Below are 57,671 nucleotides of genomic sequence, written 5' to 3' on the forward strand. Positions count from 1 at the left end.
CAGGGATGTTTCAAATCAACTAGTCCATCAAGTACAGCGATACAGACTTGAGGATGACCCAATGTTTGAGATGTAAGTAAGGAAGTCACTGCCTCTTGTTAAACGATTTATATAGACGAAGATATAACTAAAGCTATTTGGCTTTATCAAGTCAATCAAATAAATTAATAAAGCTAAATCAATATCGCCTCTGCTGTCGTCTCCGCTTCAAATCCTCAGCCAGTCGAATATCCACCAGTTCCCCCTCCTCCCACGCTTCACCATCCGGTTTAACCAACCGTTGTGCGAGTTTTTGGAGTTCTACATCTGAAGCGCGATCGCCTTCTAGCAACTCATTAATCCGTTCCACAGGCATTTCAACATCAGCCGCAAGTTTCCCAAGCGCCCAGTCACGGTTACTCAGCGTTTCCTCAATCAGAGATGCGATCGTTGGTACGCCACTCACCACATCAGTGCGGCGAGCAGTCTCCGTTTGTCGCAACTGCTCTAGCGATTCATTTTCACCTAGCCACGCATCAATCAGCTCCACTGCCACATCACTCATCTTGCGCCCATGCATCGCGCAAGCCGCCTGAAAACGCCGCTTAAATTCTTGGTCTGGTAAGTAAAGCCTTACAGAAACGTATTTATCTTCAGCCAATCCTTGTTAAGCACAAATAACCTTGTGCTTAATTATCTCTGGATTGTATCAGCGCTAGGCAAAATAGGCACATAGTCACTCATATTGCATTTTTGTGACTATGTGCCTAAAATTAAGTTACTTCTAAAAAAAATCTCGATGAAGCCAACCGAACAGCAACAGCGCTTCCCCCAAACTCAACCAGACCCAGCCTACCTGCAAGCCTTACAAGACTTTGGCGTGTTGGAATTGCGCGATGCCGTAGGCACTGCACTTGGTGCAGAACGCTTAACATCTCTTAGCAAAACAAACCCACTCAGCCAAGGAGAACTCGACTCACTCACCGCCTTACTCATCCGCCAACTCACTAACAACCTGAATCGCCAACAACTCTCCAATCTCCTGAAAGCTTTCCAGTTAGATAGTTCAATTTCTGGCTTACCCTCGCTGAGTTTCCATCCTTCAGTTTCGGGTGTTAGCCTGCCAGAGAATTTCCCGGATAGTGCAGAAACGCCCCAGTTTTTGTATGGCGATCACATCCAGTGGAAGCCGCTATCTGATACAGACGAAACCGACAGGGGCATCGTCATTGGGCGGTTTTACGCCTTTGATCCTCATCGCTACCAATGGGCGTGGAAATATCTAATTTTTCTCACTCCCGAATCTCCCAGCACTCAATTCTGTGTAGCGGATACCTGTTGGGAAGAACATCTCGAACCTTTGCCATTGGAAACAAACTCATGACATCTCCTCGTCCCCTCGGACAACAAGAACTAGAGTTAATTCGTCTCTACGCCAACTGCCAGTTAGGGATGTCTCCCCGTACCTTTGAAGCCAAGTGGAACGTTACGCGATCGCAAATGGCAGCTATCTGTCAATGCTCCCTCGCCACAGTCCAACGCTGGTTTGAGCGAGGAAGTAACTTTTCGCCACCGACTCGATACCACTTGCGCTACTTAGCACTCGCAGATTTATTTATCGAGCATTTTGAAGAAATTCCCGACAGATTAAAAGCTCTCTTATGCCCTGTGTCCAATAGTCAAGGCTAATTTAAACAAAATTAACAAAAACCTATCAGATTGGGAGGAATTCAATTCATGCCTAACTTGTCCACAGAAGAACGTTTTAGGGTGGTTAGAAGTATTCCGTTGCTGCTGCCGACCTCTAGTACGAACAAGGACATGACCTCTATTTCCACCTTCGACATCACCAAAGAACCCCTGCTCGACTTGCTACGGGACATCCAACAGGGCAAAATACAGCTCGTGGACTTTCAACGTTCTTGGTGCTGGGACGAAGAGCGCATCGAACGGGTGATTGCTAGCGTCTCCCTTGGTTTCCCAGTGGGAGCGGTAATGCTCCTTCAGCAAGGCAACCCGGATGTCAAATTCAAGCCCCGCCTTGTCGAAAGTTTGAACCTCGCTCATCCTCCCGTGCCGACAGCTTTGATTCTTGACGGACAGCAACGCCTCACCAGTCTGTTCATGTCCCTGCTATCCGACCAACCCGTGCGGATTGACCGAGGCAAACGCTACCCACCGGAGCAACGTTGGTACTACATCGACATTGCCCAAGCTCTCGACTACCCCCACACCGATCGCCGCGATGCCATCTGGGGCTTAACGGTTGATAAAAAGCTCTACCGACCTGGACAACCTGTAATTGACTGTTCGGCACCGAAAAAAGAATTTGAACTCGGTTTATTTCCCATTTCCCAGGTCTTTAATTTCCCCCAGTGGCGCTCTCAATACTGCAAATACTGGCATTACGACCCCCAAAGATTAGCCTTGATTGATGAGTTTGAAGCAACCGTTATCAAAAAATTCGAGCATTATCAGATGGGATTGTTCGTCTTGAGAGCTGAACTGCCTAAAGAAGCTGTTTGTTACATTTTCGAGGAAAACAACAAACGACAATGCGAACTGACACAATTTGACTTGTTAACCTCCTCCTTTGCTGCTACTGATTTTGATTTGCGCTCAGACTGGATAGCTATAGAGAAACGCTTTAGTTCTCATCGAGTTTTGCGCCTGTTAAAGCCAACGGATTTCTTGCAGGCGATCGCGTTGATGGGCAACTATGCGCGACGAGTGCAAGCTCAGCAGCAGGGTTGTCATCCTGAACGGCTACCGGGAGTAGCCTGTAATCGTCAGGATGTGCTGGGTTTAGAGTTGGCGCAATATCAGCACTGGATGGAACCGATCAGTGCTGCCTTTGAGGAAGTGGCTCGTTTTCTCCATACTCAAGCCATCTTCGATGCTAACGATCTTCCTTATCCCATGCAGCTTGTGGTTATGGCTCCTTTATTTGCGATTTTAGGAGAGGGAATGAAACTGGACTGGGTGCGGCAACACTTACAACAATGGTTTTACTGTGGGGCAGCATCGGGGATTTATTCGCGTTCGCGGGAAGCGACTGCCGGGAAGGATTTGCTCGAAGTCCCTCAATGGCTTAATGGTGGCGAAGTGCCATCAACAGTAAAAGAAGCACATTTATCAGCAGAACGGTTGCAGAGTTTAGTGAATTCTCAAGGGGCGACTTACAGAGCGATCGCTGCTTTACTCAGACGTGATGGGGCATTAGATTTTGTCAGTGGTGAACCCATTACGGCGGCTCGTTACTTCGACGAGAAGATTGAGAACCACCACATCTTCCCTCAACAGTGGTGCAAGCAACAAGGTATCCCTCGCTCACGTTATAACAGCATTGTCAACAAAACACCCCTAACGGCGAAGACGAATAAGTTTTTAGGGGGAAAAGCCCCATCCAAGTATCTGGCAAAGTTAGAAGAACAGGGGATGTCAAGACAGAGGATTGATGAGATTTTGCGATCGCACCTAATTGAGCCGACAACTTTGCACAGCAATGATTTTGAGGCATTTTTTGAAGCAAGAACCCAGGCGTTGGTAGCAAGAATTAATAGGGCGATGGGTAAGAGTTTAGTTAGAAAGTTGTTGCAGGAAAATGGAAATGGGAACGGGAACGGGTTCCATCTAAAGAGATTTATCCCTAATCAAGCTCTCATGTAAAAGCGGCGATCGCCCAAAGGGCGGTGCCAGAGGCAATCGCCGGACTGTATTTAGAACAACTGTTTTTGTCTGGGGTTATGTAGTACATCTGTTTTAATTGAGATTTTCAAATTTTACTCTCTTAGTTTTCCCAAGTCATGAGCATCATTACATTTCAATGCCACCTCAAAGCGACTGAAGACTCCCTGGGTCATCTCTGGAGGCTAATGGTGGAGAAAAATACACTTTTGGTCAATGAACTGCTACAGCAGATTAATACTCACCCTGATTTAGATAACTGGTTGCAAGAAGGAAACATCACAGCCCAAGTCATCCAAGGACTCTGCAAAAATCTCAGAGCTGAATCTCGCTTCCAGGATATGCCAGGTCGTTTCGCTAACGCTGCTGAGAACTTAGTCAAATACATTTACAAATCCTGGTTTGCTCTACAGGAAAAACGGAGGTTTCGTCTCCAGAGAAAACAACATTGGCTCTCTATGCTTAGAAGCGATTTGGAACTAGAACAAGAAAGCGGTTGTAGTTTAGAAACGCTACGTGCTCAAGCCACGAAAATCCTCACCCAGAAAAAGGCTGAGTTAGAGCGCAATCAAGAAGAAAAACCAGACCCAGCTCCCAAGGATAATTCAAAAGCCTTATTCAACAGCCTCTTCCAAGCCTACGACAAAGCAAAAGCCCCCCAGGAACGCTGTGCGATCGCCTATTTATTGAAAAATAACTGCAACGTTAGCAAAGTAGAAGAAGACCCTGAAGCTTATCAACTGCGGCGGCGCAAGAAGGAAATTCAAATCGAACGCCTCGGCGAACAGCTCAAGAGCCGTCTTCCCAAGGGAAGAAATCTATCTGACCAAGAGTGGCTGGAAGCCCTGGAACAAGCGCAGGAACTAATCCTCGATGACGAAAAATTGAGAGAAGTGCAAGCCAGCCTTACCAGAAAACAAAGTTCAGTTCCTTTCTCGATATCCTACGAAACCAGCACCGACTTGCGATGGTCGAGAAATGAACAGGGGCGCATCTGCGTTAGCTTCAATGGCAAAGGCATTAGCCAGCATAGCTTTGAGGTCTTCTGCGACCAGCGCCAACTACATTGGTTTGAACGCCTTGCTCAAGACTACAAAATTTTTACACAGCACAAAGAACAGGTTCCTGCTGGATTGCTGACTTTACGTTCTGCTCGACTAGTTTGGCAAGAACGTGAAGGTGAGGGCGAACCTTGGCAAGTGCATCGGCTGTTGCTTCACTGCTCTGTTAACACTCGTTTGTGGACGGCGGAGGGAACAGAGGAGGTACGTGCCGACAAAATTGCGAAAACGCAAAAAATCATCGACAGCATGAAAGCAAAAGGCAGTCAGAGTAACAAGCTGACAGCCCATGAAACTTCTCTAAAGCTACTCAACACCTTTGAGGGCTTCTCCCGCCCCAGTCAAGCAGGCTACAAGGGCAATCCCTCAATTGTCATTGGGGTAAGCTTCGGACGAACCAAACCAGCAACGGTTGCGGTGGTCAACGTCGAGACTGGCGAAGTTCTGGTATACCGCGATGTTAAGCAATTACTGAGCAAGCCCATCAAGGAGGGGAAAACTAACAAGAAAAAGACTCAGTATGAGCAACTCAAACGTAGGCGAGAGCAGGAACGCCTCAACAGCCACGAACGCCACAACGCTCAAAAAAATGGTGCTCCTTGTAACTTTGGAGAATCGAAACAAGGGGAGTATGTAGATAGGCTGCTGGCAAAAGCGATTGTGGAAGTGGCTTCACAGTATCGAGCTAGCAGTATTGTCCTACCTGACTTGAGAAATATAGAGGAAGCGACTGAGAGTGAAGTGCGAGCCAGAGCTGAACAAAGATTTCCTGGCAATCAAAAGCTTCAAAATGGCTACGCCAAGAATTATCGTGCCAGCATTCACCGTTGGAGTTACAACAGGTTAGCCCAGTGTATTCAGGTTAAAGCCGAAAGAGCTGGAATTGCCACAGAACAAGTACACCAACCGCATGGGGACACTCCTCAAGAGAAAGCAAAGAATTTAGTCCTAGCTGCTTATAAAAACCGTAAAGTATCCGCTAGCTAGGCCAAGCTATTCTGAACCTTGACAATACAAATATAATGAATTAACAGCGCCGCTTGTACATGCTTATTGCCTCTGTACAGCGCTAAGTTAGGGTTTGTTTGACTGCTCGCAAGGCAGTCCTACTTTCTGAACCCTGGAGCTGTCCGGCCCGTGATGCTGCCCTATGAATACCTTCTTCATAGGTGGAAAAGTTCCCGTGTCTGAATACTGAAGTATTAAGTATACGGGAAAGGTGCGCTCTCAGCGAAATGTGGTCGGGCTGAGGGAGAAGGTAAATTTTCCCAAAGCCTTAGCCCTTGTTAACAAGGGTGTGGATTACCACAGTGGTGGCTCCGAACTCGTCCCCTTCGGGGGAGCCCTCCCTAATATTTTTTTGATGGCTCAAAGCGGGGTCAAAATCTCCCAGTAGCCGTCAGTCGTTCAAAACTCTTGTCCCGTCTTGATTTTAGACGTTCATATCACTAATCTTTCTCCTTGGGCAAGAGCTGAAATGACCAATTTAAAATCAGCCGACAAAAATGTATTTGTCAGCTTGTTTGGACAAGGGTTTCAGCGGGCGCGGTTTCATCAACCCTCCCGCCTTGGGGTGGGTTGAAAGGCAATTGAAGAACAGGAGGAAGCTCGGACTTTTTAGTTTCATCAACCCTCCCGCCTTGGGGTGGGTTGAAAGAAATATGGAAAGCCTCGGATCGAGCAAGGCTATCAGTTTCATCAACCCTCCCGCCTTGGGGTGGGTTGAAAGTCGTCTCTGTCTTTCTGAACCATTGGCTTATTCTTAGTTTCATCAACCCTCCCGCAACAGGGTAGGTTGAAAAGCATAGGAAACTACAATACGAAGTACCGCAATTTTAACAAGGGAGGGTTGAAAGGAGCGCCTGCCTTACAACTCAAAAACCGAATATTATTTACTTTAAGTAAAAATCTGAGTTTATTCTCCACAAACAGCGACGTTAATTTGCGAATAGTTAATTACAGAGAACAAGCGACATTAATTTGCGATTTTTGGCATGGATTTACTAAAAACGACACTAATTTGCGAATCGCGACATTTAATCTGCGAATGTACAACATACGACATGGGCAGTACTGGACTCGAACCAGTGACATCCTGCTTGTAAGGCAGGCGCTCTACCAACTGAGCTAACCGCCCGATAACATAATTAGGTTAACACAAAAATGATAATAACATATGCCCTCCGGTCAAATACATGATCGCATAACTTTGTGGAGCTTACCCGTCGTCACCGGTTTGACCCTAGCCTCGACACAGAGTGGCAATCTGGCCTTAATCGTTTCCGGAGGGTTCCTCTTTAGTGGGCTGATGCTCAGTCCTGACTTAGACCTGAAATCCTTACCCTTCAAGCGCTGGGGGTGGCTGCGGTGGATTTGGATACCCTACCAAAAAGCGATGCGCCATCGCTCAATCTTTTCTCATGGCCCTCTCATCGGCACTACTCTCAGGATGCTTTATCTGGCTACATGGACAGCCTTGGTGGGGATACTGATTTTGGGCGTCGTCCAGTTATTCCGAGACGTGCCTTGGAGTTGGCAGCAGTTTGGTCAAGATATCAAGCAATTGCTGATCAATTACCAAGCCGAATGGATTGCCCTGTTTGTGGGTTTGGAACTCGGAGCGATGATTCATTCTGTCAGTGATTGGACTAGCACTGCCCTCAAGCGTTCTCAACGGAAGCCCAAGCGCAAATCGACGACACGCAAGCGCACCCCGTCCCGGCGTACTTCCCAGAAATGAAGGTAAAAGACTTAATTAACCCTTGTCCACAACGCTAATCCACCGCCCCGCCCCCTCGCGGCTATGCATTGGTTCTGCACCAGGAAGTAGGTGAAAAATGCCTGCTCTTTGACACTTTGTTCATAAAAGCGGGTTTCCCGTTCTTCACCCCCACGAATATAGCCCTCATATAGCTTCAGTCCCGATAATGACACTCGCATCCGGGTAAAGTCGAACGCAAGTATATTAGTTTTTGACCAGAACTGGGTAGGGCCAGTAAGAATGAATTGCAACAGTCCGAGTTCAACGGAATTTTGCACCCGGCCTCGCTCTTGAGAGGAGTCCGATGGGGAGTAGGATAGATGAATCTTGACCCACTTGGGTAAAAACCGTCCAGCACCTAGAATAATCCCTGCTCGTTGGCGTGATTTCTTCGTCCCTGTGATAAACCCTAATCGCCAGCTACCGAGCAATTGTGGATAGGTATAGCGCACTTTGCTGTGTTTAGCCGCTTTTTCTGCCATGAGCAGTGCTTCAACCACCGCCTCTGGTGCCGGGGCTATTGCAGATGGGGTTGTTAAAAACTCAATCGCTGGGTCTAATGCGGAGTCCATTTTGGGAAGATACGAGGTTGGGTGAGTTGCCCAGATGAGCGGGAGCAATAGGCTAAGGGCGCTATCATTATGGATGTAGAAGTTAAGTTTTGTAAAGCACCTTGACTGCAACCTTGAAACCCACCAACAGCGCCAGTGTATCAACAACCTGGCACGCTCTCGAACCCCTCTGGCAGGGAGGCGAAGAAACCGTTCAGCAAGGATTACCCCATAGTCAGCTAGCACCTGCTTGGCAGATATTGCTGTTAGGAGATGGCTCTCCCACTCGCCATCTGCAACTCCTCACAACGGAGCCGACGGAAGTCGATGTGATTGATATGTCCCTGATTGGTATGGCAGATGATGGGGCACCAAAGCATATTCAAGCCGTACCCGCGCCAAGATTAAGACGGCAGGTTTGGTTACGCACGGCTTCGGGTCAGCGACTAGCCTATGCTGCTTCTTGGTGGGATGCGAACCATGTCGATGAATATTTACAAAATCGCAATATACCGATTTGGGCTAGCCTTTCTCGCTTACGCAGTGAACTCTATCGGGATATTCAGGGAATTTATTACGGTCACTCAGAGGCGTTAGAGTTAGCGTTTGGGGAGAAAGGGCCGTTCTGGGGTCGCCACTACCTATTTTGGCATCATGGGCAACCTCTCACGCTCATTTATGAGGTGTTTTCACCTTATTTGAAAAAATACTTAGGAGAGACGCATCTTAATATAGAAGCCGAGCTTTAATTGAGTCCAGCCAGCTTGGCAATTAATTTTGCTCTCAATCATCCTAGAGTAGGTGTAATCCCTACTCTAGGATGGCTTTGACCGATGAGCGAGTAGAAACTTTGATATCAAGTCCGGCTAATTACCCACAAAAAATTCTCTCTTCTCTGCATCTTTGCGTCAGTCCTAATGATGGGCATCCAAGCGGACATGATATTAGACAGTCACTACTTTTTCGGCTTTTTCAATTTTTTCCAAGATGAGCTTGGAACGCTTAACCATCTCTGGAATTGCAATTGGGTAATCACCTGTGAAACAGGCACTGCAAAAACTGTTGGGGTCTTCCCCTGTGGATTCCAGCATTCCCTTCCAACTCAGATAAGCCAAACTATCTACACCGATTTGCATGGCAATGTCTTCTACTGACTTTGTTGCCGCAATTAATTGGTCTTGGCTATCTGTATCAATGCCATAGAAACAGGGGTGAGTCACTGGCGGTGAAGAAATTCGCATATGAACTTCAGTCGCACCTGCATCACGCAGCGCTTTAACAATTTTGCGGCTGGTCGTTCCCCGCACAATCGAGTCATCGACAATCACGACACGTTTCCCCAATAAGACATCTTTCAGGGGGTTGAGCTTCATCCGAATGCCCGATTCCCGCATGGATTGAGTCGGTTGGATGAAGGTGCGACCCACATAGCGATTTTTAATCAATCCTTCCGCGTAGAGAATGCCGGATTCTTGGGAAAATCCAATCGCGGCAGGAATACCGGAGTCGGGTACACCAATGACGATATCAGCATCTACTAATGACTCTTTTGCCAACTGACGCCCTAGCTTTAAGCGATAGCTATACAGCGTTTCATCCGTCATGATGCTATCGGGTCTGGCAAAGTATATCATTTCAAAAATGCAAAGCTTGCGCTCTGGCTTGGGACTCCAGTGAAAGGATGCCATCCCTTCTTCGGTAATCCAAACCAATTCCCCTGGTTCAACGTCCCGCAGGTATTCAGCACCGATAATATCTAAACCACAGGTTTCTGATGCCAGCACGTAGCGCTGAGGATGACTGCCTACAGTACCAATGACGAGAGGGCGGATGCCATTGGGGTCGCGCACGCCCATCAACCCAACTGGGGTGCCAATCACTAAACTATAAGCGCCTGAACAGTGACCAAAGGCACTGAGGGCTGCTTCCAACCATTCTTTGCCGCTATCGACTTCTGAGCCGATCGCGATCGCAATCATCTCAGAATCCGTTGTTGTCGTAAAATTACAATTACGCTGGAGCAAATGTTCGCGTAGCTCTCCTGTATTCACCAAGTTGCCATTGTGGGCTAGAGCCAGTTTCCCTAAGCGAGTTTCCACCAGAGCAGGCTGAGCATTGGCAATACGACTAGAACCTGTGGTAGAGTAACGAGTATGGCCTACAGCCATGTCCCCTGGCAGCTCGGCTAAGATTGACTCGTTAAAAACCTGGGACACTAGCCCCATATTCTTGTATAGATGCACCCGGTCTCCCTGAAACACCGCAATCCCTGCTGATTCTTGACCCCGGTGCTGTAGCGCATAAAGACCAAAGTAAGTTAATTTAGCGACATCTTCCCCCGGTGCGTAGATGCCAAAGACTCCACAAGCTTCCTCCGGTTTATCGGGTCGCTGTGCATAGCTATCCTCAGATTGAGCCGGATGCTGCTGAGAAGAAAGGGGTTCGTGATGCATCATACTAAGATAGGTTCCTGATAGCGGCAGAACGTCAGTGAGACTTAGAGCGAAGCAAAAAAGCGTCGTAATTGTTAAGGTGGGTTAACAACTCTTTAACAATAGCACCAATAACAGTCGCTGGGTGGACTGAATGTGTTGCTATTAAAGCCTTTGATCTGTTTTACACAGGCGTTTACCGCCCAGCTATACATTCAAACGTCGTTCAAGAGCGTTTGAAAAGCCTTCGCTCATTTCTATCATCGTAACGTCGATTATCGGCTGATTGTCATCAATTAACAGTTTTAATCCAGCATTTTGGCTCTTGACAAAACCTAGATTTTGCCAATGTTGAGTCTGCTCGCCCCATTGATCCTTCAGGTAAGATTCCCACATAGCTTGGTGTTCAGGCTTGACCGATACGAGAATGCGACTGGCACTCTCACCAAAAAGTACCTCATCCCAACGCCTCTCTACATCCGTTAGCCCCAAGTTAATTTGGGCACCCAATTGACCAGCAATACAAGATTCAGCGAGGGCAACCGCAATTCCGCCTTCCGCACAATCATGGGCAGAACGCACCCAGCCTTGACGAATCCCTTCCCGTGTTGCAGCTTGGACGCGCCGTTCCAAATCAAAATCCACGACAGGCGGTTTACCCGCAACAACGCCATGAATACTGGCGAGGTATTCAGAACCCCCTAAACCGAGGTAAGGCGTAGAATCAGTCAGTGGCAATCCCAAAAGATAAATTAAATCTCCTTCAGCTTGCCAACCTTGAGTGCAAATGCGAGTCATATCAGGAATCAACCCCACCATCCCAATCACTGGCGTTGGGTAGATAGGCTGAGGTGTGCCAGTGGCATCCAATGTTTCGTTATAAAGAGAGACATTACCCCCAGTCACAGGCGTTTCCATGATTCGACAAGCCTCTGCAATCCCCTGACATGCCGACGCCAACTGCCAATATCCGATCGGCTTTTCGGGACTGCCAAAATTCAGGTTATCGGTAACCGCTAAGGGTTCCGCACCCACACAGCTAAGGTTCCGCGCCGCTTCGGCAACAACGGCTTTAGCCCCTTCATAGGGGTCAAGATAGACATAACGAGAATTGCAATCTACCGTTGCTGCAACGGCTGATTTTGGATTGAGAATGCCTTCTTCCACTGGACGCAACCTGACAACAGCCGCATCAGCACCACCGGGCAACATCACAGTATTGTTTTGCACTTGATGGTCGTACTGGCGATAAACCCAGCGTTTAGAAGCAATCGTGGGAGTATCCAGAAGTTGCAGGAGGAGATCACTCCAAGTTTTACGGTTCCCTTGGATGTCAATTCCCTCAGTGGTGCAAGCAGGGAGAGAGTTGGCTGTCCACTCCCAAGCTTGACGGGCATATTCCGGCGGTTCAGCTAAAAGTTCTCGGTGATAAATGGGCGTATTATCGGCTAATGCTGTGGCTGGGATTTCCGCTGCCACTCCGCCTTGGAACAAAATTCGCACAATTGGCTCTTCAATAACCGTACCTGCTACTACAGCCTGTAGCCCCCAGCGATGGAAAATATCAATTAACTCTTGTTCCCGTCCTTTGTGAGCAACAAATAACATCCGTTCCTGGGATTCGGAAAGGAGATATTCATAGGGAACCATACCGCTTTCCCGCACTGGAATCAGGTCTAAATCCAGCTCAATTCCTACACCGCCTTTTGCTGCCATCTCTGAGGTAGAACAGGTAATTCCAGCTGCACCCATATCTTGGGCGGCAACGACAGCCCCGGTTTTAAAGGCTTCTAGACACGCTTCAATTAAAGATTTTTCCAGAAATGGGTCACCCACTTGCACCGCAGGGCGGTCATCCATGGATTGTTCGCTGAGTTCCGCACTGGCAAAACTCGCCCCACCCATGCCATCTCTACCCGTGGTAGAACCGACGTATAAGACTGGATTACCGATACCCGCCGCCCCGGATTTGACGATTTCTGGGGTTTCCATCAATCCCAGTGCCATGACATTCACGAGGGGATTATCGCTATAAGCGGGGTCAAAGTAGACTTCGCCGCCGACGGTGGGAACCCCGACGCAATTATGCGTCACGATGCCAGAAGTGGTGGCAAAAAGATGGGTATTGTCTACCTCAACATCGTAGACATCGCATTCATCAACACTATTGACTGCTAAACTTTTAATCTTTACAAAGGCTATTTCATTGGAAACTTGATAACGGGGAAATGAATGTTGTGTCCCGTTATAGCGTTCTAAGGCTGTCGCTAACTGCTCATTGCGTTCTTCGCCAAACACATTGGCTAATGCTGTTAATCCACTAACATTGCCAACTTCCAAACTCCATAATGGCTTACGCACATGCATACGACCTTGGATTTGTCCCTCACAGGCTGGTCGCTGATAGATATAAGGGATTGCTCCCTGACTCTGAAGCAGTATCACAGCTTGCTCAAATAGTTTGCGGCTTGTTGTTCCAAATGCGATTTTGGCATGATTACCATGAGTTTTCGTGGTTAACGAGCCATCACCTCGCAACAAACCTTTAAGGGCTTCACGCTGTAAATAGCGAGGCCATTGGAACACAAAAGCGGGAAAAGCTTTATCGATTGCTCCGGTACCGCACTTCCAAACCTCTTTCAAAAGGTAGCCAAACAGCCATGAAGTTGCATAAACAGCAATAGTGGAATCACGTTTTTCGATGCAGGGTCGCAGCCCAAGATTTTTCAGTCCAAATACCACGTCATTGACGTACTCGTCCTCATGAAGAGCAAACGTGAAAATGATTTTATAGGTATTGCTATTTTGAGAAACACATCCTTCGGAGAGATAGTAACCAAGTAAGCGTGCAAATACCTCATCGGGCTGGATAACGGCGAACATGTGGTTGGCTTTGCCACGTCGGAAGAGACAGATATCGCTTCGCGACACATTCAGCAATGGCTCTAGGCTGAGAAAATGTGAGAGAGGTAATGTCCCTTTTTTCAGGTATCTGTGGCGATTACAGGCAGAAGGTTCGAGTTTCTGTAAAGCTGCGCGTAGTTCCTCTGTAGGTTCCCAGCTTGGTGGTAGGTTTACATAAACATTTTTATCGCCCTTATGCTGTTCACCTAGAGTAGTCAGCAAATCCAGAGATGGAGCATCACTCTGTTGTTGCTCTACCTGCGGGTAGGGCATATTGATGAGTATGGGAATCTGGTCGCCAACTAGAAGGGATTGCGATTCGCGGGTGCGCCATTCCCCATCTTCCAGGAGCAACATGGGATGGTCGGGTGTGACGGTGAGAGTTCGACCAAGGGCTGTACGAATGGTTATCAGGGTTGTGGCGCGTCGTTTGAACAGACGGCGCACAGGTTGCCAACAACTTTGCTGTGTGTCGGCATCCAAGGAAAGTGTTTCAACTGAGGCAGAAGGCTCTAATTCGACTGTAGTCTGAGTTGAGGGCAAACGCGATTCAACAAAATTGCCGATTGTATCGAAATGTACGCCTTTGTCGTCCCGCCAGATAAAGGTTTCACTGGGGATTAAGCAGTTGCCATAGTGGGAGATTCCTTCTACGACACCACTGAATAGCCTTCGCGTCCTGGCATCGTCCAGGGAACCGAAGCGCAGGGAGTTGAGTACGGCAATGGGACGCGCCCCCATGGTAAAAATATCCCGTAGGATGCCGCCTACTCCCGTTGCTGCACCTTGAAAGGGTTCAACGGCGGAGGGGTGATTGTGGGATTCGATTTTAAACGCCAGTCTTAACCCGTCTCCTAAGTCTACGACTCCGGCGTTTTCTCCGGGGCCGACTAAAATGCGATCGCCTTCTGTGGGAAACTGCTTGAGTAAGGGACGCGAGTTCTTGTAACAGCAATGCTCTGACCACATCACGCCAAACATTCCCAGTTCAGCCTTGTTGGGATGACGCCCTAACCGCTGGACGATGTCTTGGTATTCTTCAGGCTTCAAGCCTTCAGCGGCAATTTCTTCGGGAGAGAAGGGAGCAGAGGAGATGCTGGACATGAACACTTTGCAATGGGCGACAGTGCCATATTTTATCGGTATTTAGGATACTTGCGATGAGAAAACCTTTTAGATTTTAGATTTTGCAGGGTTTGGAGTTGTTTTTTCCAGCGTTGGTAACGGTATCATCGCTCTTGGCATTGGGATCACATTCCCCAGCGCAAGGCAGGGGTTTTGACGGGTGCATCCCAAAGTTTAATCATCTCCTCATCCATCTTCAGCAGGGTGATGGAGCATCCTTGCATTTCCAGGGAAGTGATGTAAGGGCCGATTAAATTTCGCACAATCTGAAGGTTATGCTTTTGGCAGACTTCTGCTAATTTGCGATAAACGATGTACAACTCAGACAGGGGAGTGCCACCCATACTGTTGACAAAGGCGAGGACGGAATCACCGCTTTGCAAGGGTGAGTCAGTTAGTTCAACCTCTATCCATTGTGATTTGTCCGCATCCCATTCACGCACGGTGCGGGAGTAGTTCATGTCTTCGATGATAGAAACTGCCAGCATCTCGGTGATTTCATCGACTGACTTGAGAGGCATTCGTTGGCGTCCCGGTTCCCCGTGAATACCGATACCCGCTTCCATTTCATCTTCCCCCAGTTCAAAAGTGGGGCTACCTTTGGCAGGTACGGTGCAGGAAGTGAGTGCTATCCCCATGCTGCGTCCGTTGAGGTTAACCTTATGGCAAAGGTTGGTAAGTTGCTTCAAGTCATATCCCTGTTCAGCCGCAGCACCACAGATTTTTTCAGCCAGGACGGTTGTGCCAACACCTCGACGCCCTTGGGTGTAGAGGCTATCTTTAACCGCGATATCATCATCAATCAGAATATTGGATATTTCGATGCCTTCGGAGTGAGCTAGTTCGGCTGCCATCTCGAAGTTCATCACGTCGCCACTATAGTTTTTAACGATATTGAGGACACCAGCATTCCCATTAACCATCTTGGCAGCTTCTAGCATTTGGTCAGGAGTGGGAGAGGTGAAGACTTCACCGGGACAGGCAGCATCTAACATGCCGAAGCCAACAAAACCGCCGTGCATGGGTTCGTGTCCACTACCGCCACCGGAGATAAGGGCGACTTTGTTTTGAATGGGTGCGTCGGCGCGATAGATGAAGTGAGGGTCAAGGTGGACTTTGATTAGGTTAGAATGGGCGGCTGCCATGCCTTGTAGGCTTTCGCGTACTACATCGTCGGGGTTGTTGATGAGTTTTTTCATAGTTTCTCCATTGCCTTCTGTGTCGGTACTCCAAGTCTTAGTCAGTATGGCCCCAAGAACCGCTCTCCATTAAAGTGGATCATGTGAGTTGGAGACTGGGCTATCCAAACTTCGGTCTCCCAAGAGATGTTGGTCAAATATTTCGCCAGGTCGATTCGATTAAGGAAGGCGCTGACAAATACAAGACCCGCTGTTGAATCCTTGAATACTATCTCAAGCTCATTCCGGCGTTTTGGGTCTACGGAGCCATGACTGGTAACAGCCTCAATCAGCACGAGCCAATTCTTCTCAACATAGTGAACCACAACGTCGGGCATCTTTCCGTGGGTATCGACAGCAACACCTAATGCCTCAAGTGATTCTCTGTCAAAGTAGCCCCACTTATTAGCTGCATCGCCTACATAAATTAGCTTTCCACCTGGAGTGAAACGAGGGCAAAACTCGTTGATAATCTGCTCAATCAGTATGTTCTGCCCACCTGGTGATAATGAGATGGTCTTACCTGAAGCTACCGTTACAGGAATCCATGCCATCTCCCGTTCTAAGGCGTACCGCCCTTGTAGTGTCTCGACAGACGTTAGGTAGATTTTTAGTTTCTCAGTCCAGGTATCTGTCTCGTAAGCACGGAGTAACTCCAGCGTGTTTTCCTCGACTTGATAAACAGTTTTGGGGCTGTTCGGCGGTCTTGAAGGCTTGTCCGGGTTGGCGACAAGAATACCAGCTTCTAAGAACTGATGAACAGTCTGACGACGGATAGTTTCGCGAGTGTTGGGTGCGTACTGTTTCCCGTAGTACTTAGCGATGAATTCCATGATGGGAGTGATTCCCCGTAAAGGGTTACTTGCATCAGACCAAGGGTTATCCGGTTTTAGATGAAGTAGAGCCAGCAACGTCAGGGCAGACCTCTCATTTTGCTGTGCAGGTGGTAGACCTAGATCTCTGAGAACAGCCTTGGCTTCCTCAGTTCTCCTAGTCATTTTAAGAGCGAGAGAATTGGTGTTGTCAGGCATGTAGGATGAATCCTTTTTGAAGAATTCAAGAGATAGTTGTATGGGTTGACTTAATAGATAAGGTTCTTTAAGTGATATCGACTCATGAGCTTGTAAACATGCTTTGACAGAACAAGCTACAGCATGAGCCAAGATGGGAGGAACTGCATTGCCAATCTGGTTATACTGGCTGTCTTCAGAACCCTGGAATTCAAACCAATCGGGAAAACTCTGTAAACGAGCACCTTCACGAACCGTAAGCCTACGCCTGCGTCCATCGGGCAAACGAATCCGCAGCATATCGCCAGTAGGAGCACTCAGGTTGCGGCAAGTCACGGTTCTAGAGGGAGCATCAAGGTGCAAATCTCTGGGTCTGATACATTTGGAGGCTATCTCATATTTCTTGACATATTCATCCATGCTGGAAGTGAGAAACTTTGAGTTAGGAGGTGCAACAAATGCGAATTCTCCGAGTGCTTCACCAGCGGTGTAAGGTGAGTTTAAATGGGTTTTTTCTGGCCATTGCCAGCCCCCTTGATGAGCAACGCAAAACAGACGCTCTCTACGCTGAGGTACGCCATAATGGGCAGCGTTAAGAATATTCCACTCAACGATATAGCCTAGTTCTTTTAGAGCTATAACAATCTCTTCAAAGTAGGCTTTGTTGCGAAATAGCATTCCGCGCACATTCTCAAATAAGGCTATTTTTGGATGATAGCGGTCAATGGCGTCGAGAAAAATTGGGAACCCATCGCGACTATCTTGGAGTCCCAACTGGTGTCCATTGACGCTAAAAGGCTGACATGGGGGGCCTCCAACGATCACATCTGCTTCAGCCATCAAATTGGGGTTGCGTGTCAAAGTTAACTGATAACATGTACCCTGCAAGTTTTGCTGATAAGTAGCGCAGGCATCCTCTAGCATTTCATAACCAACTGTTTTAAAGCCAGCTACTTCAAAACCCAGCGCTAGCCCTCCACAACCGGCAAACAGATCGATGACTAAAGGTTCCGTTGGCTCTCTTAGAGGGAGTTGGAGTTCTTGTTCCAAAAAATCAAAGTAGAGAGGTCTGTGGTTGAAGATAGCCGTTTTCATCGAAGTCTATATTTTGTGCGTTCCTCACTATAAGTCAGCACCCATCGGACTAACGATGAACAATAAAATATAAGCCTGCGCTGAATAAAACTGAATCACTTTGCACAGGCGATCGCATCACGTTGCATTTTACTGGTTTCAACTCAATTGCCCAGAATTACATTGACTCGGACTCAATCCACACTGTAACCGCAGCAACAGCAATCAGCATCTCGTCATTTTTATCATTAAGGGAGGGAATGGCTCGACCCTGAACCACCATCCCACCAAACTCAACCGTGAGCGTTTTGCGCCCAAAAGGGAGCACAGCCAATACCTCGGCTTCCCGTACTTGTTCCGGATAAGGGACGGCTATTTGGACTTCAACAATCATTTGATCGGGATCGCTTAAACCCGCAACTTCCCAAACACCGGGCAAGGCATTGTGCGCGATCGCATTGCGTACAGCCCTTGCAGCAGCGACAGTCGCTTCCTGTCCGTGCTGATCGACTCCCATACCCATTTCGATAATCAAGCGTTTACGCACCACAACCCCCTCTTTTGTTTTCACTTTCTCTTCCACAGGTTAATACAACAGAGCGCTGCCTGTTCATTTCAGTCGCTAGCTAGGTGACTCGACCCCCAGCACGATTGTGTCCCAATTCTCGGATAATTTGATCGGCGTAGTTGAAAAAATCGGGAAAGCTGCTCATGCTAATTTCTTCCCCCTGTCAGGGATTATGTCATTTTGGATTTTGGATTTTAGATTTCGGATTTTGCAAGCATTGCCAATAGGTAGTTTCAGAACTTCAAACAGAACAACTCTCAACCTACTTGATATCCGTTGTTAGTAGAAGGACATGGCGAAATCAAATTTTGAAAACTTGCAAATTTACAAACTGTCGGAGAGCATCGCTGACGAAATTTGGAATATCGTCGGAAATTGGGAGCAATTCGCTAAAGATACCATCGGCAAGCAGATAGTGCGTTCTGTAGATAGCATTGGTGCCAATATCGCACAAGGTACTGATCGACATAATTTTTCAGAGCATCAACATTACCTTAGGCTCGCCCTCAGCTCTTTGAATGAAACAAGATACTGGTTGCGACGAGCTTACACTCGACATCTCTTAACACCAAAACAAATCCATAAACTCAAACCCATCGTTGATGAACTCTCCCTTAAACTAAACGCATACCTAAAATCCATAAGATCTGATTGATGGCTGAATTCGGTGTGACTTAGAACAGAGATATTGAGTTAAATTGAGTTTATTTGGGTTTTATGGAGCCGTTTAATAAGAGATAAATAGCTAGCCGTTAAGAGTTATCAATTAGTTCTTATTTGTTCTTATATTAATTGATATGGGGGTTACAATTTTCGTTTCCTTCGCGTTTTTCTAAGCTCACATCTTGAGGAAGATGACGGCTAACCCAGTCGGCATTTTCTCGAAGTACATGATAAATACTGCCACGAATCAAAGTTTCTAGACGCACTCGACTCTCTAAGGAATGATGGATAGACCCCAGGGTAGTGTCGGAAGATTTTTTTTCCTCGATAACGCTATCGCGATTGGGCAGATTCTTGAGGACTTGAGCAATCAGCTTTATACGTAATTCCTGCATCGAAAATGCTACTTGATAGGGATATTGAGGATACTCTTCCAAAATAGATTCAATTTTGTTAATCACAAATCGCAAGGTTGATTGGCTGATTTCCTGAGACATTATGCACCTCAATATAATTGAAATCGTTTTTGATATCAGGATGTCTAAGACTTCTTCTGTTTAAATAGTTTAATCCCAACAAACCACTGACAAAAGGAAGATTTCTGGAAAAATATGGGAGACTAGCCCTTTAGAGGGCAATGACTTCTTCGTACGCTTCGGAAAATATACCCTTGAGTGCATGTCAAAAAGCCCATAGGAGTATAGTCGCGTCTCACCCGCTCAAGAGCAGCGACGAGAGAGCGTCTAAAATTTTGCAGAATAATGTTCTTGTGGAAGCTCTGTGGCGGCTCGTGTCGAGAACCCTTCGGCTGGGAGCAAGAACCCAAGATAGCGCTACGCTTGATGCCATCGCCTGGACTGAACGAACAATAATCAATCGAATGCCTGTAGCAGCTTGTTGAATTGAATGATCTAATCCTAACTAAAATCTCTACAGATGGATGTTCATAGGCATCAATATTTTGGATTAAAAATTGGCTACTAAGATTACATTTGTTAACGGTATCTCATCTTATTGGATTGTAGGAAATAATCTAAGTTTGCCAAAATTTTGCACTATATTTAATTGTTTAATCGGGTGCTGTAAACATCTAGATTTTGGAGAAGGCAGGGCATTGCTGAAGAGGGATGTCTAGTCAAGGAGAATTTTTTGCACAAAACTAAAAATGTGGATAACATAGGCTCATTATGAATCGCTTTAAGAGTTGCTCAAGTGGGCCTTTGAAGCCTTAAGCAAGTGAGCAAAGCGCTGGAGCGACTTGCCAGAGCGCGATCCCCATCCGTCAAAACAGTTATTTGATTACCGCTGTATGCCTCAACTCCAAAGACATCGACTCCGTAAAAAATCAGTTTTTTATCCTTGGTTTAATAGCTGCGCTACCACCCCAGCCCCTCTCACCAATTATTGATTTGAAGCATTTTTTTGTCTTCCAACCCCAGTCAATCAGGGCATCCTCGGATTTATGTATGTCCTGGGATCACACTAGCGACGGATCTTTTGATCCCGCTTGTCTGTATACTGTATGACGGTTGATTAGTCTGAGTATACTTATCTCAAGATATTACAGCTCATGCAGTTTTTCGGACTTGTTTGGGTGACTTCCTGGGTCAGCTATATCCTTACCTCCAGCCAAGGTTTATTCAAAGTACCTGATTACCTTGTCAGTGCTTTTCCAGCCAACCTTTTGTCAGTGGTCAACAGTCCAACTGAACTACCAACTCCTCTAGTTTCGACACCCCTTTACTCAAAAATCTGGTCTTCTAAATCTCCGGTTGCCACTTTCCCTAATCTAGCCTTTCAGACGGGTGCAGGCAGTTTTCAGTTTCGACCCCAGCCCACCCAAACGTCCGTTCGTCCTCCAGTCCAACTCGATTTGCCACAAAACACATTCTGCCAGCCCAAGTCAGAGCCAGAAAACGACTTCTTGCGAGTGACACCCCTGTCATCTGTATCAGCATCCTGGGAGGAAACGTCTCCTCGTGAGGGTTCAAAAGCAACATTTCCTCAGCAGATTTTTCAGGTTATACAGAATTTGTTGCCTTGGCGTCAGCGGCGTGAACCCGTCAAAACGTTCGCGTCATCGGTTGTGGTTATGAGTACTCACTCGTCGGAACCGATTGCGGACAAACACCAGGGTGAGGGACAGCGTGTCAAGCGAGGCTTTTGGCGGTACTCACAACTTCTAACCCATCGAGCGTTTGCAGCGCCTTCTAAGCCGGAGCCAGAGAAGTTTCAAGTTTGGGTGAAGGAGCGCTTAATTGCGGAATTTCCCAGCCAGAAGCCAGCAGAACTGATGGCTGAGCGCCTGAAGCAATTTTTGTCTAACTCCTCTGATCCTTATTTGAATGCTTCACCTGTTCTACCCACCGTCTGGGAAGGGCAACCCGCTCTCAAGGTCGGCGATCGCCTATTGTTTAAAATTGATGATGCCCTAGCAACCGATTTAAACCACAATGCACAACTGTTGGTAATTGAATGGGCGAACAATCTCCGCATGGCTTTGGGAAAAGTGTCTTTGAAGCTAGCAGATGCCCAGAAGCACATGTACAACTTGGTAGAAACGCCCAGGACGTTTAAGGGTAACGCTTCTTGGTACGGTGCTTATTTTCATGGACGGCTGACGGCTACGGGAGAAACCTATAATCAACATGAACTGACAGCCGCTCATCCCTCTCTGCCGTTTGATACCTATCTGAGGGTGAAAAACCTAAACAATGGCGCGTCTGTCATTGTCCGGATTAATGATCGTGGCCCCTATATCTCTAACAGACATCTGGATTTATCACGGGAGGCGGCTCGTTGCATTGATAGTGAAAAGGTGGGGGTCATACCTTTTGAAGCCGTAATTATGCAACCGTCCTCAGTCCCAGCTCATGAGTACCTGACTAAGAATAAATAGAGCGTGGGGGCTAGAAGTTAAAATTTCCTAATTCGTAATTAGGTTTTGCATACAGATTTAGACCCTTTCGCTTTTGCGGTGTTATATCATGTCCGTCACAGAACCACACGATACGGGAGTTTGGAGCGAGGAATGCGAGTTCTCTGGGAATGGGCGCTCTAAAGCACTCACGACAAACAGGCTTTGATTAAGGTTAATCAGCCGGACACCATATCATCGGTTGTTTTTTGCTACTGTGCGAGTGTGGCAGATTTTGGAGGAATTTGATGTCCACTCACCAACAGGCGCATCCGCTCACGCCAAACCGCCTGCTTGCCTGCTTACCCGGTGAGGAACTAACAGCATTGCAGCCTCATCTGGAGCAGGTATCACTCTCACATGGGCAGTCCATCATATTGCCAAATGAGCCGATCCCGTTTATCTATTTCCCGATTAACTCATTGCTTTCTTTAGTGACGGTGATGGAGGATGGCTCAACGGTCGAAGCTGGCGCGATCGGGTGTGAGGGCATGGCTGGTTTGCCAATTCTTTTGGATGCGGGCACGACGCCCATGGAAACGCTGACGCAAATTCCGGGTCAAGCCGTGCGTATTAAAGCGGAGATTATCAAAAAGGCGTTCGCTCAAGGTGGAGCGCTGCAAAAAATTCTCCACCGTTACATACATACAACCATTATTACTGGTTCACAAACGGCGGCCTGCAACCGTATTCATCCTATAAGATCAAGACTCTGCCGCTGGTTGCTCATGAGCAGTGACGGTGTGAGTTCAGAGGAACTTGCCCTCACGCAGGAGTTCCTGGCGACGATGCTGGGCGTCAGGCGTGCCGGAGTCAGCGAAGCGGCTAGTCAACTTCAGGATAAGGGTTTGATTCGTTACCAGCGTGGACGCATCCAGATTGTGGATAGGAAGAGCTTGGAAGCATCTGCTTGCGAATGTTACAAGGTGGTCAAAGCAGAATATGAACGCTTGTTTGGCTGAAGCTTGTGGTGTGCCATCTCACAACAAACTGCTTGACAGTATCGGCTTTTAGGGAACCCTAGAAGCACTTTATGCGAATGTAATCTATGAATAAGAATCCGCAAAGTTTTCAGTGCGAACTCCCGCCATCAGATGTGTGATAGCGCTGGCGGGTTTATGAATGTAACTGGGTATCAATACACATTATGCTTTTGTCTGCAACTTGCTATAAGTAGAACAATCCGTTTGTTCTCTGTACGAAGTCGTGCCAGAAAACTATGTCATCCTCTACTCAACCTAAAGCCGTCAAATCAACCACCGATAGCCCTCATCACCAAATTGTGATGGTGGGCGGAGGTGCCGCAGGCATTACCGTCGCCTCCCAGTTACTCGCCAAAAATAGCAAACTTGACATTGCTATCATCGAACCGTCCGACAAGCACTACTACCAGCCCGCCTGGACATTGGTTGGAGGAGGTCGGTTTAAGGCAGAAGATACCGTTAAGCCAGAAGCCTCCTGTATTCCCAGTGGTGTTACCTGGATTAAAGACTATGCCACCGAATTCGACCCTGATAACAATCTTGTAAAAACCCGTGAGGGAAAACAGGTTTATTATGACTACTTAATTGTGTGTCCTGGTATTCAGATTGATTGGAATGCGATCGCAGGATTAAAAGAAGCGCTCGGAAAAAATGGTGTATGTAGTAACTACAGCTTTGAAGGCGCTCCCTACACCTGGGAAACCATCCGCAATTTTAAGGGAGGAAATGCCCTATTTACCTACCCGGCAACTCCAATTAAATGCGGCGGTGCTCCCCAAAAAATCATGTACCTCGCCGACGACAGCTTCCGCCAGAATGGGGTTCGCAACCAGACAAACGTGCTGTTTTGCAGTGCCGTGGGTGCAATTTTCCCTGTTCCCGGCTACGCTGAGCCACTGATGCAGGTGGTTAAGCGTCGGGACATTCAGCTAAACTTCAAACACAATCTCAAGGCCATCCGGCCTGAATTTAAGGAAGCCGTGTTTGATGTCACCACGGATAACGGGGTGCAAGAGGTCGCCATTCCCTACGACATGATTCACGTCACCCCACCCATGAGTGCCCCAGACTTTATCAAAAACAGCAAACTGGCTGGGACAGAGGGGCCGAGTAAAGGTTGGGTCAATGTCAATAAAGATACCTTACAGCACAACGTATATCCTAATATTTTTAGTTTAGGAGATGCCTCTTCTCTTCCCATCTCCAAAACAGCAGCGGCTATCCGAGGACAGGCACCTGTACTCGTAGAAAACTTGCTGGCTGTAATGCAGACTCACTCCCTGACCGGCAAATACACAGGTTACACATGCTGTCCGCTGATTACAGGTTACGGCACAGTGATCATGGCAGAATTTGACTACACCAACCAACCTCTGTCCACTTTCCCCATGGACCCTAGGGAGGAGCGTTATAGTATGTGGTTGGTGAAGCGTCATGTTTTACCCTGGCTTTACTGGAATCGAATGCTCAAAGGTAAACAATTTGAGGGAAAAGCCCTGAAGCTTAAGGGATGGAGACCAACAACGACTTGAGAATAGAGTCGGTCTGCTCACATCCTGCCTGATTCGGCGTCAATCGTGCTTACCTGCGGGGAGTTCAAAGATGGTGCTGGCGAATCCAGGCAGCGTAAGACCCCTTTTAAGTATCCAGCATCTTTTAGCTGTCTAACCCCCCGAAATTCGGGGGGCTGAAGCTCCTATACCTTGCTTTTGAGTTCGCTCAGTGCGGCTCGAATTGTTTCAATTCGTTTACGGTTCACACCTAAGTCCGACTGTCCTAGACGCGAGGCGGAGCGAACATGGATGACTTTAGCACTGGAATCGAGTAAGAATTCCACATCATCGACATACCCCATCAGCTTACTCTTGAATTCTGCGTAGAGGTAATTCTCGGTTTCTGTGATAATTGTTGTTCTCTCCTGGTTCTGAATGACTCTCTTGAGGTCAGCCATGGCCTGTGTGGGTGTTGAGTCAAAAGTTAAAGGCTCAATTTTATGCACAGCATCTTGGCTTTGGCTATTGACGCAGTTGGGGCTGCTAGGGCAGGCTGCTAGTTGCCCAGATGCCTGAATACCGATATTTGTAGGTCGTGTTCCGGCAAACATTGTTCCTCCTGAAAAAGCTAGTGTTACTCCCAACCAACAAATAGCAATGAGAACTAAGGATATCGTGATGATCAGGGCTGACCGAAAAGGCGATGATTTTTGGGTCTCTATGCTCATTGGGCGGGTAAGTTGTTTGTAAACTTTCTTTAAAAACCTTACCAAATAGCCGGGAGAGTACTAAATTAATCCTTCGATCTCGATCGCCTCAATCAGCTGAAGACCACGAGGGTCACCCACTCTCAAGAGTGCAGCTTTAGCGTCTTCCTGAACCCCCAAGTCTTCATCTTCGGCAAAGGCTTCAAGCAAGCCATCAATCGCCCCCCCGTAGATGGCATTCGAGGGAAGTTCCCGGCATAACTGTCCGATTGACCAGGCACAATTACTCCGCACGGCTGCCACCGGGTCTTGTTTCAGGGCTGTAATTAGGGGTGGAATACAGGCCACAATGTCTCCATACTGCAACTGAGCCATTTGCGCTAAAGCACTAGCCGCCCACAACCGCACGGCTGAAATCTCATTTTTCAGAGCATCAGTCAGAGAAGGCAAAGCGCGGCGATCGCGGCAGTTGCCCAATGCCCAAACCGCACCTTTACGCACATAACCATTCCAATCGCGATTCAACTGTTCAATTAATGGCTCTACTGCTGTTGAACTCGGATTGCGTCCGAGGGCATAGGCCGCACTCACTCGTACCAAGGGGCACACATCTTTCAAAAGGTTAATGAGATGAGGAATTGCCCTCTCATCTTGAATTTCACAAAATGCCCGCGCTGCCAGCATCCGTTGTGGCGTTTCCCGTGCCGTTAACAGTGGCAACATTGCTTCTGGGTCAGGCTTGTGAGCTTCTGACTCGCTATCGATCGGCTCTATTGCATCTAGAGGGTCTTCTAGATCAGCCGCATCGAGTACGCTCAGATCGTCATCATCATTGTACATAGTTGATAAAGTATCCTATCCCGCCCGATTTCACCAGTCTCTTCTTGCGACTTTTTACAACTAAAGATAGCCAAAGATTACATGATGTTAATTAAAATTAGATTGAATCGGCTGATATTTCTAATTTAATCACGGGGGGCGAGGTGACTGACCACCTAGACCTGGCTGGCCGGAGTTTTTAATGACCTGCGAGAAGAGTGAGGCCGGAGTTCAGACGACGATGGAGGAGTGGGGTGGAGGATTAAGGAGAGAGGGACTTGACCATCCACAGGGATTGAGTTTGGTAGCCCAATTGATGGTAGAGTGCCAGCGCAGGTTGGTTGGATTGAAAGACTTGGAGGCCAATCTGGCGATCGCCCCTTGCCCTCGCCCAGTCTTCGGCGAGACGCATTAACTTTGAACCCATGCCCCGACGTCGATGTTCGGGCATCACGTAAAGTAAAAAAATATGAGCATGGCGATCGCCCCGCACCTGATCGATCGCATTCCCTAGCCAGATACAACCTACTGGGTGACGCCCAACGGATGAGTTTCCAGGCACCTCTACTGGATCGGTATCAACCCACCACAGAGGCGTTTCCCTAGACAAGTACTGATTCACCGTTTGGACGAGATGGGAAAAATCTTCCTGCTGTGGGAAAAGCTCTCGATAAGCCAGTTGGATGAACTTCATTAACATTGAGCGTTCATATCCTGACCCAACGCGCAGCCAGTAGCCCGGTAGTAGTTGCTCAGACACTCGTGCGCGGGAGTCTAGTTGAGTGACCCAGCGGATGTCGGTAAAATTGGGGCATCTAGGGTTTCCAAATGGCCTGTTGTATCGGGTGTGCGGTTGCTCATAGACTCAACATCCTCAATGGGTGCCGGTCCTGCCATATCTGATGGCAAAAAGATGCGAGCGCTTACGGATAGGAGCGCCACTAAAAACACTAGCACGATCAGGAACGGAGCAATGTACTGACGAAAAATAGCCATATTTAAAATTGTAAGAGCACAAGCATGTGTGAGAAATGAGCGAAGATTTGTAAATCCCTCGCTGTTTAGTTTAACGATTTGCCAGCAGATTTGAGGATAGAAGCTATAAGCGATCGCGCTTTGTATCCTCAATCGCTCTCTGCCAATACCAATTTTCTGGCATCCCAGGATGATTCTGCCTGATCCGATTGACTAACCGTTCGGCGGCAGCCTCATCACCTGCCAACAGATTGATCAGTCTGCGTTGAAGCGCACTATCAACTGTACTCTGGTTGAGTGGAGATTTTGTTCTGCGTCGGCGGATAAAGGGTGCCTCAACTGGAAGCTCAAGGGGTTCGGAGGGTAAGTTTTGTGACGATGACGACGGTTGTCTCCGTTGTTTTTTGATTAACAGGAACAGACCGTAAATCAGTAAGCCAATCGCCACAACAAGGAAGAGAGTAATTAAAAAAGTGAAGGCGTCAACGGGCAAAAATCCTCGGAGGAACTGGGGCAGAAGGTAACCCAGTAAGCCCGCAGCGACAATAGCGACAAACAGGATCAGTGTTCCGATCAAGATGAGTCGATTAAAGCTCATAATTTTTCTTCCTAATCATCTAGTCCAGGTCGGGGGATGGGGGCAAGTCGGGAGTTCCAGGGGGCAAATACGGGTAGTAGTAGCAATCCGGGTATAGCCGCAACGATACTCAGCAGGAAAAATAAAGACCACCCTGTGGCTTCTGCCAACCCTCCTGCCGGTGCCACCAAAATATCTCGGCTAACTGCCATCAAACTAGAGAGTAAAGCATACTGAGTTGCCGAGAATCGCTGGTTACAAAGACTCATCAAGAAGGCAACAAAGGCGGCTGTTCCTAGCCCAGCACAAAAATTTTCAATGTTGATGGTCAACACTAGAAAAGGATAACTTTTGCCGACTTGTGCCAGAACCAAGTAGGCTAAATTACTCACCGCTTGCAGGGCACCGAAGACCCACAGTGAGCGATTGATCCCAATTTTGCTCAGAATTGCTCCACCCGCAAGGGTACCGATAATGGTGGCTACTAACCCCATACCGCCTTGAATCCATCCAATATCTGTTTGGGTAAAGCCCGTCTTGAGCAAAAAGGGTATGGACATGTTGTTAACTAAAGCATCACCCAGTTTGTAGAGGACGATGAACACCAAAATGAACACAGCCCGGATGAAACCGGAACGCTGAAAAAATTCTGCAAAGGGGAGAACGACTGCATCAGAGAAGGATTCAGGAGGGCGTTCCTGTTCGCTTGGTTCGGGTGCCCAAAATGAACTGAGCAATCCTACTGCCATGAGCAAGGACATCAAGAGGTAAACGGTTGGCCAGGGAATTTGGCCAGCCAGAATCAGCGCCCAAGCACCGGTCGCAAGCAATGCGACGCGATAACCTAACACAAAAACCGCTGCACCGGCTCCCATTTCCCGTTCTTCCAGTACGTCGGTGCGGTAGGCATCGGCTGCAATGTCTTGAGTCGCACTGAAGAAGGCAATGAATAAGGCATTAATCGCAAGGAATTGTAAGGCTTGACGAGGCTGTTGTAAAGCCATGGCTGCGATCGCCAACAGTAACGCCCCTTGTGTTAAGACAAGCCAACCCCGCCGACGCCCCAAAAACGGCGGCACAAATCGATCCAGCAGGGGTGACCAGATAAATTTTAAAGAGTAGGGTAAACCGACTAGGCTAAACAACCCTATGGAACGTAAGTTTACGCCTTCTACGGTCATCCAGGCTTGCAGTGTCTTACTCGTTAAGAATAAGGGTAACCCAGAAGAAAAGCCCAATAATAGTAGCGCCCCCATCTTGCGACTTTGAAAAACTTGTAGGAAAGATTTCGTGGCTTTCACAGAAAATTGGAAGGATAACTATAAATTAGATTGGAGTTATCATCCCATAGTAAGGTTTCTTGATTGTTGCGAACCTCGTACCGTTTTAGGGTTGCCTGCAAGGTCTGTGAACCTAGCTGCTTAGTGAGGAGGGACTTCCCGCACGGAAGAGTTAAATGATGATTAGCTTAACTAGCATTTGTGGTGGATAACTTGAGAATTGGGATGATGGCCTCAGAGTCGATTTCCCTTTGAGTCATCATCCCCAAAAATTATTCCTTAGATTGCCGCAAACGGGCTGCCGCTATCCCTTAGCTCCTCCTTCATAATCGCGCCAGACGCCGACTAAGACACCTTGAACTTGCACGCTTTTTGCCATCACTTCAATAGGCTCATACTTAGGATTTGCCGGTTTGAGGGTGACATACTCTCCCAGACGGTAAAAGCGTTTTAAGGTGGTGCCATGTCCTTCCACTCGTGCTGCAACAATTAGACCATTTTTGAGTTGCTCTGGGTCGGAGACAGGTCGCATAATCACGAAATCCCCTTCAGCAATTAGGTCTTCAATCATGCTGTCTCCAATTACCCGCAGGGCAAAATTACCCGGTTGGCACCATAGGGGAGACACATCAAGTTGTTCGTCAGTGTCGGTAAAGGGTTCTACCAATCCACCCGCCGCGATCGCACCTAAGACAGGTACGCCCGTGTTAGCATTAGCCAGAATCCTAATGGTGCGAGCTTTTCCTTCTGTCCAGTCAATGTAGCCTTTCGCTCGTAAATGCTCCAGGCGACTCTGAACGGGTGCTGGCGATCGCAAATTCATCGCTCTCATCATCTGCCGAATTGAAGGCGCATGTTGTGATGTGCGAATATACTCGATCAACCAATTGTAAAGTTGTTGTTGAGCTTCAGTCAGGGGTTCCATAAAGCGACAAGGGGGTAAGGAATCGTTGTGAGGGATGGGGGCAAAGTCTTTGTGTGGAAAACTTGGAGTTGAAACCTAGTTTTGACACGAATACTTCGCCCAAACTTGAGCTTTGAATGACCATGATTCATCACTCATCACTTTCATGTGATGATTGTTACCATCTATAGAACATTCGTACTACCAAAACCCCTATTCTGTCCAGTAGGGCAGATTTATTCTCTGCCCAACTCCGTATTTTAATCCGCTCCTAGAAGGCTAACGAGTAAGGCTTTTTGAGCGTGCATCCGGTTTTCTGCCTGATCCCAAATGCGCGATTGCGCGCCTTCCATCACCTCATCCGTAATTTCTTCTCCCCGATGTGCGGGTAAGCAATGCAGCACAATCGCCTCTGAATCAGCACTCGTTAGTAGTTGCTCATTCACCTGATAAGGCTGAAAAACAGGAATTCTGGTATCCGCTGATGCTTCCTGGCCCATACTCGCCCATACATCAGTGTAAATAACGTGAGCGCCCTTAACCGCTATCAAGGGATCATCCGTGAGTAGAACTTCCGTTTTACCACTAGCAATCTGCTGTGCCTTCCCTACGATATCCTGGTTAGGTTGATAGGCCCGAGGAGTCGCCACTCTGACATTCATCCCCACTAAAGCACATCCCAACATCAGAGAATGCGCTACATTATTGCCATCTCCCAAATAAGTCAACGTTATCCCAGCCAGCGAACCAAAGCACTCCTCAATGGTTAACAAATCGGCTAAAACCTGACAAGGGTGTTCTAAGTCCGTTAAAGCATTAATAATTGGAATCTGGGCATATTGAGCAAAGGTTTCCAGTTCCTTCTGGTCAAAGGTACGAATGGCCAAGATATCTAAATACCGATCCAGAACTCGTGCGGTATCAACGATCGGTTCCCCCCGACCCACCTGGGTAACATTCGGATTCAAGTCTATGACTTGACCCCCTAGTTGGTACATAGCCACCGAAAAACTGACTCGCGTTCGGGTTGAAGCCTTGGAAAATAACAGCCCCAATACCTTATTACACCGCAAGTTTAGCCGTCCCGCTTTCAACTGAGCCGCAATTTGCAACAGCTCCTGTATTTCATGGGTACTGAGATCTGCTAAGCCCAGTAAATCTCGTCCTTTTAATGCCTCCATATTTTTCCCCCGATGAGTTAAATTAATCGGCTTTCGCCAGAACACTATAGGATGTAGGCAAGACAACAAAGTGCGTTTAGAGCAGGTTTTAGCCTTCTCATTTGCACTGTCTTAAGAACCTATCAGATTTTTATCAAATTAAACCAATTTTTTGGAAGTACATTAAAGACAAATTTTTCAGTATCGGTTAAAACAGATCTATGATTTTTGTTGTGTTGTTCTGTTGCTTCATTTTCTAAAACAAATTTTTTGAAATTTTTAATTTTACAGATAGAATTAACTTAAAAATTATTCCTTCTATAAGGCAGTACTTAACTGGAATGAATCCAGACTCCATATTTTCTTATTAAATTAGTGAAAATCCATAAAATATAAGTCTATCATTCAATTCATCGACTGAAGGATAAAATACGTTTTATTAAATTTAGGGAATTTCTCGGAGATTCGACAAATAGTATAGAACTAAATTCAATAAATTGCATTAAATTTAAAGTAGTCATTGCTCTAGGGTAGTCGATAAAATTGACGGAAGGGTATTAGATTTTTCGAGGCGTCTTATACAAAAATCCCAATGATAAAATTGCTCGTTTGACCCATAAGTGCTTGCAAAAAGTTTATGAACAGGAAGGGCAAGAGAATGGGATGATTTTTCAACCTTTGGGAAGGTAGAGACGTTGTTGCGTTTTTGGTGATGAGTGAGGAAGGACAACTAGCTAGATGAACATTAATATCGAAGTACGTCAGCGCAATCCGAACCCAACGCTTCGTAACTCAGAGGGGGATTGGATCAGAGTTTCAGGCTATGGGAGTGGACTGGCTCGATTAGCTAAGAAATTGATATCTTGGCGAGTCTTGCGGCTAACCGAGAAGGATGCACGCCCCCCCAGGATCTGGCGCTCTCAACAAAGGATGAAAATCTCTCTCCCCCATTACCCATTAGCCATTACCCATTTTCAAGACAGATGTGAATTCCCCAATATTAGTCAAGCCACCCTCTTATCGGGTGTGTCTCCAGTTCCGAGATTGGGCAAACTATCGACTGGACTGGGAATCGTTCTTGTAAATCTGGGATTATTGATGGCTCCAGTAGTGGTGTCCACTCCAGCACTGGGAGCTGAGCGAATTTATCTATCTTATGGCCCTTTAGAAGTGTCTTTGTCGATCAAATCTCTCGCTACTTATGCAAGAGAAGGCAAAATTGATCGGGAATTAGCCGCTTATACAGACCGTCTTAATCCGCAGCAACTTGAGCAGTTGCGGACAATATTACAGACTCGAATCGATATAAAACCGCTAGCGATCGCGCAATTTCTCTATTCCTCCCAAGGAAAAGTTATCTTAGATCGAGTCGGTCAAATTATCCAAACCAAGGCGGGTCAACCCGGTTTCTACGCCATTCGAGCCGCGCTGATCCAGGCGGCAGGTGCACCAGACGGATTGACACTGTTGAATGTGCTGGAGAAGTTTCCTACTTATGGCATCCGGATTAACTCGGTGCGTGGCTTTCAGGTCATTGAAGAGCTATCAAGCCTGATCCAGCAAACGCAATTAGCGATCGCAGCCGTTGAACAACAGGCTCTTAGAGAAACGTCAGCACAGGCATCGGAACGGCAATCAGCACCACCGTCTACACTCTCATCAGGACACACATTACCGAAAGGATTAGGCCGGGAATCGAATTATTTCTCCACGTTACCCGACCTGCGGCAACCCGGAGAAACTCAATTTTCCAAGGAAAGCCTTACCCTCTACGACCCTAGTCGTCAAAGACAGTTTCCCGTCGATGTTTACCTCCCTCAACCCAGTCAACGTCCAGCACCTTTAGTTGTTATTTCTCACGGTTTAGGATCAGACCGCACGACGTTTGCCTATTTAGCCACCCATTTAGCTTCTTACGGCTTCGCGGTGGCTGTACCTGAACATCCAGGAAGTAACGCGGATCAATTGCAGGCTTTAATCAATGGACTTGCCAGTGAGGTCACTCCCCCATCGGAGTTAATCGACCGACCGTTAGACATTAAGTTTCTGCTCAATGAACTCAATCGCTCTTTTGGAGGACGCATCAATCTGCAACAAGTAGGCGTCTTAGGTCAATCGTTCGGAGGCTACACGGTTTTAGCACTTTCGGATGCCAAGATTGATTTTGAGGTATTGGGCAAAGAGTGCGACCCCTCATATGACTCTTTGAATTTATCCCTCCTTCTCCAGTGTCGCGCCCTAGAGTTGCTATCTAGAGACTATCAACTCTCCGATGAGCGAGTTAAAGCCGGGATTGCCATCAATCCTGTGGGGAGTACGATTTTTGGAAAATCCGAATACAGCCAGATTCAAGTCCCACTGATGTTAGTGGCAAGTAGTGACGATAATGTAGCTCCAGCTTTGCCCGAACAAATTCGACCCTTTACCTGGCTGACAACCCCAAACAAATACCTGGTTTTGCTCAGAGGAGGAACGCACTTTTCTACTCTAGGGCAATCAGAAAGAGCAATACCCCTACCCCCTCAAGTGATTGGTTCCGATCCCACGGTGGCACAGAACTATATGAAAGCCTTGAGTTTGGCATTCTTTCAAACTTACATTGCCAATAATCCAGATTACCGAGTTTACTTGAGTGCTTCTTACGCTCAATTTCTGAGCCGATATCCTCTTCCCTTGAGCCTGGTGGAGTCTTTGACCGAGGAGCAGATTAAGCAGGCAAAACAGGCTGAAAGTTCCAGCCCATCCCCATCACCAACACCAGTACCTGTGCCTACACCCTAGAAACATGGGGTTGCTGGTAGTAATTATGTAGGGGCTGCCCTTGTGGTAGCCCTCTCACATTGCAGGGTACCCACAAGGGGTACCTCTACAGGTTTATTTTTGGCTTCAGCAACCCGGAAGCGATCGCTCACCGACTTTAATATCTGTAGTCTCAGCCCTGAGAGCTTGCATCCAAGACGTTGCTATCTGAGCGTCAGCCTTTGCCTTTCATTAAAGGTGGTATGGCAGCTGATTACAATGGTGCAAGCGCTCAGCAAATAGGATTGAATAGTGCAAGGTTTTTTAAATCTCAATAAGTCAGCCGGTTGGACATCCCATGATTGCGTTGCCAAAGTGCGACGGCTTTTGCGGCTCAAGCGGGTGGGACATGGGGGAACGTTAGATCCGGCGGCTATGGGTGTCTTACCAATCGCACTGGGTAAAGCCACTCGATTGTTGCAGTATATGCTGCCAGATAAGGCATACCGAGCCACAATCCAACTGGGAATACAGACCACAACGGATGACTTGGAAGGAGAGGTAATCGCCACTCAGTCTGCACAGGGGTTGACGCTGGACGAGATTTTATCTATTTTGCCGCAGTTTGAGGGCACGATTCAGCAAGTCCCGCCGATGTACAGTGCGATTCAGGTGCAGGGAAGACGCCTGTATGATTTGGCAAGAGCCGGTGAAACCGCTGAGGTGCCCGTGCGAACGGTGGAAGTTTATAACATTCAGGTTTTGGATTGGCGTCCGGGGGAGTTGGCTCAATTGGATGTGGCGATCGCCTGTGGTTCAGGGACGTATATTCGTGCGATCGCGCGAGATTTAGGGGAATTACTCCATACCGGTGGCACCCTAGCCTCCCTCACCCGTACCCAAAGCTGTGGCTTTCATCTGGAAGATAGCCTGACTTTAGAAGAATTAGAAGCACAATTGCAACAAGGTACATTTCAGCCCATACCACCCGTCACGGCGTTGCAACATCTAGCGGTTGCCACCTTACCCGCACCCGAAGCTCATCGTTGGTGTTTGGGGCAGCGTATCTTTTGGAATAATACCTCTACAGATGTCCCGACAAATGCCTTACGGGTTCAGCGAGAAGAGGGGGAATTTTTAGGAATTGGTCAGGTGATTCCTTCAGAAAATGGGCTGTTGCTTGCGCCTCAGATGGTTTTTGCTTCTGCTGATTAATCTTCATTAATTAAATCTTGAGTTTTATCACTCTTTTAGCTGAGGTCTTTACTATGTCTTCGGGCAGAAGTTAGTCGCCTAGGAATTAGAGATGATCTGTAAAGATAGTAACCAAACATCTTCAAAATTGTTACTCAGTTTTGAAAGCAAGCTGATCAAACATAACAACACAAGTTCAGTAAATGTAGTTTTTGTAGGAGGCCCAAGTGAATCTATTTCAGTATTGTCGAAAAATTTTGACGTCTCTCGTCTTAATTTTAGTTCTGACGACAACGGCTGCTTGTAGCGGTACGGCTCAAGCCAAACAGCCCACGAATAGTTTACCAACAACCATAAATTCCAACGGCAACTATGCCCAACTTGAACGGGGAAATAGCGCTGTGGGACAGGATTTTGGCAATTGGGTTGTCGAGACGGCTAAGGGCGTGGTTCAAGATGCCTACGTGCGTGACAACAATAAGCTAGGTGTTGTGATTACGCGTGACGTTCGTCCGAATGAAGTGAAGCCCTTAGCTAAATCTTTGGCTCAAGGATTCCATAAGAATTTTCCAAATCAAGATTTAAAAGTTTTGGTTTACGCACCTGACAAAAAATTGATTTTGACAGCTCAGTATGATGAGCAATCCAAGCAGATTGAATACAAATAGATCTTCGCTCATGAAGCGGTGATATTGGCTCAAGGCTGAGTCAGTAGAGTTAGCAAACTTTGAAAGAGCTTTAGCGTAATTTTACGGCTGAAGCTGGGATAAAAAAGGAGAATTTTAAAATGACAAGTAGCGAACAATACAAGCATCAAATCATGAATGATTTGGCTCAGGGGAATGTGGAATCTCTCGATGATGCCTCGACCAATACGGCGCAGGATTACGAAAATTTTGATGATTTTGCCCAGCGTTCCTCGGCGTCTGAACGTCGCCAGTTGTTTGGTCGGTCTTTACATCCCGACAAAATTCCTCCTAGCCAGATGGAGCCAGAACTGCAAAAGGCGATCGCACAAATTAAGCCCAATGAACGGGATGATGTGGCTCGTGCCTTTTTCAAGCACTTAAAGCAACGAGGACTAAGCGATCACGCCCTTGAGCAACAGTTGGGTCTTTCTACCCACCATCCCAGTCGCATGAGTCCTGAGGATGTCAGTAAACTCGCGTCCTTCGCGTATCATTCCCACCCCGATATCTTCCAAGAAGTACTCACCGAGCAACCGGGAATTATGAAGTTTCTCAGTAATCCCGTTGTGGCGGCGGTTTTAGGAGTGGCAGCGGCTAAGTGGCTGGGTAATCACCACAAGTAAGGGTAGGGCACGGCAACTTTAATATCATGTCTGGTTGATTACTCATCATCAAATCCTCTTCGTAGTGGGCGCTTTAGCGCCCTTTTTACTTGGAAGGATGGGGAAGCTGATAGATGTGAGCTTCGGCTCACAAAGAGCAAAACCATTGCACTTGGATCAAAACAGCCGCAAAGCTTATCCCTCAGCTCACCGCCAAACCGCTCAAAACATCAGATCGAGTAGCTCACTCCTGTGAGATCATGAATACGGTCAACGGCGATTCATGAAATTTTAAGAAAATGGCACAACAGCAGAAACCAACAGTCGTGATCACAGGTGCCTCTTCGGGAGTGGGCTTGTACGCCGCTAAAGCCCTTGCCAAAAGGGGATGGTATGTGGTAATGGCTTGCCGAGATTTAGATAAAGGCCAAAAAGCGGCTCAAACACTGGAAATACCGCAGGGGAGCTACACTCTAATTCAGATCGACCTGGGTTCCTTGCAGAGCGTTCGAGACTTTGTCAGGGTTTTCAGGGCGCGGGGCTTGACTCTGGACGCTTTGGTGTGCAACGCCGCTATCTATATGCCTTTATTAAAAGAGCCGTTGCGAAGCCCAGAAGGCTACGAGTTGACGATGACCACAAATCACCTGGGTCATTTCCTTTTGTGCAACCTGATGTTGGAGGATTTGAAAAAGTCCTCGTATCGCGATCGCAGGCTGGTGATTTTGGGAACGGTGACGCACAACCCGGATGAGTTGGGCGGGAAGATTCCACCGCAGCCCAACTTAGGCAATCTAGAAGGCTTTGCAGAGGGCTTTAAAGAGCCGATTTCCATGATCGACGGCAAGACGTTTGAACCCGTTAAGGCGTATAAGGACAGCAAAGTCTGCAATATTTTGACCATGCGGGAACTGCATCGGCGCTATCACGAGTCCACCGGCATCACCTTCAGTTCTCTCTACCCAGGATGTGTGGCAGATACGCCGCTATTTAGAAACCACTATCCTCTGTTCCAAAAAATCTTTCCGTGGTTCCAGAAAAATATCACTGGAGGATATGTGTCACAAGAATTGGCCGGTGAACGCGTGGCGCAAGTGGTTGCCGATCCAGAATACCGCCAATCCGGTGCCTATTGGAGTTGGGGCAATCGCCAGAAGAAAAATGGCAAGTCGTTTGTGCAACAAGTCTCTCCCCAAGCCCGCGATGATGAAAGAAGCGATCGCCTGTGGGATTTGAGTGCGCGGTTGGTTAGACCGATGTAACAGTAGTTGTAGGGGCGCAAGGCTTGCGCCCTCTGGAGTTCGGATTCCAGGATAGGCATCTGCTTACCTTCAGACCGCACATAAAAATTTTCGCAATTATTTTAGAAAATCTGACAGGACTTACGCCAAATACCTCTCAAACTCTTATTCCTCCGTGCTCTCTGTGCCTGGAGTGGTTCGATTTTCCGTTACCTGTGCGTAAGTCCTATCTGAGTCCGTCGTGACTATTCGGAAGCTGAAAATTTCTCTCTCAACTGTCGCAAAATAGGAATTTTTGTATATTGTTCAGAGCGTATGGTATCCCAATCTAATCCAGTTGGGCGTGGGTAGGTTGTATGGGTTTCAATCACTGCCTCTGGGGTGATAATCCAGTTGAGTGCCCAATCGTGAGCCTGCATCGGCAAACGCCCCTGTTTAACAATCTGCAAGGGATGCACCGTTGTCACAATCGGGGTATGGGGCTGCACCAACCCAAACTCTTGGAGCATGGCAAGTTCCAAGTCGGCAAATCCTGCCCCTTTGCCCGTTCGTCCTCCATTGTGCGTTACCGCCACACAACCCACCATCACTAAATCAATGGGTTGCATCTCCTCAAAACTGACCAATCGACCATAATTCAGTGCCTTGCGGGCGATCGCCGCGTCTTCCAGCGAGATATGGCGCTGCTGCAAATCCTCCCTCGTCAATTCCACAAAGCAGCGAGTATCAGTCAAACGGGGTACCGCCATGTAGAGACGTTTGCCATCTTGCAGAGCACGCAACCGGACGGGAATTTGCGGTGAATCTGGATTGCACTTAATGGCACAAGCATCCTGCCAAATGGGTAAAGCGGCTAGTCGTTCAGCCGCCTGCTGTACACCGATAAAATTGGGAATGTGACCACAGGGGTCACCAACCGCTACCCCCTGTTGTTGGAGTAGCGCCCAAATCTCAGCCCTCAATTCATCCTTATCGGGATGATAACCACTCCAATTGGTTTTAACCTGGTTAGACATTGATCACATCCATGGTTTGACTTGGCAATTTCTACTCAGCGCTATTTTCCTGGGTTTGTTACAAAATAATAAAGTGGTAGCGCCAGCTCTTGACATTTGTAACGCGCCACAGTCCCTCAATGAGTCGGTTCCCTATGCCTAACTTGGATGTCACCGTTAATCCTGAAGCGAAAAACCCTCAAAGCGTGCTTGACTCTCAGCAGAATTTATCATCATCAGCAGTCCTTACGCCTACCGATTCCTTTGTGTGGCGGCACATCGGCCCCAGTGCCGCTGAAATTGAACAAATGCTCAACCTTTTGGGGTTCTCCAATTTTGACGCTTTAATTGACCAAGCTGTCCCTGCCGCCATCCGTCTCAATCGACCCCTACAATTATCCGCCGCTCAAAGTGAGGATGCAGCATTAGCTCAGATTAAAGAAATTGCCTCTAAAAATCAAGTGTTTCGGTCGTTTATGGGCATGGGCTACCACGACTGCATCACCCCGCCTGTCATCCAGCGCAACATTCTGGAAAACCCAGGCTGGTACACGGCTTACACCCCTTATCAAGCTGAAATTGCACAAGGACGTCTAGAGGCACTCCTGAATTTTCAAACCATGATCATTGACTTGACGGGTTTGGAAATTGCCAATGCTTCCTTACTGGATGAAGGCACGGCCGCCGCCGAAGCGATGAGCATGAGTTATGGCTTGTGTAAAACCAAAGCCAATGCCTTTTTTGTCTCCAGTGCCTGCCATCCTCAGACGATTGAAGTGGTGCAAACCCGTGCTCAACCCCTGGGAATTGAGGTGATTGTCGGCAACCATCAAAGCTTCAAGTTTGAACAACCGATTTTTGGCGCACTCCTCCAGTATCCAGCCACAGATGGCACGATTTACGACTATCGGGTGTTTATCGAAAAGGCTCATGAAGTGGGTGCATTAGTCACGGTTGCTGCCGACCCCTTAAGCCTTACCCTCCTCACACCCCCTGGAGAATTTGGCGCGGATATCGCGGTAGGAAGCACGCAGCGCTTTGGTGTGCCTCTGGGATACGGGGGGCCTCATGCCGCCTACTTTGCCACGCGAGAAGCCTACAAACGGCAAGTTCCAGGGCGGATTGTGGGTGTCTCCAAAGATGCTCAAGGTAAGCCTGCATTGCGTTTAGCCCTGCAAACTCGTGAGCAACATATCCGCCGTGACAAAGCCACGAGTAATATCTGTACGGCGCAGGTACTACTGGCGGTGATGGCTTCAATGTATGCGGTTTATCACGGTTGTGAGGGAATTAAACGCATTGCCCAGAGGGTACATGGCTTAACGGCGATGCTGGCGGCAGGGTTGAAGCGACTGGGCTACAGACTTGGGTCAGAATTATTCTTTGATACGCTGCGGGTGGAATTGGGCATCCACAAGTTGGAAGAGATTTTAGCGGCGTCCCAGGCGCGTGGCATTAATCTGCGAGTTTTTGACACGACTGCGGTTGGCATTACTTTAAACGAAACCACCACAATTGAAGACTTACTCGATTTGTGGAAGATTTTCGCCGGTGTCGGGGTGCAAGGTCTTGCAGAACTGCCTTTTGGGGTGGAAGATGTCGCGAAGGGGGTCAATGTTGCGTTTGCAGAACCTTTTGCCCGTAAGAGCAGTTATTTAACCAACCCTGTCTTTAACCGCTATCACTCAGAAACGGAATTGTTGCGTTATCTGCATCGACTGCAAGCGAAGGATTTGTCGCTGACAACATCGATGATTCCCTTGGGTTCCTGCACGATGAAGCTGAACGCAACGGCTGAGATGATACCTGTAACTTGGTCGGAGTTTGGTAAGATTCACCCCTTTGCTCCCTTGTCGCAAACGGCTGGGTATCAGGTGTTATTCCAGCAGTTGGAGGCATGGTTGGCGGAAATTACCGGCTTTGCAGGCATTTCTCTCCAGCCGAATGCGGGTTCTCAGGGGGAGTATGCGGGACTTCAGGTGATTCGTCAGTACCATCAACAGCGAGGGGAAGGGCATCGTAAGATTTGTCTGATTCCAGAGTCGGCGCATGGTACCAATCCCGCGAGTGCCGTAATGTGTGGGATGAAGGTGGTACCTGTTAAATGTGATATCCAGGGAAATGTTGACCTGGATGACTTGAAGCGTCAAGCGGAAAAGTACAGTAAAGAACTTGCCGCCTTGATGGTCACTTATCCCTCGACTCACGGTGTGTTTGAGGAGTCGATTCGGGATATCTGCGAGATGGTTCATGCCCACGGGGGACAGGTTTACATGGATGGGGCGAATATGAACGCCCAAGTGGGTTTGTGCCGTCCGGGCGACATTGGGGCGGATGTCTGCCACTTGAATTTGCACAAAACCTTCTGTATTCCTCATGGAGGCGGGGGGCCAGGAATGGGGCCAATTGGGGTAATGGCGCATTTGGTGCCGTTCCTACCTGGGCATTCTGTTGTGGAGATAGGGGGGAAACAACGGATTGGGGCAATTTCTGCGGCACCTTGGGGAAGTGCAAGTATTCTGCCAATTTCTTGGATGTATATTGCCATGATGGGGGCAGAAGGATTGACGGCAGCGACGAAGGTGGCGATTTTGAATGCTAACTATATTGCCCGTCGGTTAGAAGCTTACTATCCGGTTTTGTATCAGGGGAAATCGGGGTTAGTGGCGCATGAATGTATCTTGGATTTGCGACAGTTGAAAAAGTCGGCTGGCATTGAAGTGGAGGATATTGCTAAGCGTTTGATGGATTATGGTTTCCATGCCCCAACCGTTTCATGGCCTGTGGCGGGGACGATGATGGTGGAACCGACTGAAAGCGAGTCGAAGGAAGAATTAGACCGTTTTTGTGAGGCGATGATTGCGATTCGTAAGGAAATTGAAGAGATTGAAGCGGGTAAGGTGGACGCTCAGGATAATGTGTTGAAGAATGCACCCCATACGGCAGAATTTTTGATGAGTTCGGAATGGAATCATCCTTATTCTCGCGAACAGGCGGCATATCCTGCACCTTGGACAAGGGAACACAAATTCTGGCCTACTGTGGGCAGGATTGATAATGCATTTGGCGATCGCAATTTAGTCTGTTCTTGTGTGGGAATGGAGGCGTATACGCAGGGGTAATTCACTCTGTCTCTGTAATGGCATAGGAATTCTGTAAGGGCACGACATTGTCGTGCCCTTACTTCAGTTAGGTATTGCTCAATCCTCATCCATCATCTGACGTAGTTCCTCTTTTGCTTCCTTCGCCAACTGGACACTATGAAGGCTTGCCAGTACTCCTCCTGCTGTTGTTAGGCTGGCTTCTGGTACTTTGTCTAAATAAAGAAGTCCAACACCGGATAAAGTCATGAGGGCAGATGCTGTGGTGATGGCAAGAGCGAGGTTATAGCTTTGACGAACTTGGCGCAATAATTCTCGCATAATTTCTTCTTTGATGTTGCTAGAGTCATTAATGCCTAGTCGATATCAACACAATAGTTTGAGAGCAGTACTGGGATTATTTCTAGAAGCGACGGGAAAATCCTTGCCAGAATACAGCAAGAGCGTATCAGCCAGTGCGATTTCGCGATTTCTCAATCAGTACAATTGGTCAACTCGTGCTGTGATTAAAGCTGTACGTAAATCAGTATTGGAACAAATCAACGCACACACAGGAGTTGGTCGCCGTCCAACTTTACAAGTCATACTTGATATGACAACTCTAGAGAAGACAGGCCAGTTTAAGGGACTAGGCAATCTGATTAGAGTTTACAACGGCAAACGAGGACTTCACCTAGTTGTACTTTACATTTCCCTTGGTCCCTGGCGATTACCTTATTGCTAAGGTTTTAAATATGAAACCAACGGATATCGTTGACCCTAAAGTAGCGGCAAAACTGCCATCCTCGCCAAATACGTTACCGAAAATCCCCACGTTATCTATTACAGCGCCCAAATTGAAGGCAAAAATCGTGCTGACCAATTTCTCTGGGATATCTGCACTCAATTAATCAACTATTACCCAGATGTAGGGACGGAATATAGTGTGCCCCTACCCGATAACGCTACGGAGGGGAGTTGGTTTCTGTCGCTGTTACTTCAGAAAATTAGCGATTCCCTAGAACCCAACCAACCGCTGATCATTGCCATTGATGCCCCAGATGCGATCGCTCCTAACAGCCAAGCCGCTAGCTCAAATTTGTTCTATCTTCCCCGATATTTGCCCCATTCCGTTATCGTCTCTATCATTCCCATTTTCGCGATTGGCTAAATCAGAGAATATCAAATCTGACCCCGTAACGCCTCCAATTCCTCCCGCAACGATAACGGCGCATATCCTAAATTAAACGCCTTTGCACTATCCAAAGAAACATCGGGAGGTCTTGACGCCGCCATTTTTACATCCGCTTGCCTGCAACCTTTCAACCCTTCACTCGGCAGTTCAAACACCTTTACTAATAAACGACCAAACTCATAACGCGACATCCGTTCTTTCCCACCTAAATGAATGCGTCCATTCACCTTCTCCAATGCCAATAAAAGACCCTTCGCTGCTGTGGTTCCACTAGCAGGAGTACGAAACTCATCGGTGAATAAACTTAGTTCTTTCCTCTCTCTCAACGTTTGAATAAATGGCTGCATGAAACTTTGAGCTGGAGGTGCAGCTACACCAAACATTAACGGCATCCGGCAAATAGCCGTCATCGGATAACGCTCTAACATCCCTTCCTCTGCCATGACTTTTTGTTCCCCATATAAGTTGACAGGAGACACGGAGTCCGTCTCTTTATAGGGAGGATTTAATCCATTAAAAACTAAGTCCGTTGAAGTAAAAGCACAAGGTATAGAATAATCCGCACAAAGCCCTGCAAGATTACACGATGCCGTTACATTAATCGCATGGGACTCCTCAGGATTACTTTGACAAACATTCGGGCTGGATTGCGCGGCTGTATGGATAACGGCATCTGGCTGAATTTCCTGAAAAATGCGCTTGAGTTCCTCAAAATCTATTAAGTCAACTTTCAGAAGAGTGATATCTGAAATCTCTACAGTGTGTGAAAAAGACGTGCCATAAATATCCCATTCTTGTTTGGCTAGCTGGCAAAGGTTCCATCCCAAAAAACCACTGGCACCTGTAACTAAGAGCTTTTTCATGGGTGAGTGCTACACAAATCAAGGTTACGATTAAACCACACAGGGTATTTGCACTTTATCAATAAAAATTAAAATACTATTATTGACTAGAAGCTAAAAAAATGCCTAGAGCCGAGCCTGAGAAATTGATTGTCGGGCACTGTGCTAAATTCTGACTTCGTTAAAATTTTCTAAGTATATCTATGGCGCTGTATTCCACACCGCCTATTTGTCTGGGAACACGATGACCAATCAGCCCAATCCTCCTCAGTCCAGTCCGCCGACCGATTATCCGAATGGTTCCAGTGACTATGGTACCGCCTTAAATCCTGTTGCTCTTGACTCCTCTTTGGCAGAAGTGACGCCACCTCAAGAGGCAAGTCCGTTGTCTATCCTGCCGCTATCGAATCGCAGCAACCAACCGAGTGTGACTCAAAATATGACCCCATCGCTGCTTCCGTTGATTACCTTCGTGGCGATCGCAATTCTGATTCTGGGGTTATCGATCAATAACTTCTGGATTGGCCTGTCGGGAGCGATTGTCACGTTGTTGCTGTCGCTACCCGTGATTTGGCCTCCTTTGAAGCGATCGCTCATTCAAACGCTATCTCCGGAAGAGCGATCGCAATTCGTGGCTGTCTTTGGAGTTATCGCTGCGATCGTGGGTTTAGCCTCCCTGACGGGTGTCACAAAACGTTTTGATCAAGTCCTCAAGAGCATTGACTCTGACTCCATTGGTTCGCTGGCTGAATGGATTGGAGCCTTAGGTCAAATCATGATTGCCGTCCTTGCCGTTTATATTGCATGGCGACAATATGTCATTTCTAAAGACCTAACCATTCAGCAAAACGTTATTACCCAACAGCAAACCATTGATGCTTACTTTCAGGGTGTCTGTGACTTAGCTTTAGATGACGAAGGCTTGCTAGAAGATTGGCCTCAAGAACGGGCATTTTCCGAAGGACGTACGGCTGCGATCTTGGGTAGTGTCGATCCCTTAGGTAAAGCAAAAGTTCTGCGGTTTTTGTCTCAATCTCGATTGTTAACGCCCCTGAAACGGGATACCCACTTAGGACGCCCGATCCTCGATGGAAACGGAGGTTACCAGGAAGATCGCGAAAAAGGGGTGCGCGTGATTGAGCTGAATATTATGTTAGCTGGAGCCGATTTGTCTGGGACAGACTTGCGCTGGACGGAATTGAGCGAGGCAAATATGGTAAGAGCCAATCTCAGCGGTTGTGATTTGGTCAAAGCAAACCTGTCACGAACGATTTTGTACGAAGCCAAGCTTTCGGGTGCGGATCTCAAGGGAGTTCGTCTGTTCTATGGCTCCCTGGAAACCGCCAGTCCGCGCAGCCGCAGTAAACGCCCCGACTACCACACGGGGGCACACACTGGCACGGTGGTGGAAAATGCTGATTTTACAGACGTGCAGCGGCTGGACGAACAAGAGCGCAAATACTGCTGTTACTGGTGTGGTGAGCGTTCTCGTAGGACGATTCCCGGTGGCTGTGACGGACTTCCTAATAAATTGGGTCGCTAGAGATTTTAAGGATTCGATACATCTATCTTTAGTATTATCGGCTTAAAATTTTCACAGGGCTTGCCGCTGAGCCTGTGATCACAAATCCCAATTCTTTACTATGAAAACCATAGAGCCGGGGGAAACAGAGGGTTTCAAAGTCAGGCTCAAGACCCAAACATGGGCGGAGGGGTTGATTTTCGTCATTGCCATGTGGCTGCTGAGCCGACTCGTCATCATCGTTGCGATGCAACTGCTTGCTCCCGTCAGTCACATTCCACCAGTCACTCATAGCGGCACCCTGCCCCTGGATTATACTCCCGGCTTCGTTCCCCAAAGTAGCTGGAACCTATTCGCTCACTGGGATGGAGCTTGGTATCGAAAAATTGCCACCCTAGGGTACGACTATGCCCCGGATGGAAAATACCACTCGATCGCCTTTTTTCCCCTGTTTCCCTTAGCCATCCGGGCGGTGATGAGCCTCAGCTTACCGTCTCAAGTCGCAGGCACATTGGTGAATAATCTAGCTTTGTTGGGTGCGCTGTGGCTGTTGTACCGTTGGGCGGAAGATCGCTATAGCGTTAGTGTGGCAAGGTGGGCAACAGCCGTGCTGGCTTGGTGTCCATTTTCCTTATATGGAACGGTTGTTTACTCGGAAGGATTATTTCTATTGGTCACAACCGCCGCTTTGCGATCGTTCGATCAGGGTCAGTATGCCAAGGCGGCTTTGTGGGGAGCACTGGCAACGGCCACTCGCTCAACAGGGGTGGCGCTGATTCCGGCCTTTGTGATCGCGGCCTGGAAGGAAAAAAGACCGACTATTGCCTACATTGCTGGTTTTGCGGCTATAGGTGGACTGCTCTTATTCAGTTTGTATTGTGCGATTGATTTTGCAGATCCATTAGCATTCGTACATGTACAGCAAGCCTGGAAATGGCAGCATCCGAATTGGTTGAGGGTATTGATCAAAGCTTTAAAGTTGGACGAGGAAAATTTACTGAGAGTCGTCACGTTTTGGGGTGGAGGTTATTTGTTATGGCACTTACGCACCAAACTTCCTCCTGTTGCTGTGGCCTATGGTTTTTGTTCTTTAGGGATCGTTTTAGCGACTGGCTCTCTCAGTTCCGTCAGCCGCTACGTTTACGGAATCGTATCGATCGCCTTAGGACTTGGCTGGTTGTTCGCCAGTCATCCCCGTTGGGGATACCTGACTCTAGGCTTATTCGCTGTTATGCTTGTACGCTTTGCTATTCTGTTTGCTTGGTGGTATTGGGTAGCCTAATGGCGCTCGCGCCTGAATTCATCCCAGCACGAGAAGCAGTGGGCGTTCTTGCTTGATATTCTGTAACTCAATACTGATTACCCGACTCCAAGGATAGATGAACTGTGCGCCCCAAGTATTCCCTAGTGATTCCCGTCTATAACGAGGAAAAGAGTATTGCGGAACTATACCGACGGTTAAGTGCGGTGATCGATCAACTAGGGGAACCGGTGGAAGTCATTTTAGTGAATGATGGTAGCCGCGATCGCACGCTTTCCCTGTTGCGAGAACTGCATGAGAAAGACCCGCGAATTTGCTACATTAGTCTCGCTCGTAACTTTGGTCATCAAATTGCTGTTACCGCCGGTCTCAATTTTGTGCGCGGTGATGCGATCGTGGTGATGGATGCCGACTTACAAGACCCACCCGAATTAATCCCGGTTCTTGTGGAAAAGTGGCAACAAGGTTACGAAGTTGTCTATGCCCAACGCACTCAGCGCAAAAAAGAAAGCTGGCTCAAGCGCCTCCCCGCCTATTTGTTTTATCGTATCCTGCGGCGTTTGGCAGATATCGAAATTCCCCTGGATACGGGGGATTTTTGTTTGATGGATCGCAAAGTGGTGGATGTCCTCAATTCCATGCCAGAACGCAACCGCTTCATTCGGGGACTGCGTTCCTGGGTGGGATTGCAGCAGACTTGCGTTTGCTTTGAACGTGACCCCCGCTTTGCGGGTGAAGTGCAGTACACGTTTCGCAAGTCCCTCTCCTTAGCGGCAATTGGTTTGATTTCCTTTTCTAGAGTGCCGTTACGTCTCTCAACTTACCTCGGCTTACTCGCGGCAGCGGCGGCAGTTCTGATGGCGATACTCGTGTTTTATTGGCGCATTGTTGCCCCATCTTCCCCCTTGACAGGATTGGCAACCATTATGATTGCCATGTTCTTTCTGGGTGCGGTGCAGTTGGTGAGTATTGGTATTTTGGGTGAGTATGTGGGGCGTATTTATGAAGAGGTAAAGGGCAGACCCCTGTATGTGTTATCGGAGGTGGGAGGGTTTGCTGAACCCCATTCTGCTTACAAAAATTGACCCAGTCTATCCCCTACCAATCCTGATAATTTGATGGGCTGAGGTAGGGGCACGGCATCTTTAAGTATTATGCTTTAACCGAGATGTGATATCGCTTGTTGGAGTTGCCAAACGGCTTGCTCAATTGGGTTCTCCCAACTGGTAATTCGCTCGTGTCTCAAGGGTAATCCCCCAGTGCAAGTCGCTTCAGCTAGCCAAGCTAGGCTTTTGCTTGGAGCATTACAACATTTACTTGGGAGTCAATACGCGCCATGCAATGAACATAGCAAAGGCTAAATACCCGAACACCGTTACCCAATCTTGCCAATGCTCGGAAAACATCAAAACGTTGTCACCCACAGGCACCCTCACGTTAGCGATTTCAATACCGCTATTCTAATTGCCAACTCAACTTTAGCTTTGGCTCATTTTAGGCAATTGGGTTCATAGCTTGTAGTCAATTGAACACTACCTTTGCAGGAAACTACAAATCAGCTCACCTGCACCATGAGCATCGAACCACACAAAGGTTCCATCTGGACGAACCCTAATGCGATCGCGACAATTGTATATCTCTACGGGCCTTTTAACCCCGTCAATACTCACGGCTGCCCTATACTCCCAATAATTCTTAGCACTGCGCTTAATACTCAGGATGCAAATGGAGTGGTTATGAGAATGGCGGCAAAAGGAAGCAAACGCCGGAAGTGGCGCTGCCAACCATAACGTCAGGAACAACACTAGGGCAATCAATTTCACGATGTCCAAAATTTGTCACCACTTTAAAAGATTACACGGCTGAAGCTGCGATCGCAGCTTCAGCCGCCTTCGGTGGTTGATTGAACCCTAGACTCCCAAGCCATCTGAACAACTCCTGATCCGATCACACCTTGTGATTGGCAAGGCCGAGAATCTCGTGAAGAATAGTTAAATGGTTGTTGGTTTTCCTTTATGTCCGGTTCCCACGAGCAAACTCAGCTCATGACTGAAGCGTCGGTATTACAAGCCCTGCAACAGTTGATTGAAGTCGTTGCCCAGTTGCGATCGCCTGAGGGGGGTTGTCCCTGGGATTTGGAGCAAACGCCCCAAACGCTGATACCTTACGTGATTGAGGAAGCCTATGAAGTTGTTGATGCGATTCGCAGTGAGGATAAAGACGCGATCGCAGAAGAACTAGGAGACTTACTATTGCAAGTCGTCCTCCAAGCCCAAATTGCCAGTGAAACCGATCAATTTACCCTCAAAGAAGTCGCTCAAGGCATTACCCAAAAGCTGATCCGGCGTCATCCCCATGTGTTCGCAGATGTGAAAGTCCGAAATGCTGAAGAAGTCAATCAAAACTGGGAGCAAATCAAAGCAGCAGAAAAAGGAGAAACAACAGGGGATGCTCATCTCCTCAGTCGCAAACTGACTCGCTATGCCCGAACCCTACCTCCCTTAATGGGAGGGATGAAAATCTCGCAAAAAGCAGCAGCGGCTGGCTTTGAGTGGGAGAACGTTGAGGGCGTGTGGGACAAGTTTAACGAAGAATTAGCGGAATTCAAAGAGGCACTTGAGCACAAAGATCAAGCTGAACAGGAGGCAGAACTCGGAGATTTACTCTTTACCCTGATTAATATTGCGCGTTGGTACGACCTCGACCCTTCAGAAGCGTTGCACGGAACTAATGATCGCTTTATTCAACGCTTATCGAAAATGGAATCTGTTGCAGACCGACCTCTTTCGGATTATACCTTGGATGAGTTGGAAACTCTCTGGCAGCAGGCTAAAGCCAGACTTGCTAAGGAGCGTTAATTGCACTCAACGTTAGTGAGAAAGTTCGCAAAAAAACTCCCGTTAAACCCTATAGATTCTAACGGGAGTATCTATCTATTTGTCCCCTACCTATTTAATAAATCACCTATCAAGATTAAATAAATCCTATTTCTGATTCACTATGATTCGAGCTTATTCTCATTTAATCAGAAATTAAACTGGGAGAAGTCAGAACAAAAACATCCCTTGTCCCTTGCTGCTCTACTTGGGGCTTAACAGGAGTCGTAAAATGTAGGAATTCATGGTCATTGACTAAGAGCAATTCCCCTGGATTCAGCACTTTTTTAAACACAGGCTTTGCCTTTCTCTGTAGATAGAGATGGGTTTCTCCACCCTGAATATTGTCTCTATCTACTGAGAATATACCGATAAAATCCGTCCCATCCCGATGAATTCCTTCAGGTGCTGGATTGCCAAAATTCGTTGGCAAACAGGTTATCCTGATTTGATGAACTCCAATTTCAGCTTCTGGATGAAGTTTACAAGAATCAGTGAAGGCTAAAACCAGTTTCTGAAATTCCTCTAGCTTAATCAGAGCATCTTCGAGTTCTTCAAACTCTCTCTTCAGATTGCCCATTAATGGGTTATATTCCTTACTTTGCAAAAAGTAGCCATGAGGAAGCTTGACTAACTCATTCCCCGATACAGTAAATCGAGAAAATCTTCTGAAGCGATACTGACCTTTGATATAGGGGTCAACCGGAAGATTGGTAAAAAATTGCTTAATCCTATCCAGTTTTATAGAGTTTACCTTTTTCAGCGTAAACAAAAAGGCATACTCTAATTTTGTCAATCCTGATATGGTTTGCATGGTTTTTTCACCCTTATACCCCGATCCCCGTATGGGTTTCTCCTTAAAGGGGTTTATATCCTCAGTATAGAACAAAAAAATTATAGTGTTGCCTAATAGACTACAGAAATTCCTGGAATATGGTATATTGCTTTCTTTTAGCAGGCGAAATGGAAGTAGACGAAGCTTCCACCCAAAAAGAACTCTTCCAGGACTGAAACTAGAGCTAAGCTTCAGTCCGTATCGCTTTTACCAATCCCTGACAAGCTCGAAGGAAGATACCAACGTCTACGCCTAGGGCAATATACTGAATGCCAGCATCAATCCACTGCTTGGCTGCTTCCGGATTGTCGGCAAAGGTGCCAACGACTTTTCCCGCGCTGCGAATGGTATCAATACATTGGTGCATCAGGTCAATCACACGGGAATCACGCACCTGACCGGGAATACCTAGGGATTGCGACAAATCGTAGGGGCCGAGAAAAATCACATCAATGTGAGGGACACTGACAATCTCTGCCAGATTCTCTACCCCCCGTATGCCTTCAACGTGAATGATTACCAGGGATTCTGCGTTGAGTTTGTCTGTAATTTGCGCCCCTGCTGCCGTGTAAACGCCAGCGCGAGTGTAAAAAGAAAGACCTCGCGAACCGAGGGGATTGAACTTGGCACTCTTGACGCAAGATACGGCATCTGTGTGGGTTTCAATTTGTGGTACTTGCACGCCTGCACTCCCGATATCGAGCGCACGCTGAATTTGCCAAGAGTCATTCTTCCCGACACGCACGACGGGGGAAATGCCCACGCTATCGGCGGCACGGCAGAGGTCTTCCGCAACCAAGGGGTGAAGGGGGCCATGTTCCAGATCGATAACCACAAAGTCAAAACCTGCATGTCCACAGATTTCCACAAATCCCGGATAAGAACAGTTAACAAACAGACCGAGTACAACTTCACCTTGCTGGAGTTTGCGTTTCAGTTGGTTTTCGCGAATCATTGATGTCGTTGCTTTAGGGGGTGCAATTCAAAGTATCTCTCGTGGGGCTGGTCTGAGAACTTCTGATTGCGAAACAATGACGTTAGGGTAGTCAACGGTGACCTTAGGAGTAAGAGCCTGTATTGATGAGCATCAGAAGAATTTGGCTGCTGTTGAAAATAACATTTTCTCAGTGGAGACAAGATCAAGCCTCCGTGATGGCAGCCGCGCTAGCCTATTACACGGTGTTTTCTCTAGCACCACTATTGATTATTGTGATTGCAATTGCAGGAGCCGTATTTGGTGAACAAGCGGCAAAAGGTGAGCTCGTGATGCAAATGCAAGGACTGATTGGCAAAGATGGTGCTCAACTCATCCAGACGGCGATTGAAAATGCCAGTCAGCTCGATCCCAGTCAAGGCCCTATCCCCACCCTGATCAATATCATCCTCCTGCTTTCCGGCGCAAGTGTGATTTTTGGTCAACTTCAACAGTCACTGAACCGAATTTGGAAGGTGGAACCGAAACCAGGAAATGGCATCATCGACTTCGTTCGCCAACGCTTGTTATCGTTCTCGATGGTTCTGGTGATTGCGTTTTTACTGCTCGTGTCGTTAGTGATCAGTACAATCCTGGTGATTTCAGGTAATTATTTGAGGGACTTAGTACCCGGTTTTACCTACTTATGGCACTTGCTCAACTTTTTCGTCTCATTGGGCATTGTCACACTGCTGTTTGCAATGATGTTTAAAATTTTGCCCGATGCCAAAATTGCCTGGAAGGATGTTTGGATGGGTGCTGCGCTCACCGCCCTGCTATTTGATATCGGTAAGTTTCTGCTGGGGTTATATTTGGGTAAAACAAGTTTGGCTTCCGCTTATGGTGCGGCTGGCTCTTTAGTGATTATCCTGACCTGGGTTTTTTATTCCGCTCAGATTTTGTTTTTGGGTGCCGAATTTACCCAGGTTTATGTTAGAAGTGGCGGACAAGAAATTGCTCCGGCTGAGTATGCCATGCGTGTCCCTCAGACTTCTTGTGAGGAAGCCGATTAGCTTAATAATCCTTTTTTCTGTATCTCAGTCCAGGTTAACTCGCTTTCTATATAAGTTTTAGCCAGGGTGAGGAGCTGATCAAGGTATTTATTTCCTTCAAGTTCGGTCATCATGGTGTGGGGGATATCTAGCTTTTTATCAAAGCAGTAATACCAGGATTTAGGTTGATAAGTCAGTACGGATTCAAATAACTCCTGGTGTTCGTGCAGGTTAGTGGCTTGGTCGCTGGCACTGGAAACAATTAACATCGGTGTGGCAGGAGTAGTTTTAGCGCGATCAAGAATCTCTTGTCCCATATCTAAAAAAATCCTCGCGGCAGGGATAGGAAAACCCTCATAACCAAAATTTCCTGGGTTGTCTTTGTTCAGCCACTCATAGTAAAACGGAAGAGTTTCTACCAGCCAATCCACAAGTTTGTTCATACCGCTCAAGTAGGGAGCAAAGAGCAGGGTTTTTTCAATATGCTGAGGATATTCTTGAGCCAACCAAGCCGCCAAGGTACCGCCAGTGGAATATCCTCCAACTATCAATTGTTTCCCTAGAGATTTAGCTTGATGTAACCACTCCAGCACAAATTGTTTATAGACTTGGGCGTCTTCTGCTAAGGGAGGGGGATTATCTCCCTTCCAATCTCCTGCAATTCCATGACCGGGTTGCAATGGAACGATGACATTGTAGCCGGATTGGAATAAGGCTTCTCCTAGTGGCTCAAACTGGTAGGGGCCAGCGGTAAAACCGTGAAAAAAAAGGAAAACTTTTGCAGGCATATGGGGTTGCAAAAAGAATTTTGAACGGCAATTTTCATTACGAAGTGGCAAAGCGTCTTCGCGAGTTTTAGCTTGTTCAATCATCAGGGCTGTTGTGCTGGAGTAGTCAAACATATAGGGATTAGTTTTGAATTACTCCTTAACTATTGGCTTATTTGGGATGACGAATAAAACTATCTTTTGTGGTATAATTTTTACCCTTGTCCGTGATAGGCAGACTTTTTCAGGCTGATGGTGTTGGGCGATCGCATGACTTTTCTCACAGACTCGCTGAACCTAAGTACACCCCGAAAACCTGAAGGCTGATTTACCCACTCTCTCCCCCTCATTTTTCAGAGCCGTCTAAGCTCTAAATATAGAGATTTGTTACCTCCACTCTCTGAAGGCATGATGCAGATTTTGATTTGGCGCATGGACTTGCCCTGACTGATAAATCCAGGGACTTGTGACCAATTGAACAAGGGATCAAAGATTTCCCTGCATCCTCTTGAGTTAAGGTCAAACGCCTTCAAGAGTCTACAAATAGGCACTTGACGCGATCGCCAAGGTCTTTTTTGCAAATTCTCCCTGCAACTTAGCCTTGTACTATACCTTTGTTTTGTACGATAAGTTGATAGAGCAGATACGAGAATCTGCCTAACCAGGGGCAATGCCCTAGGGGATAGCTATGGTCAAAAATGCACGAGGCGGGGCAAACACTTTTCCCACTCTTTCAAAAAACAAGGGTGGGAGATTGGGGAACCGAGCTTTAGTGAAGGGGAGGGGGAGAAATTCTAATCATGTTTCTTTCATCAATAACGGGTGCGTAAACGGGTGCGTAAGCGCTCCTGAACCACTCTCAAGAGAATCCGATTAACGATAGGTGAGCCGGTCATTAGAGAAAATCCGGCGACCCCAATCATCGGTGCCGTACAAACTCGATAATGCCTGGATACAGCCTAAAAACCTATTAATGAATATTACGACTTCCGTACTGGCTAGCTTACTACAAGCCATGCCCCAACTGCGGCAACAAGTATATTTCAAGACTTCTCTGACCGCCCTCTCCCATGCCATGGAAGATCAAGTTTTGGCAGGCTCAGATCAGCCTTTAGTAATTGCTAACTTTCAAAGAGAGCGATTTTACCGTCAGGAAGCACACCGATATCGACGAATTGCCGAACGGACTTCTCAATTGTATGTACTAGCGGCACCGGAGACGGACTTTAAAAATAGCTCGGATGTATACGAAACTGTAGCCTTCGACCCAGAAGATGGCCTGAGTCAAGAATGGCATTTAGTGGTGATTGGGCAGCATTATGCCAATTGCCTGATTTGTCGGGAACGACTCGCGCAGGTTGCTGAGAGTCCGAACTCGGAGATGGACACCTCCCGACGCTTTGAGGGAATCTGGACATTTGACCGAATGGTCAGCCAGAAAGCGGCTGAGTTACTCTTGAATCGCATTGAAGTATACCGACCTGAACTGGCGGCAAAACTAGCAGAGGCCAATTTCAGGTACTTAGGGGATTTTTCCCGGCGTGACTCGGCGGCACAATCTTTCTCAGAATCTCTCAATCCTGACCCCTTTGTCCAGCGCTTGGTCACTTACTTGCAGGCAGGTCAGTACAAATTGCTCAAAGCCTATCGTTCCATCTCGGCTCAAGAACAGAAAGAACGACTGGTCAATTCAATTACGGCAGCCATTCGGCGCAGTCTGAATCCCACGGAAATTCTGGAAGTTGCTGTGCAGGAGTTGGGACAAGCTTTGGGGTCTTGTCGGTGTGTGATTTACTGCTGCAAGGCAACGGATGGGACTACCACCATTAGCCATGAGTTCTTAAAGCCGAGGCAGGGTGAGGTACAGCTTGCTCCCACACGAGGACAGAGTTGGCCCTTACAAGATAATGGCCTATTTCAGGAGGTTGTACAGCATCAGGAACCGGTTTATGTCGAAAATACTCAAGACGATCCTCGCTTAAATCAGGCTAAACCCTCACGCTCAACGCTGCCTGAACGAAGAACGGTGAAGTCCAAAGGAAATAAGCGCCCTTTGCCAAGCATCTCTTTAAAAGATCTGATGCAGCAGTTTTCGATTCGCTCTGTGCTGATGGTGCCGATGCTGTATCAGGGTCAGTTGTTGGGCATGGTGGAGTTGCACCATTGTGGAGAACAGCCTTATCGATGGCAAGAGGATGAATTGGCACTGGTGGAAGCAATCGCCACTCAAGTGGGTGTTGCTCTGATTCAAGCCCAAGCCTACGCCAACCTTGAAGATTTGAATCAACAACTCGAAGCGCTTGACCGTACTCGCAGCAACTTAGTGGCGATCACCGGTCACGAACTACGCACCCCCCTTTCTACCATCCAGGTCTGCCTAGAAAGTCTCGCCAGCGAGCCGGATATGCCATCAGAGTTGCGTCAGATTATGCTTAACACCGCTTTGACCGATGCTGAACGGATGCGGAAACTGATTCAAGATTTCCTCACCCTCTCGCGTTTAGAAAGTGGTCGCGTGCAATGGCACCCAGAACCTCTCTCGTTGCAAGAATGTGTGGAACTAGCTCTGAGTAATATCCGTGCTCGTCGGTCGGTGAGTGAACTCCCCCAAATCACCGTCCAAGTGCCAGAAGACCTGCCTCTGGTTCGTGCTGATGGCGAGTGGCTGGTAGAAGCCTTAGCCAAACTGCTAGACAATGCCTGCAAATTTACCAGTCCGCAAGGGGAAGTGATCATTGGCACCCAGACTAACGGGGGTGCCATGCTAGAGGTCACTGTAGCCGATACGGGGCGAGGGATTGAACCCAACCGTCTAGAAGATGTCTTCGATCGCTTCTATCAGGAAGAAGGTGCCCTGCGACGCACGGCTGGCGGCACAGGTTTGGGATTAGCAATTTGTCGTCAAATTGTCAAGGGATGGGGCGGTAAAATTTGGGCAGACTCAGCAGGTAAAGATCAGGGAAGTCAGTTTCACTTCACCGTGCCGATTAGCAGTCGTCCCCCAGAACCTCAGTCAAAAACAGAAAGAGGATTATGGTCGAAAAGTTAGTCATAGGGATTGGGTAATGGGGAACCGATGACCCCTGACTCAAGAACTCCGTAGATGAGCGAACTGTTACAGTTCTTGACAGAGTCGCTAGCCTTGCACAACCTCGGTGATAGCATTCCCTAGATGCTCTATGTAACGTTGAGAAAATAACTATGGCAGAAGAACTTACTGGACAACCTCCCATATTTGGCGGCAGCACCGGCGGCTTGCTGACCAAGGCTCAAGTAGAAGAAAAATATGCCATTACCTGGACTAGCCCCAAAAAGCAAGTCTTTGAAATGCCGACAGGTGGGGCAGCCATCATGAACGAAGGCGACAACTTGCTGTACCTTGCTCGCAAGGAATACTGCATTGCTTTAGGCGGTCAGCAACTGCGGGCAAAATTCAAAATCAACAACTATAAGATTTACCGAATTTTCCCCAATGGTGAAATCCAGTATATCCATCCGGCAGATGGCGTCTTCCCCGAAAAGGTCAACCAAGGACGTCCCTATGTCGGTACAAATGATCGCAATATTGGTCGCAATCCAGAACCCGCTACCCTCAAATTCAGTGGCAAAAAGCCCTTTGAGGTCTAGATGAATCGGTTGTTTGGCGTAGCCATTGCCGTTTGCGTAGCTTTGTTCTTGTAACGCGTAGCCTCGATAGAAGGTTGCAAGTTACAGGTTAGAAGGTTGCAGGTTGAAGCGTAGAAGGTTGTAACTTCTAAGTTAGAAGGTTATAGGTGAGAGCTTATAACCTTTAACATTTGACCGTTCAACCGTCAAGATTCAACCTGGCAACTTTTCATCCTTCAACACCTAAAAACCTTCAACCTGTTTCCTAGGCGAACCTTCAACTCTATAAAAAGCATGATTTTCCCGGATTTCTCGCAGTTTTGTGCACTGGCAAAGCAGGGTAATTTTGTGCCGGTTTACCAGGAGTGGGTAGCGGACTTAGAAACGCCAGTGTCAGCTTGGTATAAGGTCTGTGCGGGTCAGCCTTACAGCTTTCTGCTGGAATCGGTAGAAGGCGGGGAGAATATAGGACGATACAGTTTCTTAGGGTGTGACCCTTTGTGGGTATTGGAAGCCAGAGGTGATGAGTCCGAAGCCGATGCGCCTATGGCGTACCGCACAACTCAGACGCATCGCGATGCTTCGGTTCAGGTGTTTGATGGTGACCCATTCGAGACTTTAGCCAATTGCCTAAAACCTTATAAGCCCGTTAAGTTACCTCAACTCCCGCCGGGGATTGGCGGATTGTTCGGGTTTTGGGGTTACGAACTGATTCGTGCTTGTGAATCGCGTGTCCCCGTTTATCCATCCCAGGAAGACGACTTGCCCGATGGACTGTGGATGCAGGTGGATAACCTGATTATTTTCGATCAAGTTAAGCGCAAGATTTGGGCGATCGCCTATGCAGATTTGCGGGATGCAAATGTTGATTTATCAGCCGCGTATCAACAAGCTGGCGATCGCGTGCGTGCCTTGGTCAGCAAACTTCAGCTACCTCTGAATGCAGCAGACACGATTTTAGAATGGACACCCCCAGATAGCGCGACCCAGAAACTATCCTATACAAGCAACACAGAACCCTCGCACTTCTGCGCGAATGTCCAAAAAGCCAAAGATTACATCAAAGCAGGAGATATCTTTCAGGTCGTCCTCTCCCAACGCCTCTCGGCAGAATACAGCGGCGACCCCTTTGCACTGTACCGCTCTCTGCGGCTGATTAATCCTTCGCCTTACATGGCCTATTTCAACTTTAGGGATTGGCAAATCATTGGCTCTAGCCCAGAAGTGATGGTTAAGGCCACCAAGTCACCCCAAGGGAGAAGCATTGCCACCCTGCGACCCATTGCCGGAACTCGACGCCGGGGTCAGACACATCAAGAAGATGAAGCCCTAGCACAAGATTTGCTGCAAGACCCCAAAGAAATTGCCGAGCACGTCATGTTGGTTGACCTCGGTCGTAATGATTTGGGTCGCGCCTGTAAGAAGGGTACGGTAAAAGTTGATGAATTAATGCT

49 protein-coding genes, 1 tRNA gene and 3 pseudogenes (1 of these 53 running past the window's edge) are annotated in these 57,671 nt (G+C 47.6%); 27 read left to right on the plus strand and 26 right to left on the minus strand.

Going from position 1 to position 57,671, the window contains the following annotated elements:
- Positions 1-178: 178 nt before the first annotated feature.
- On the minus strand, positions 179-640 hold the full coding sequence (locus tag NDI48_16975) for a hypothetical protein (protein ID MEP0832869.1): 462 nt from the start codon (positions 638-640) through the stop codon (positions 179-181).
- A gap of 138 nt (positions 641-778) precedes the next feature.
- Here NDI48_16975 and NDI48_16980 point away from each other — a divergent pair, with 138 nt between their 5' ends.
- From NDI48_16980 to cas12k, 4 genes are all read left to right on the plus strand, one after another.
- Complete coding sequence (locus tag NDI48_16980; protein ID MEP0832870.1) at positions 779-1,363, plus strand: hypothetical protein; 585 nt, start codon at positions 779-781, stop codon at positions 1,361-1,363.
- A complete protein-coding gene (locus NDI48_16985; protein MEP0832871.1) occupies positions 1,360-1,668 on the plus strand; it encodes a helix-turn-helix domain-containing protein in 309 nt (102 codons plus the stop codon). Before NDI48_16980 ends, NDI48_16985 begins: the two co-directional genes overlap by 4 nt.
- Positions 1,669-1,716: 48 nt before the next feature.
- The gene (locus tag NDI48_16990) at positions 1,717-3,648 is read left to right on the plus strand and encodes a DUF262 domain-containing protein (GenBank protein ID MEP0832872.1); all 1,932 of its coding nucleotides are present in this window, start codon (positions 1,717-1,719) and stop codon (positions 3,646-3,648) included.
- 137 nt (positions 3,649-3,785) lie between these two features.
- Positions 3,786-5,714: a type V CRISPR-associated protein Cas12k gene (cas12k, locus tag NDI48_16995; protein MEP0832873.1), complete on the plus strand. Its 1,929-nt coding sequence runs from the start codon at positions 3,786-3,788 to the stop codon at positions 5,712-5,714.
- 505 nt (positions 5,715-6,219) lie between these two features.
- Here the strand turns inward: cas12k and NDI48_17000 are convergent.
- Positions 6,220-6,426 (minus strand): hypothetical protein, encoded by a 207-nt coding sequence (locus NDI48_17000; protein ID MEP0832874.1) that lies wholly within the window; start codon positions 6,424-6,426, stop codon positions 6,220-6,222.
- A gap of 365 nt (positions 6,427-6,791) precedes the next feature.
- Positions 6,792-6,864 (minus strand) — tRNA-Val (locus tag NDI48_17005).
- A gap of 39 nt (positions 6,865-6,903) precedes the next feature.
- Here NDI48_17005 and NDI48_17010 point away from each other — a divergent pair.
- The gene (locus NDI48_17010) at positions 6,904-7,467 is read left to right on the plus strand and encodes a metal-binding protein (GenBank protein ID MEP0832875.1); all 564 of its coding nucleotides are present in this window, start codon (positions 6,904-6,906) and stop codon (positions 7,465-7,467) included.
- A gap of 11 nt (positions 7,468-7,478) precedes the next feature.
- Here the strand turns inward: NDI48_17010 and NDI48_17015 are convergent, their stop codons facing one another.
- On the minus strand, positions 7,479-8,060 hold the full coding sequence (locus NDI48_17015) for a hypothetical protein (GenBank protein ID MEP0832876.1): 582 nt from the start codon (positions 8,058-8,060) through the stop codon (positions 7,479-7,481).
- Between the two features lie 113 nt (positions 8,061-8,173).
- On the opposite strand from NDI48_17015, the gene NDI48_17020 reads away from it, so the two are divergent.
- A complete protein-coding gene (locus NDI48_17020) occupies positions 8,174-8,788 on the plus strand; it encodes a chorismate lyase (protein ID MEP0832877.1) in 615 nt (204 codons plus the stop codon).
- Positions 8,789-8,983: 195 nt separating this feature from the next.
- Here the strand turns inward: NDI48_17020 and purF are convergent, their stop codons facing one another.
- The 6 genes and pseudogenes from purF to NDI48_17050 form a co-directional block, all read right to left on the minus strand.
- Positions 8,984-10,495, minus strand: a complete 1,512-nt coding sequence (gene purF, locus NDI48_17025; GenBank protein MEP0832878.1) for an amidophosphoribosyltransferase — start codon at positions 10,493-10,495, stop codon at positions 8,984-8,986.
- A 183-nt stretch (positions 10,496-10,678) separates the two neighbouring features.
- On the minus strand, positions 10,679-14,479 hold the full coding sequence (gene purL / locus NDI48_17030) for a phosphoribosylformylglycinamidine synthase subunit PurL (protein ID MEP0832879.1): 3,801 nt from the start codon (positions 14,477-14,479) through the stop codon (positions 10,679-10,681).
- A 146-nt stretch (positions 14,480-14,625) separates the two neighbouring features.
- Entirely contained in the window at positions 14,626-15,699 is a 1,074-nt protein-coding gene (gene dhaK / locus NDI48_17035; GenBank protein MEP0832880.1) for a dihydroxyacetone kinase subunit DhaK, read from the minus strand.
- 41 nt (positions 15,700-15,740) lie between these two features.
- Positions 15,741-16,676 (minus strand): hypothetical protein, encoded by a 936-nt coding sequence (locus tag NDI48_17040; GenBank protein MEP0832881.1) that lies wholly within the window; start codon positions 16,674-16,676, stop codon positions 15,741-15,743.
- 135 nt (positions 16,677-16,811) lie between these two features.
- Positions 16,812-17,783, minus strand: a pseudogene (locus tag NDI48_17045) (DNA cytosine methyltransferase).
- Positions 17,784-17,940: 157 nt separating this feature from the next.
- Positions 17,941-18,312: a Lin0512 family protein gene (locus NDI48_17050; protein MEP0832882.1), complete on the minus strand. Its 372-nt coding sequence runs from the start codon at positions 18,310-18,312 to the stop codon at positions 17,941-17,943.
- 310 nt (positions 18,313-18,622) lie between these two features.
- Between NDI48_17050 and NDI48_17055 the strand changes: the two genes are divergently transcribed.
- Positions 18,623-18,985, plus strand: a complete 363-nt coding sequence (locus NDI48_17055) for a four helix bundle protein (protein ID MEP0832883.1) — start codon at positions 18,623-18,625, stop codon at positions 18,983-18,985.
- Positions 18,986-19,118: 133 nt separating this feature from the next.
- Here NDI48_17055 and NDI48_17060 read toward each other — a convergent pair whose 3' ends face one another.
- Entirely contained in the window at positions 19,119-19,490 is a 372-nt protein-coding gene (locus NDI48_17060) for a hypothetical protein (GenBank protein ID MEP0832884.1), read from the minus strand.
- 2,081 nt (positions 19,491-21,571) lie between these two features.
- On the opposite strand from NDI48_17060, the pseudogene NDI48_17065 reads away from it, so the two are divergent.
- The 3 genes and pseudogenes from NDI48_17065 to NDI48_17075 all read left to right on the plus strand — a co-directional run bounded on the left by NDI48_17065 (position 21,572) and on the right by NDI48_17075 (position 24,425).
- Positions 21,572-21,793, plus strand: a pseudogene (locus tag NDI48_17065) (septal ring lytic transglycosylase RlpA family protein).
- Positions 21,794-22,158: 365 nt separating this feature from the next.
- Positions 22,159-22,872 (plus strand): Crp/Fnr family transcriptional regulator, encoded by a 714-nt coding sequence (locus NDI48_17070; protein ID MEP0832885.1) that lies wholly within the window; start codon positions 22,159-22,161, stop codon positions 22,870-22,872.
- 257 nt (positions 22,873-23,129) lie between these two features.
- On the plus strand, positions 23,130-24,425 hold the full coding sequence (locus tag NDI48_17075) for an NAD(P)/FAD-dependent oxidoreductase (GenBank protein MEP0832886.1): 1,296 nt from the start codon (positions 23,130-23,132) through the stop codon (positions 24,423-24,425).
- A 164-nt stretch (positions 24,426-24,589) separates the two neighbouring features.
- Here the strand turns inward: NDI48_17075 and NDI48_17080 are convergent, their stop codons facing one another.
- From NDI48_17080 to argF, 8 genes are all read right to left on the minus strand, one after another.
- On the minus strand, positions 24,590-25,114 hold the full coding sequence (locus tag NDI48_17080) for a DUF1499 domain-containing protein (protein ID MEP0832887.1): 525 nt from the start codon (positions 25,112-25,114) through the stop codon (positions 24,590-24,592).
- Between the two features lie 60 nt (positions 25,115-25,174).
- Entirely contained in the window at positions 25,175-25,933 is a 759-nt protein-coding gene (locus NDI48_17085) for a HEAT repeat domain-containing protein (protein MEP0832888.1), read from the minus strand.
- 241 nt (positions 25,934-26,174) lie between these two features.
- Positions 26,175-26,672: a GNAT family N-acetyltransferase gene (locus tag NDI48_17090; protein MEP0832889.1), complete on the minus strand. Its 498-nt coding sequence runs from the start codon at positions 26,670-26,672 to the stop codon at positions 26,175-26,177.
- Positions 26,673-26,686: 14 nt separating this feature from the next.
- Positions 26,687-26,908 carry a hypothetical protein gene (locus tag NDI48_17095; GenBank protein ID MEP0832890.1) on the minus strand — a complete coding sequence of 74 codons (222 nt, stop codon included), beginning with the start codon at positions 26,906-26,908 and terminating at the stop codon, positions 26,687-26,689.
- 103 nt (positions 26,909-27,011) lie between these two features.
- Complete coding sequence (locus NDI48_17100; protein MEP0832891.1) at positions 27,012-27,485, minus strand: hypothetical protein; 474 nt, start codon at positions 27,483-27,485, stop codon at positions 27,012-27,014.
- A gap of 11 nt (positions 27,486-27,496) precedes the next feature.
- Positions 27,497-28,765, minus strand: a complete 1,269-nt coding sequence (locus tag NDI48_17105) for an AmpG family muropeptide MFS transporter (protein ID MEP0832892.1) — start codon at positions 28,763-28,765, stop codon at positions 27,497-27,499.
- A gap of 283 nt (positions 28,766-29,048) precedes the next feature.
- Positions 29,049-29,669, minus strand: a complete 621-nt coding sequence (gene lexA, locus NDI48_17110; protein ID MEP0832893.1) for a transcriptional repressor LexA — start codon at positions 29,667-29,669, stop codon at positions 29,049-29,051.
- A 239-nt stretch (positions 29,670-29,908) separates the two neighbouring features.
- Positions 29,909-30,829, minus strand: coding sequence for an ornithine carbamoyltransferase (gene argF, locus NDI48_17115; protein ID MEP0832894.1), 921 nt, complete (start codon positions 30,827-30,829; stop codon positions 29,909-29,911).
- 717 nt (positions 30,830-31,546) lie between these two features.
- Here argF and NDI48_17120 point away from each other — a divergent pair.
- The 5 genes from NDI48_17120 (at position 31,547) to NDI48_17140 (ending at position 37,294) form a co-directional block, all read left to right on the plus strand.
- On the plus strand, positions 31,547-33,589 hold the full coding sequence (locus NDI48_17120; GenBank protein MEP0832895.1) for an alpha/beta hydrolase: 2,043 nt from the start codon (positions 31,547-31,549) through the stop codon (positions 33,587-33,589).
- A 270-nt stretch (positions 33,590-33,859) separates the two neighbouring features.
- Positions 33,860-34,762 (plus strand): tRNA pseudouridine(55) synthase TruB, encoded by a 903-nt coding sequence (truB, locus tag NDI48_17125; GenBank protein ID MEP0832896.1) that lies wholly within the window; start codon positions 33,860-33,862, stop codon positions 34,760-34,762.
- Between the two features lie 206 nt (positions 34,763-34,968).
- Positions 34,969-35,409 carry a hypothetical protein gene (locus tag NDI48_17130; GenBank protein ID MEP0832897.1) on the plus strand — a complete coding sequence of 147 codons (441 nt, stop codon included), beginning with the start codon at positions 34,969-34,971 and terminating at the stop codon, positions 35,407-35,409.
- Between the two features lie 119 nt (positions 35,410-35,528).
- On the plus strand, positions 35,529-36,053 hold the full coding sequence (locus NDI48_17135; protein MEP0832898.1) for a hypothetical protein: 525 nt from the start codon (positions 35,529-35,531) through the stop codon (positions 36,051-36,053).
- Between the two features lie 278 nt (positions 36,054-36,331).
- Positions 36,332-37,294, plus strand: coding sequence for a protochlorophyllide reductase (locus tag NDI48_17140; protein ID MEP0832899.1), 963 nt, complete (start codon positions 36,332-36,334; stop codon positions 37,292-37,294).
- A gap of 224 nt (positions 37,295-37,518) precedes the next feature.
- Here the strand turns inward: NDI48_17140 and NDI48_17145 are convergent, their stop codons facing one another.
- Positions 37,519-38,289, minus strand: coding sequence for a 5-formyltetrahydrofolate cyclo-ligase (locus NDI48_17145; GenBank protein MEP0832900.1), 771 nt, complete (start codon positions 38,287-38,289; stop codon positions 37,519-37,521).
- A gap of 119 nt (positions 38,290-38,408) precedes the next feature.
- Between NDI48_17145 and gcvP the strand changes: the two genes are divergently transcribed.
- The gene (gene gcvP, locus NDI48_17150; protein MEP0832901.1) at positions 38,409-41,390 is read left to right on the plus strand and encodes an aminomethyl-transferring glycine dehydrogenase; all 2,982 of its coding nucleotides are present in this window, start codon (positions 38,409-38,411) and stop codon (positions 41,388-41,390) included.
- Positions 41,391-41,468: 78 nt separating this feature from the next.
- Here the strand turns inward: gcvP and NDI48_17155 are convergent, their stop codons facing one another.
- Positions 41,469-41,690, minus strand: coding sequence for a hypothetical protein (locus NDI48_17155; protein MEP0832902.1), 222 nt, complete (start codon positions 41,688-41,690; stop codon positions 41,469-41,471).
- A 28-nt stretch (positions 41,691-41,718) separates the two neighbouring features.
- Between NDI48_17155 and NDI48_17160 the strand changes: the two are divergent.
- From NDI48_17160 to NDI48_17170, 3 genes and pseudogenes are all read left to right on the plus strand, one after another.
- A pseudogene (locus NDI48_17160) lies at positions 41,719-42,087 on the plus strand (IS701 family transposase).
- A gap of 16 nt (positions 42,088-42,103) precedes the next feature.
- Positions 42,104-42,259, plus strand: a complete 156-nt coding sequence (locus tag NDI48_17165) for a hypothetical protein (protein MEP0832903.1) — start codon at positions 42,104-42,106, stop codon at positions 42,257-42,259.
- Between the two features lie 35 nt (positions 42,260-42,294).
- Positions 42,295-42,519 carry a hypothetical protein gene (locus tag NDI48_17170; protein ID MEP0832904.1) on the plus strand — a complete coding sequence of 75 codons (225 nt, stop codon included), beginning with the start codon at positions 42,295-42,297 and terminating at the stop codon, positions 42,517-42,519.
- A gap of 11 nt (positions 42,520-42,530) precedes the next feature.
- Here NDI48_17170 and NDI48_17175 read toward each other — a convergent pair whose 3' ends face one another.
- Positions 42,531-43,406: an NAD(P)-dependent oxidoreductase gene (locus NDI48_17175; protein ID MEP0832905.1), complete on the minus strand. Its 876-nt coding sequence runs from the start codon at positions 43,404-43,406 to the stop codon at positions 42,531-42,533.
- Positions 43,407-43,629: 223 nt separating this feature from the next.
- Between NDI48_17175 and NDI48_17180 the strand changes: the two genes are divergently transcribed.
- From NDI48_17180 to NDI48_17190, 3 genes are all read left to right on the plus strand, one after another.
- The gene (locus NDI48_17180) at positions 43,630-44,928 is read left to right on the plus strand and encodes a pentapeptide repeat-containing protein (protein ID MEP0832906.1); all 1,299 of its coding nucleotides are present in this window, start codon (positions 43,630-43,632) and stop codon (positions 44,926-44,928) included.
- Positions 44,929-45,028: 100 nt separating this feature from the next.
- Entirely contained in the window at positions 45,029-46,189 is a 1,161-nt protein-coding gene (locus NDI48_17185) for a hypothetical protein (protein MEP0832907.1), read from the plus strand.
- A 104-nt stretch (positions 46,190-46,293) separates the two neighbouring features.
- On the plus strand, positions 46,294-47,253 hold the full coding sequence (locus NDI48_17190; protein MEP0832908.1) for a glycosyltransferase family 2 protein: 960 nt from the start codon (positions 46,294-46,296) through the stop codon (positions 47,251-47,253).
- A 447-nt stretch (positions 47,254-47,700) separates the two neighbouring features.
- On the opposite strand, the gene NDI48_17195 is transcribed toward NDI48_17190, so the two are convergent.
- On the minus strand, positions 47,701-47,994 hold the full coding sequence (locus tag NDI48_17195) for a hypothetical protein (GenBank protein ID MEP0832909.1): 294 nt from the start codon (positions 47,992-47,994) through the stop codon (positions 47,701-47,703).
- A gap of 189 nt (positions 47,995-48,183) precedes the next feature.
- Here NDI48_17195 and mazG point away from each other — a divergent pair, with 189 nt between their 5' ends.
- Positions 48,184-49,026 (plus strand): nucleoside triphosphate pyrophosphohydrolase, encoded by an 843-nt coding sequence (gene mazG / locus NDI48_17200; GenBank protein ID MEP0832910.1) that lies wholly within the window; start codon positions 48,184-48,186, stop codon positions 49,024-49,026.
- Between the two features lie 163 nt (positions 49,027-49,189).
- Here the strand turns inward: mazG and NDI48_17205 are convergent, their stop codons facing one another.
- A complete protein-coding gene (locus tag NDI48_17205; GenBank protein MEP0832911.1) occupies positions 49,190-49,858 on the minus strand; it encodes a 2OG-Fe dioxygenase family protein in 669 nt (222 codons plus the stop codon).
- A 205-nt stretch (positions 49,859-50,063) separates the two neighbouring features.
- On the minus strand, positions 50,064-50,831 hold the full coding sequence (locus NDI48_17210) for an aldolase/citrate lyase family protein (GenBank protein MEP0832912.1): 768 nt from the start codon (positions 50,829-50,831) through the stop codon (positions 50,064-50,066).
- Between the two features lie 128 nt (positions 50,832-50,959).
- Between NDI48_17210 and NDI48_17215 the strand changes: the two genes are divergently transcribed.
- Positions 50,960-51,865, plus strand: coding sequence for a YihY/virulence factor BrkB family protein (locus tag NDI48_17215; protein ID MEP0832913.1), 906 nt, complete (start codon positions 50,960-50,962; stop codon positions 51,863-51,865).
- Here NDI48_17215 and NDI48_17220 read toward each other — a convergent pair.
- Entirely contained in the window at positions 51,862-52,746 is an 885-nt protein-coding gene (locus tag NDI48_17220) for an alpha/beta hydrolase (protein MEP0832914.1), read from the minus strand. The genes NDI48_17215 and NDI48_17220 overlap by 4 nt on opposite strands.
- Before the next feature lie 838 nt (positions 52,747-53,584).
- On the opposite strand from NDI48_17220, the gene NDI48_17225 reads away from it, so the two are divergent.
- From NDI48_17225 to trpE, 3 genes are all read left to right on the plus strand, one after another.
- Positions 53,585-55,660: an ATP-binding protein gene (locus NDI48_17225; protein ID MEP0832915.1), complete on the plus strand. Its 2,076-nt coding sequence runs from the start codon at positions 53,585-53,587 to the stop codon at positions 55,658-55,660.
- Between the two features lie 152 nt (positions 55,661-55,812).
- Positions 55,813-56,238, plus strand: coding sequence for a photosystem I reaction center subunit II (locus NDI48_17230; protein MEP0832916.1), 426 nt, complete (start codon positions 55,813-55,815; stop codon positions 56,236-56,238).
- A 273-nt stretch (positions 56,239-56,511) separates the two neighbouring features.
- Positions 56,512-57,671 carry the 5' portion of an anthranilate synthase component I gene (trpE, locus tag NDI48_17235; protein ID MEP0832917.1) on the plus strand. It continues 397 nt past the right edge of the window, so 1,160 of the gene's 1,557 nt are visible here — the first part of the coding sequence; it begins with the start codon at positions 56,512-56,514; its stop codon lies beyond the right edge, outside the window.

The sequence above is a fragment of the Microcoleus sp. AS-A8 genome (assembly GCA_039962225.1).
In the GTDB taxonomy this organism is placed as follows: domain Bacteria; phylum Cyanobacteriota; class Cyanobacteriia; order Cyanobacteriales; family Coleofasciculaceae; genus Allocoleopsis.

What these genes read in the sequence shown, in the direction of transcription:
- NDI48_17095 (MEP0832890.1), bottom strand. Translation starts at nt 26,908, where the DNA reads ATGGCTATTTTTCGTCAGTACATTGCTCCGTTCCTGATCGTGCTAGTG.
- NDI48_17055 (MEP0832883.1), top strand. Translation starts at nt 18,623, where the DNA reads ATGGCGAAATCAAATTTTGAAAACTTGCAAATTTACAAACTGTCGGAG.
- NDI48_17175 (MEP0832905.1), bottom strand. Translation starts at nt 43,406, where the DNA reads ATGAAAAAGCTCTTAGTTACAGGTGCCAGTGGTTTTTTGGGATGGAAC.
- gcvP (MEP0832901.1), top strand. Translation starts at nt 38,409, where the DNA reads ATGAGTCGGTTCCCTATGCCTAACTTGGATGTCACCGTTAATCCTGAA.
- NDI48_17205 (MEP0832911.1), bottom strand. Translation starts at nt 49,858, where the DNA reads ATGCAAACCATATCAGGATTGACAAAATTAGAGTATGCCTTTTTGTTT.
- dhaK (MEP0832880.1), bottom strand. Translation starts at nt 15,699, where the DNA reads ATGAAAAAACTCATCAACAACCCCGACGATGTAGTACGCGAAAGCCTA.
- NDI48_17230 (MEP0832916.1), top strand. Translation starts at nt 55,813, where the DNA reads ATGGCAGAAGAACTTACTGGACAACCTCCCATATTTGGCGGCAGCACC.
- NDI48_17075 (MEP0832886.1), top strand. Translation starts at nt 23,130, where the DNA reads ATGTCATCCTCTACTCAACCTAAAGCCGTCAAATCAACCACCGATAGC.
- NDI48_16990 (MEP0832872.1), top strand. Translation starts at nt 1,717, where the DNA reads ATGCCTAACTTGTCCACAGAAGAACGTTTTAGGGTGGTTAGAAGTATT.
- NDI48_17155 (MEP0832902.1), bottom strand. Translation starts at nt 41,690, where the DNA reads ATGCGAGAATTATTGCGCCAAGTTCGTCAAAGCTATAACCTCGCTCTT.
- NDI48_17185 (MEP0832907.1), top strand. Translation starts at nt 45,029, where the DNA reads ATGAAAACCATAGAGCCGGGGGAAACAGAGGGTTTCAAAGTCAGGCTC.
- cas12k (MEP0832873.1), top strand. Translation starts at nt 3,786, where the DNA reads ATGAGCATCATTACATTTCAATGCCACCTCAAAGCGACTGAAGACTCC.
- NDI48_17060 (MEP0832884.1), bottom strand. Translation starts at nt 19,490, where the DNA reads ATGTCTCAGGAAATCAGCCAATCAACCTTGCGATTTGTGATTAACAAA.
- NDI48_17080 (MEP0832887.1), bottom strand. Translation starts at nt 25,114, where the DNA reads ATGAGCATAGAGACCCAAAAATCATCGCCTTTTCGGTCAGCCCTGATC.
- NDI48_17165 (MEP0832903.1), top strand. Translation starts at nt 42,104, where the DNA reads ATGAAACCAACGGATATCGTTGACCCTAAAGTAGCGGCAAAACTGCCA.
- NDI48_17180 (MEP0832906.1), top strand. Translation starts at nt 43,630, where the DNA reads ATGACCAATCAGCCCAATCCTCCTCAGTCCAGTCCGCCGACCGATTAT.
- NDI48_17145 (MEP0832900.1), bottom strand. Translation starts at nt 38,289, where the DNA reads ATGTCTAACCAGGTTAAAACCAATTGGAGTGGTTATCATCCCGATAAG.
- NDI48_17215 (MEP0832913.1), top strand. Translation starts at nt 50,960, where the DNA reads ATGAGCATCAGAAGAATTTGGCTGCTGTTGAAAATAACATTTTCTCAG.
- NDI48_17220 (MEP0832914.1), bottom strand. Translation starts at nt 52,746, where the DNA reads ATGTTTGACTACTCCAGCACAACAGCCCTGATGATTGAACAAGCTAAA.
- NDI48_17140 (MEP0832899.1), top strand. Translation starts at nt 36,332, where the DNA reads ATGGCACAACAGCAGAAACCAACAGTCGTGATCACAGGTGCCTCTTCG.
- NDI48_16980 (MEP0832870.1), top strand. Translation starts at nt 779, where the DNA reads ATGAAGCCAACCGAACAGCAACAGCGCTTCCCCCAAACTCAACCAGAC.
- NDI48_17040 (MEP0832881.1), bottom strand. Translation starts at nt 16,676, where the DNA reads ATGACTAGGAGAACTGAGGAAGCCAAGGCTGTTCTCAGAGATCTAGGT.
- NDI48_17100 (MEP0832891.1), bottom strand. Translation starts at nt 27,485, where the DNA reads ATGAGCTTTAATCGACTCATCTTGATCGGAACACTGATCCTGTTTGTC.
- NDI48_16985 (MEP0832871.1), top strand. Translation starts at nt 1,360, where the DNA reads ATGACATCTCCTCGTCCCCTCGGACAACAAGAACTAGAGTTAATTCGT.
- NDI48_17120 (MEP0832895.1), top strand. Translation starts at nt 31,547, where the DNA reads ATGAACATTAATATCGAAGTACGTCAGCGCAATCCGAACCCAACGCTT.
- purF (MEP0832878.1), bottom strand. Translation starts at nt 10,495, where the DNA reads ATGATGCATCACGAACCCCTTTCTTCTCAGCAGCATCCGGCTCAATCT.
- NDI48_17085 (MEP0832888.1), bottom strand. Translation starts at nt 25,933, where the DNA reads ATGTACAATGATGATGACGATCTGAGCGTACTCGATGCGGCTGATCTA.
- NDI48_17135 (MEP0832898.1), top strand. Translation starts at nt 35,529, where the DNA reads ATGACAAGTAGCGAACAATACAAGCATCAAATCATGAATGATTTGGCT.
- argF (MEP0832894.1), bottom strand. Translation starts at nt 30,829, where the DNA reads ATGGAGGCATTAAAAGGACGAGATTTACTGGGCTTAGCAGATCTCAGT.
- lexA (MEP0832893.1), bottom strand. Translation starts at nt 29,669, where the DNA reads ATGGAACCCCTGACTGAAGCTCAACAACAACTTTACAATTGGTTGATC.
- NDI48_17070 (MEP0832885.1), top strand. Translation starts at nt 22,159, where the DNA reads ATGTCCACTCACCAACAGGCGCATCCGCTCACGCCAAACCGCCTGCTT.
- NDI48_17010 (MEP0832875.1), top strand. Translation starts at nt 6,904, where the DNA reads ATGCCCTCCGGTCAAATACATGATCGCATAACTTTGTGGAGCTTACCC.
- purL (MEP0832879.1), bottom strand. Translation starts at nt 14,479, where the DNA reads ATGTCCAGCATCTCCTCTGCTCCCTTCTCTCCCGAAGAAATTGCCGCT.
- NDI48_17015 (MEP0832876.1), bottom strand. Translation starts at nt 8,060, where the DNA reads ATGGACTCCGCATTAGACCCAGCGATTGAGTTTTTAACAACCCCATCT.
- NDI48_17000 (MEP0832874.1), bottom strand. Translation starts at nt 6,426, where the DNA reads ATGAAACTGATAGCCTTGCTCGATCCGAGGCTTTCCATATTTCTTTCA.
- NDI48_17225 (MEP0832915.1), top strand. Translation starts at nt 53,585, where the DNA reads ATGAATATTACGACTTCCGTACTGGCTAGCTTACTACAAGCCATGCCC.
- mazG (MEP0832910.1), top strand. Translation starts at nt 48,184, where the DNA reads ATGTCCGGTTCCCACGAGCAAACTCAGCTCATGACTGAAGCGTCGGTA.